The sequence below is a fragment of the Paenibacillus sp. Root52 genome (assembly GCF_001426865.1).
Classification (GTDB): Bacteria; Bacillota; Bacilli; order Paenibacillales; family Paenibacillaceae; genus Paenibacillus.
On sequence record NZ_LMFO01000033.1, the window covers coordinates 1 to 57,671 of the forward strand.

Here is a 57,671-nt window from a genome sequence, read left to right on the forward strand (position 1 = left end):
CGACCACAACGGAAACTAAAAAAACTGACGCCGGTAGAGTACCGACGCCAGTTTGCAGCCTAGGGTCTTTTTATAGTGTCTATTAAATGGGGTCTTGACCATCGCTGATCGGCTCTTTTTTTAACATTATAGGAGCTGTAAGTTACCGAGCCTTTGCAAAATATCGGAGTTAGCACTCATTAAAAGCCCTACTGTCTGGGGTTATTATAGGTTTAAACTGCGATTTAATCAGAACGTATAGACGAGCAGAAGAAGAAATCAGAATCAGATATCTCACAATGGATGAGTAGAACAAGTGACGATCAGAACTTATGAACTCTATACTGAAATGATGATGAGGTATCTAGTACTTAATGGTTATTGGATCACTGCTGGGTACCCAAAAGGACTGATTTTTGATTACATGGGCAAGATTTGTGCTACTAGATTTAGGGTTGTCACTGTTGTTTTTGCTGTCGAAATGGCTCAGTATACCGGGACAGAGGTTATTCTTTTGACAAATGATCGGACAGGATCAGAGCCTAAGACTCAGTTACATTAGACCTTTGCTATGATAAACTGTTGTCAATGTGTTCGTAATGCACGGGTGTGCAAGTAACAGGTCTTTGACGATCTGGATGTTCTAAAACATAGAAAAGGGGTTATTCAATCATGAAACGTACAATGAAAGGGATGCTAGGGGGAACGGCTCTACTCATGTCGCTGTCTCTCTTATCTGCATGCACTTCGAAGGAAGCTACAACAGGAGCCGTGGATACAAACGGGCTAGAGGATAAGATTGCGGGTCTAGAACAGCGGCTTGCGGAGCAAGTTCAGAAGAGCGGGGGACAGGATAATAAGATTGCGGAGCTGGAGAAAAAGCTGAATGAGCTTAATACGACTGTTATTGCGGTAAAGGATGCTGGAGGGTCGGCTACAGGCGCACCTACTAATAATGGATCGGCCGGAAAGGGCGATGGAGTGCTAATCACCTTTGCTCAGTACGAGAAGCTTGAGGTGGGCATGACGGTGGAGGAAGTGATCGCAATCCTCGGCGGCGAAGGCGAAGCATTGAGTGAAGCCGAAAATATGGTCGTCTACAACTATAAAGGTACCGGAGATACGGGAGCGAATGCGGTTATTGCTTTTCAAAGTGGCAAATTGCTGACAAAGGCTCAATCTGGGCTGCAATAAGACGGAGTGCATTGGGGCTTAGTACAACCCCCTGTCAAGCAGATCGGAGAGCTGTGGAATGAAACCAGAAGTGATTGCACTACGGTGCCCTAGCTGTAAGGATGTTTCTGAACCTCTGATTAGGGAGAATGCTCAGTTCAATATTGTAGGTTATGAGGATATCATGGAGTGGCTAGATGAAGATGGCGATGTCCCGGGACTGGATGAACAGATCTGGGCACGCTCAGATAGCATACCGGTAAAGGGTCAGATGAGAACAGTAAAGGTACATCATCCCTTCTACATGGTACTGGGTAAACCATTTTGGGTGTTGTATACGCCTGCGCTTTCTAGCCTGAACGGTTGGGATTCACATCCCGAAGAGATTGACCAGTCTGCATTTATCCAATGCTACATTGATCAGGTGTTGGTTGAGGGTGAGTCAGAGGCCTGGATACAAATTCATGTTCATGAAGTGTTATTGCTAACAGAACTGCAGGGTACATTTCCACCGCGTGAGGTAAAGGAAAGTTACTTGGAGTCTTTCGAAATGTTTAATGATCCGTACATTGTTCAATATCAGGATTGGACATGGATCAGTGCAGGCTCCCAGGGAAACATCGGTGTTTGGGCTCTCATCAAGAGATACCAGGAACAGTATCACATGCTGGTCTATGGCGATTGGGACATTCATTCGAACAACGCTTATGGCGGCAATGCTGTCGTTCCGGACGACCGAATTGAAGGATGGATTCAGCAGGCAATGAAAAATCAACGATATGAACATTCGCTGTAGAAGCTGTATATAGAAGTAATAATTATAGAGTAATGACTCCTAGAGCAACATCTATCCCTTCAGTTAAGGGGATGGGTGTTGTTTTTGTTTCTGGATGTGGTGGGAGAGCATTCACCTTAGCTTGGCTGGTTCATTTTGGCTATGTATTTTCAACCGATCTATGCGGGAATATTCTATAAGGGGTTTCTTTTACGTCCCAGGTGTGATAGAACAGAGAAGTGGCTATCCTATATGGATAAGCGGTTGTGAATCGGGAGCATAGCTGGTTACAGAAAGGATGCTTGAACGGATGTACGTTGTATGCAAAGAACACGTGGACATTGCGATCGACAAGTTTGTCGATGAGTATGAGGACGCTCCAGATATCGTGGATTTGAAGGAGACGGAATTTGCCGACTGGGATCCGCCTGCGAAGTGCGCTGAGTGCGAACAGCATGCGGAATTTCTTGTCGTTTAGCGTACTGTAGGAATTGAAGGCGGCAGAAGGCGTCACATAGGTGGCGCTTTATGCTGGAACTCACTTTCCATCCGGTATGAACATCACAGTAAGGAGCGAAGAGAGCGTGTTGAGCGCTCTTTTTGCTTTTTTGGTAGGAGAAGATGGGGCGTTGGAGTGATGGGGTGTAGATAAGGAAACCTGATTACACTAAATGCGTGTCCTGCCTGGCATGCGCCTTAACGAGTTAGTCGGTGGAAGGTGGCAAGCGCCTTGCGAATCAACAATGAGTTGAGGTAAGTAGTGGGGTGCTCAGCTGTGTAGTGGAAGCCTACTTGGGGTAGGAGTTGTGTCGGGTGAGTAATAGCTTTGTGTACTGTAGTATGGTGGTAACTTTGCATTAGTATTGTAGTAGCTGTGCAGTAGAGTAGCTGTGAAGCTCTAACGAACCTGATACCTCCTATATGATGCTATTGCTTCCTGGTTGAAATCTAACGAATCGTAGGCACACTATTTTACTGAAATGACTTTAGATGTGGTTGGAAACGCTTGTTTCTACTGCGATAGCGTGTGTGAGATTCGTTAGATTTTAAAAGAAGCTAAATTGGGCTGAATAAGGTGTGTGGGGTTCGTTAAATTATGCGGATGCGAAGATGTAGCGTGTAGCTGAAACCGTGGATTGAACGATGCGCTGATGCATCTTACTTATAGATTCTTTTGCAGCAAATTTAGGAGGAATGGATATTCATGTTGATTCAAATTATTGGCGTAGGCAAATTGAAGGAAAAATATTTAACGCTCGGCATTCAGGAATATGCCAAGCGGCTCGCCCCGTACATCAAGTTTCAGATGATCGAGGTCGCAGATGAGAAAGCGCCCGATACCCTAAGCGAAGCTGAGGTACGGGCGGTGAAGGAGCGCGAGGGTGAACGCATCCTCGCGAATGTGAAGAGCGAGGCGCACGTAGTCGCGCTCGCATTGGATGGCCAGCTCTGGAGTTCCGAGGAGCTGGCTATGGAGATCGACAAGCTCGGCACGTATGGGACGAGCCATGTCGTGTTTGTCATCGGAGGTAGCCATGGGCTCTCCGATGAGGTGTTGCGCCGCGCGAAGCAGCGCTTGAGCTTCGGGCGCATGACCCTGCCGCATCAGCTTATGCGGCTGGTGTTGGTGGAGCAGATTTATCGTGCAGTGAAGATAAATCGGAATGAACCGTACCATAAGTAGAGCCAAATAGTAAGGGTGTATTTCGCCCGGTTCGGGTTTGGGATCATTCTTAAGCATAGCGCTTCGCTCCACCCTATAGACCCACTACCGTATGAGGTGGTGGTTTTTTGCTGTTTATAACCATTTTGCTATTGTTAAAAGCTATGACCAGTCATGCATTTTTCATATAACTAGCATTCCATTTGATCATGCTATACTCATTAGACTAAAAAGTTAGTTAGAAGGAGATTTTTTTATGATACCATTTCGAAATGATCATGTAGGTAGCTTTCTACGTCCTGCAAATTTAAGTCAGGCACGTGAACAATATAAATCAGGCAATATCACATATGAAGAATTAAGAGCTGTGGAAGATAAAGAGATTATTCGAATTATTGAAAAGCAAAAGGAAAATGGTGTATTCGCAGTTACGGATGGTGAATTCCGCAGAAGCTGGTGGCACTTTGATTTTCTAGGTGGCTTGGATGGCGTAGAACTATATGAGGAGATTGATGGGCCTCAGTTCCATAACATGCAGACTCGCAAAGGCGGGATTCGTGTTATTGGTAAGGTCGATTTCTCAAGCCATCCCTTTGTTGAGGATTTTAAGTTTTTGAAAAAGCATGCAGGTGACGCAGTAGCAAAACAGACCATTCCAAGTCCTAACATGCTCCTATACCGATTGGAGAATGGCGCCAATATCTATACTGACCGAGAGCAATTCCTTCAGGATACGATTGCCGCGTATCAAAAAGCTATTCAAACCTTCTATGATGCGGGATGCCGATACCTGCAATTAGATGATACTGCTTGGGCAGATCTATTCTCAGAAGCTGGTCACGATAAGCTACGTGCTAAAGGCCTCGAACCGGCCGAAGAGTTGAAAACGATGCAGCGCATGATTAACGAAACGTTGGCTCATAAACCGGCAGATTTAGTGGTGACGATGCATATTTGTCGGGGTAACTATAAATCCAACTACTTCTCAACGGGTGGTTACGAGTACGCTTCTGAGGTTATCTTTGGCGGCTTAAACGTAGATGGATTATTTTTAGAATTTGATGATGAGCGTTCAGGTAGTTTCGAGCCATTAAAATATGTAAATCGTAAAGATTTGAAAATTGTGCTTGGTTTACTCACATCCAAGTCAGGTGAGCTAGAGGATAAAGAGCAAATTAAAGCTCGGATTGCAGAAGCAGCAACCTATGTCCCACTTGAGCAACTTTGTTTGAGCCCACAATGTGGTTTCTCATCTACAGAAGAAGGCAATATCCTAACGGAAGAACAACAATGGCGTAAACTTCGTTATGTCAAAGAGATTGCAGAAGAAGTTTGGAATTAATAGATATATATAAATTTAACTAAACATTTACACAAAACGGAGAGGGCAGAAAAAACCTGAAGAAGCGAAGCGCTCGCCTTTATACCCGGATTTTACCTTATAAAAAAGGAATTACAAAAATCTGGGGATAACAGCGATCGGAAGGTTATTCTGTCATTGGAGTGGCTAGTGTAAATATTTTTTCGTTCCATTTATATAACGGAGGGGATGTAAAATGACGATACAAGCAGACCAAGAGACAGTTATCGTTGAAGCGTTCATTAATGGTCAAAATGTAAAATCCCTTTCACAGTTAGCAAAAGAGAACCCGACGAACCCAACTGAGATCGTAGGTTATTTCCCTGTCACTACGAAAGAACAAGCGGTTGAAGCGATTGAAGCGGCAGCAGGAGCTTTTAAAACATGGAAGCAGACCTCTATTGATGAGCGCATTATCATGATGCGCAAGGCGATCGAGAAGATTAGAGTAGCTGAGAATGAAATTGTTCATTTGCTGTCTAGAGAGCATGGCAAGCCTCTGTATGATGCACACGGTGAAATTTATGTTGCATTAATGTGGATGGAGTTTGCTTGTAATGAAGCTAAATCGGCTCTACAAGAAGAGATTCAAGAGCATGACCAGGGTAAAACGATTCTTTCCTATGATCCAATGGGTGTGGTGGCAGCGATTAGTCCATGGAACTACCCTATTGCTCTATCTACGATTAAGATCGCTCCTGCCTTGCTTGCGGGCAACACGATTGTGCTCAAACCAAGTCCATTTGCACCACTGGCCGCAGCGAAGGTGGCAGAGATTATCGCGAGTGAGTTCCCGGCTGGTGTAATCAATGTCGTTTATGGGGATGCGGATGTGGGCGTTGAGATGACTAGTCATCCTCTTGTGTCTAAAATCACGTTTACAGGTGGAACCGCAACAGCGAAGCATATTATCAAAGCTGCTGCGGAAACGATCAAGGATATGACGCTGGAGCTTGGTGGTAATGATGCGGCTATCTTCTTGGAAAGCTTTGATGTTCATGATGAGAGAGCAATGCGCCGGATTGTTATATCAAATTTCTTGACAGCAGGCCAGATCTGTATGATCGCCAAACGTGTATATGTACACCGTTCTATCTATGATGAATTTGTGGAAAAATATATAGAGGCGGCAAATCGCTGGATTCGAATTGGCGATCCATTCGATTCTAATACGACGGTAGGGCCAGTTAATAACCTGAAGCAGAGAGATTATGTGCAAGGTTTGGTTGAAGATGCGCAAAAGCGAGGGGCTAAGGTCATCCCTCTCGGTCAAATTCTTGATCAGAAGCTGTTTGAACAAGGCTACTATCTGCAACCTACGCTTGTTTTAGATTGTGATGTTCATGATCCGATTGTCGTGGAGGAACAGTTTGGTCCTACGGTTCCGATTCTGCCATTTGACGATGAAGAGCAGGTTATTCATCTACACAATGAAAGCATATATGGATTGACGAGTTCTGTGTGGGGAAAAGAAGAAGATGCTGTCTCCGTTGCTCGTCAACTTGAAGCTGGGACAACAATGATCAATACAGCTGCTGTGCAGGGGCTCGATGTCCGGTTCCCTTTCGGCGGCTTCAAGCAATCCGGTATTGGCCGTGAATACGGCGTGGAAGGCATCCGCACGTATACAGAAAAGCATGTCATCAACGTTCCGAAGACACTGGATCTTCCTTATATACCTGAATAATAAAGAAGCCACTCCATTTTTTTGGAGTGGCTTTGTACTTAGCTATAGTACGATGAACGGTGGCTATTTTCGACCTAGTGTCTCCCAAATTCCATGGAGCCAAGAGTCGAACTCAGCATCTTTGTTGCCTTCGTAGGTATCATAGATATCCAGACGTGTCTTTTGCAGTTTTTCTTTAAATTGTTCAAATGTGTGACCTTCAGGAAGGCTTTTTTTAATCCGTAGCAAAATTTTGTTAAGACCTTTAAACAAATCGCCTTTGTTTTTGGTAGGCATTTGTACATCTTCATCCAACTGCTTAAGCTTGCGATATGCGGCTTCGCGCACTTGAAACACTTGATCATTTTTCAAAACATTTTGCAGCAATTTAATGGTAGGGTCTGTATCCCAGTTTCCCAATTCGTTCACTGCATTCAGTCTGTCTCTCCAACTTGAAGACCGATTAGCCGCTCGTTTGAGCTCTTCAAAGTTTTCCGGTAATTCGTTAACTGCTCCAATATCATGGTTATTCGTCAAAGTTCAATCTCCTTAATCATTGCCATCTCGGCAGAATGATGAATGTTAATCAGGCGAATCAATTTCATAATACCTATAGCTGCTTCAATCAAGGCTTGATATGGATCAAAACGATTCCATTTGTCTATATCTAGTTACAATAATTCATTTTAGTGAGTTATGAGATTGATTCAGGTGAACACCATTATAGCATGAACCTGGCTAAACTACTTCATTATAGCCGATTGGTTAGTCTAAAAATTGCGTTCGCTAATTTATGTTGTTGCAAGGGTAACAGGATGAAGGCCGTTTGTTTCTGTATGTAATCACTCATTACGATGTATCAACCTTATCTATTCTCCAGAACACTCCTCTTTTTCTTAATGAAGTCTACCATATACACCCATCCAATTAGCCCACATAAGACAAAACCAAACGCATGCAGAGATCCGTAAATGGGAATGAAATCGAGTATGGTTAAGGAATACATATTCTTAAGTAACGGATAGAACATGGAAATAACAGCAACCGTGTAAAAGGCTAGGCAGGAAAGGCCTAAAAAGAAGGTTGCCTTAGTATCCAAAGCGTTTTTCCTCAAGTAAGTAAGGAGATAAGCGGTGTAAACTACAATATTGCAGGCGAATAACGTGACACCGATGTATTCAATGGGCTTGGAAAAAATCATACCAATTGCAATCAGTATGGGTCCGATGATATCAATGGCAACGACCCAGGGATACCAGCTTTTTTTCGTCATGATCCGCCCCAGTGCACCAATAAAGATCGGAACGATCGCAGATGAAAAATGAAAGTGAACCGAGCTTAACGCATGCGTTGCAGGATTAGCTTGGAAGAGGTTCAATTGATATTGATATAAGGTAAACCAAATGCCCCCGATAAAAAAGTAAACGAGCCCCGCGCCAATTGCTATTTCTGCTGCTTTTCCTTTAGCAATCACAATGATGGTTAAGCCATAGATGCCAAGTAGTAGTGTGAACAGTAGCCACCCAAGGGAGAGAATCCCTGGTATTGCCGTGCTTTCTAATCCCCACATTTTACTGCTCATTACGGAAATTAGGGTGAGAAGTGCTGCGGGAAATTGAAGCCATTTAATAGCAGTATAAACCATTCGTTGCTGTTTATTCTTTTCGTCAACGTTCAAAAGCAATATTACAAGAGGTACAATGACAAAAGCAGCGAACAGTAGAAACTTCTCAACAAGTTCGAATTGGAAGTAATCCAAATAAAATATAAGAATAGTAATGATTCCACCAGGGATAACTGGTAATAATAATGACTTCTTCAGGGAACTATTCATGGCGATCCTTTCTCAATATGTGGCGTATAATCTGCCTACATCTGGTTGTGTAGCATTCTTTCGTATAGATAGGTACTTCTCGTTGTAGTTTAACACATTTATTTGCAGTATATTGCCTAGGTTGTTCGTTCAGGTATAGTTTTTATTAGACCGAGGTTCGTTAAACCTAGCCTAAAGAACTTTCCTTAAAATCAGCATAGTCGACTTACATATGTAAGGCGAAATGAATCACTTGGATATGTTACATTTGTAAGCAGTAAGACTTATAACGAATTTAAGTGATTGATATATCGCACCAAGGACATATTCTGAAAATATGCTCTAATAAAGGAGTTGTGGTGTCAAATGAGTGAGAATGAAGGTTCAGAAATGAAACGTTCTTCAAAAGCAGCAAACATCCTATTACAGATCAATAGCCAAACGAAGCTAGGTGACTTACGAAAAATTGCGAAGGACATTAAAAAGGATCACGAACTAGCTATGGAACTTTGGTCAACCGAAGAGTTTCAGCCTAGACTATTAGCAATCTTAATTATGGATAAAAAACTTCTTTCACAAGAAGTGCTAAATAAGCTTGATATGGATATGCAGACTCATACTTTTGATGAGCGAAATAACTTAATGGATTGGTTAATGGCTAATCAGCTCACCAAAGACAAGAAGACAATTACATTGATAGAGTCATGGGAGAGTAGCCTTTCTGCTCTTCAAAGGCGAACTTTCTGGTATTATCAAGCGAGATTGAGATGGACTGGACAAACACCACCTGATAACACCGAGGACTTACTAGCAGCAATTGAAGCTAATATTGAGCAGGAAGAACCGGAAGTTCAATGGGCTATGAATTTTATTGCAGGCTGGATAGGTATTTATGATGAAAGGTATCGTGCACGTTGTATTAAACTTGGTGAGAAAACGGGTCTTTATAAAGGCGAAATGGTATCAAAAGGCTGTACCCCTAATTATTTGCCAGAGTTCATTGCAATTGAAGTTAACAAGCGAAACAAGAATTAGTATCCCTTTTTGCTTGGAGGGCAATTTCAAAAGTTTTATCCTAAAAAAAGAACCTCACCCTGGTGAGGTTCTTGAACATTATAACGATGTTACTCCTCACTATAATTTGTCGTAAACCAGTCTTGTAATTCCTCACTCATGATCTCATACTGCGTCTGAGCAGCATCTGGATGCAGTTCAATCCCCCCAGAGGAGCCCCAAATCACGAGTTCTACGTTAGTTCCGTCTATAAATGTAATCTCCCCGGTATTGTTAGCTCCAAAGGCATTGCCGGACTCAAAAGGTCTAAGTTCTGCACTTTGTATCATTTGCACAACGGTATTTGTTTCTTCCTCGCTTAATGTTGTGGGATTAAATAGACCGATCCTGATTTCTTTCACTTGCCCTGCATCAAGTTTGTCTTTAAACTGTTCCGTCCACGTATGATTTGATTGGCTGCCTGTGGAGCAACTGGAGACGATCAGTACAAGTCCGAAGATTACCAAGACAACGCCTAAAATCCGGTCAACACTTAAGGACAAATCACTAGGCTCCGCATCTTTAAGTCTCCATCCCAATCTTAGATACCATCCGAAGTAAGGCCAGATCGCGAATAATACTCCTAATATTAAGGCCAAAACACCGATAAACACTGACATACAATCACACCCTCATATATAGTTCTATAAAAATAGCGAGAACCCCACTCTACATGTTTGTTCCCATCACAGATTCAATGATACCGTACCTTCACTTACCCTGAAAGCCACTTCAGAAACGATAATGTGAATCTATATCATTTTGTTCAGTATTTGTTCAGAGCGAATGAGTATACTAAATTTCGCAATTCACTTTTGAGATAGGAAGAAGGTCATAAGAGCTGCGAGAGTTATTTGATGAAATACGCAGATGGCAGACAAAGAAAACAGGTGCTTACGCTAGTTGAATTTTGGGAACACGAAACTATACTCCTAAAGTCATCTGCTTTGCTAGAAACGTACATGCATGGATCTAACCTGGATTACGGCATTCATAATTAGATATCTAGCTTACATGAACTGGAAGCGGATTCAGGATAATCTACCAATGGAAGTTGTACGTTTCAATTCAATACTAATTTATACGGAGGCATGAAGTATGAATAAAAGTTTCACCAAATTGATTTCAATTGTGCTTACGGCGTGTCTACTACTGGGGATTAGCGGTTTATCTCCTTTGGTTGGCTCAGTAGCCCATGCGGCTAATACTCCGACGATGGCGGAGACGAACTATGGCCCGTACCAGGTTAAGTTAACTGCTGACCCAGTTACAGATACAGCACCTAGCGGTTTTGGTACAGCCGATTCGGACGGACGAATCTGGACTGACAAGAGCGTTACGGCAGAGAGTGACGGCAGCTTCAATGTGAAGCTATCTGCATTGGCACAAGAATATAAGACGATAAATACGACCAATCCAGGTGTCGGTGGAACCACTACTGCTGATGGTCCCGCGGCAGATGTAACTTTCGTTTTGGATATGAGTACATCCATGGGTGGTAATACCAGAGAAATAGCGGAAACAGACGGTGGAGCTGGTGCTTACTTTCGAGTTGAGGCTATGACTAAGGCTGCAAATAATGCAATCCGCACAGTAATGGATGCGAATCCTAATAACAGGGTTGCGGTGTATTGGTTTGGAGGATCTGCTTCGAATAATCATCTCGGGACATTTATGGAACTAGGACATTACAAATTAAGTTCAGGTCATGGAACGGAGGATTATTTAGAATATAGATATGCATCATCGAACCACAGTATCAAATTGAACAGTAACTTAACTAAGGATGGCAGCACCGTTGTATCGCAATCAGCGGTTTCACTGGGGGCAGGAACACCAACGCAGGATGGTATTATGTATGGCGTTTCCAAGACAGTGAGCAATGTAGGAACCAAGGGCACAGGCTCTAAGCGTAAGCCTTATTTATTCCTTCTATCCGACGGGGCAGCGATTCATGCGAAGAAGGCGTGGTATAGTTCGCCCAAAGACGGATCGTTTGAGACGGATTTTAACAATGCGTTAACCGAAGCTACCACAATTGCAAACTATAATCAGAGTGGATCGAATGCAATAAAATACGTACCAGCTACTGCTGGTTTCGGTCTAGCAAATACAGGAGATCCAGAGATTGCTGCACTGACCATACTCACTGGCGCATATATGAAAAATCTTTTGGACAAGACGTACACAGCATACAATGAGGGAGAATCTACCCAAGCTAAAGTTTATACGGTGGGATTGGGTCCTACAACGGCGATAAATGGACCGTATAATGGTAATCAGCCAGTTTACGCATGGGCAGGTCTTGACCCAAAAAGTGTAAATGATAATAAAGATAATAATTTTAGAAACGGCTCAGCAAAGAATACCTATAACAGCTTGCAGACCTATGCAGCTCAGGGGCCAAACGGTTTTAACTATGCAGATGCATTTGTCTACAGCAATTATTATACATTTGCTCCGACGTATGACCTCGTCAGTTCAGCCTTCGCTGGATTGGCGAACGATGTAGAAGCTACTACAACGATACTTCCGCTTCTCAACATACCGGAGACTACCGATCTTGGCTCTGAAACCGCGGATATAGCGAGTGCCATCGTCGTTTCAGATGAAATCAGCAATGATTTTACTGTCGATCTGTCCACGTTGAAAATTGGGGATGCCGTTGCAACGGTGGACACAAGTACGGCGATCTCCGGCGGTACAGCATATAAGTTTGCTGGATACGGGAGTCGAGCCGTGATCAAGACGGTGTCAGGCGTTAGCAGCTTAACTTGGTATATTGATGCAAGCGATATGCAGCCACATATTTACCGCTTTAAGAACCGGACGAATCCACAGTCGGGGGAGTACAGTCCTCCAGCAGAAGGTACTTTTAAGCTAAGCTATAACGTGAAACCGACATTTCAGGTACCACCGAATAACGTAGGAGAGATAACCCGCTACCTTAATTCGGGCAACGATACCGATGGGGCCAAAACAGCAGCATATTTCTTCCCACCGACCGACAGTCCGTATTACGATGCCTTAAAGAGTAAGCAGACGGTATCCAAAACGAACGGAATCGGTGCAAGCTATGTTAGTGAGGAGTGGCTGAGCGATACAAAAGCCACGATGAAACTTGGGAACAACGGCAAGCTTGATTTGTTAATGGGAATTGACAAGTCAGGCCCAGCAACGGTTCAAACTAACGGATCTATTGACTATAAGGTTACAATTTATAACTACACAGATACAGCGAAGACAGGTCTTAGCGTAACAAGTGACGGTCAGACGCAAACGGGAATCGATGTTCCCGCGAATGACAGCAAAGAGCTGACATTCACGATAACCGCACCAGGCACGCCACAGACGGTAACTAGTGGTACGGCTATAGTGTCTGGTATTGGACTTGTATCTAATACAGTTACTACCGATGTAACAAATGTGACAACAGCGGTAATCAACACACATGTCATCGGAGGTAATGGTGGTACAACTACAGGAGATAACACGTATAACATTGGTGATATAGCTACTATTACAGCACTACCAATGCTAGGTTACGCATTCACAGGATGGTATGACAACCCAGCAGGGTCAGGTAATCCTGTAAGTACGAATGCAGAATATGATGTAACTGTTCAGACAGATGAAGACTATTATGCAAAATTTGTGATGATGCCATTTGCCGAAAATGACAGCTATAGTGTCGTAAGAGGAGAAACGCTCACAGTTCCGGCGAGCGAAGGCATCTTGGTGAACGATTCGGATGGCGAGGGACGTCCGCTCACAGCGGCAAATGTCAGCACTCTGAGCGATCCAAGCAAGGGTACGCTGACTACGAACCAAGATGGATCATTCACATTCGTGGCCGATGATGAAGCATCCGGTACGGTGACGTTTACGTACCAAGCCGATAACGGCATTGCCAAATCAGACGTAGCCACAGTAACGATCACGATTACTCTGCCCGTGGCTACGCATGAGCCTATCGCAGAGAATGACAACTATCGGGTGAAAAGAGGAGAAACGCTCACAGTTCCAATTGAGACAGGTATACTCTCAAACGATAGTGATGATGAGAATCATCCCCTTACAGTGGAAAGAATCAGCACCTTGAGTGATCCAAGCAAGGGCACGCTGACTACTGTAGACCCTGACGGCTCGTTCACATTCGTAGCCGATGGTGAGGCGTCCGGTACGGTGACATTTACGTACCAAGCCTTTGATGGAACTGCCTATTCAAGCGTAGCGACGGTAACAATCACGATTACCGTACCCGTTGCTACCCATGTCATTGGAAATGTTGGTGGTACGACTGCCGGAGATGGTGACTATGCACTTGACGAAGTAGCAACACTTACGGCTAGTTCATACGACGGATACACATTTGTGGGATGGTATGACAACGAAGCAGGTACAGGCACTCCCATTAGCACGAACACGACATATACGTTGACGGTTACATCAGCCGGAGAGTATTACGCTAAATTCAGAGTATTACCTTTCGCTCAGAATGACAGCTATCGAGTTGTGAGAGGGGAGACCTTAGATGTTCCAGCCGAAACGGGCATTCTAGCGAATGATACGGCCCCAGGAAACGGTACACTCACAGCCGTGAGCATCAGTTCACTCAGTGATTCAAGCAAGGGTACCCTGACGGTCAACAACGATGGATCTTTTTCATTCGTTGCAGATGATGGAGCATCGGGTAGTGTGACATTCACGTATCGAGCCTCTGACGAAACAGGTCAATCGAACTTGGCTACAGTGACCATTACAATTACCATGCCAATCAGCACACATGTCTTAGGCAATGTTGGTGGCACGACTGCGGGTGACAATACCTATGCATTCGGCGAATCAGCGACACTTACGGCTACTCCAGCTACAGGTTATGCATTCGTAGGATGGTATGATAACGAAGAGGGCACAGGTACTCCTGTAAGCACGAATGCCATATATACGTTTAACGTTACATCAGCCGGAGACTATTATGCTAAATTCAGTTCTTTACCTGTCGCCGAGAATGACAGCTACCAGGTTGTTAGGGGAGGTAAACTGACTGTTCCAGTGGCAAATGGCATTTTAGCCAATGATACGGTTGTAGGCAATAATACACTCACAGCCGTGAGTATCAGTACAATTAGCGATCCAAGTAAAGGTACGCTGACTGTAAATACCGATGGTTCATTTACGTTTGAGGCGAATGAAAATGCGTCAGGCAGTGTGACGTTCACGTATCAAGCCTCGGATGGAGCAGGGCAGTCAAACGTAGCCACGGTGACGATCTCGTTTACCAATCCGAGCATTAACGGAACGGTGACGGATAAGAAAACGGGAGATCCGATATCCGGTGCAACAGTAATTTTGCGTGATCTTGCAGGGAAAGAGAAGGGACGGGTCACAACAGGTTCAGATGGTAAGTACAACTTCGATAATGTTGTGATCAATAAATATATTTTAGAGGTCATTCGTAATGAGTATAGCCCCTCTCACAGAGAGGTTTCAGTATCTACAGTCAACGGCAATGCGAACGGTGTTGTTACCGAGGACTTTGAGCTCGTCGAGTACAAAATTGCGCTGACAGCTAATCCATCTTCCATACTCGGGAATGGTACAGCCACATCGGTCTTCAAGGCGGTAGTGACTGATACCGAGGGTCATCCTCAGCCAGGAGTTCAAGTCGTATTTGATGTGCCAGATACGATGTACGGTCATTTTGCTGGTAACTCGAATACGGTGAGCGTCTCAACGGATGCACAAGGGAGCGCAACCACAACCTTCACCGCAGGAACCCTTGGAGGTACAGATCCAATATCTATACCGTTGACAGCAACGGTTGACGACAGTCAAAGAGGTCTCTATGTGAGTGATACCATCTATATTACGTTCACTCCAGGCGTTATTACAGGTGTGGTTACAGACTCACTGGGCCACCCTATAGCAGGTGCAAGTATTACAGTAAGTAAAGATTTTGACGGTGACGGTATTGTTGATTTTCATGCTGTTGCAGTTACGGAGGCAGATGGAGCTTACACCATAGCTATACCGAAGGGCAGCGAGACATATGATGTCTCCATTACCAAGCCCATTGAGATTGGTGGTAAGAAAACATCCGTTACGTTTCATCAGAGCGTTCCGGTGAATGCCAATATTGATGGACAATCCTATAAGGCGAACAAAACGGTCTCGGGTGTTGTTTTGATTGGATCATCGCAGAATGGTACCTCGGCACTCAACGGAACGGTAGGCGGAGGTTATACCATATCGCTAACCGATGGCAATGGAGCCCATACAGGCTCAATCGACCCGAATGGCGTATTCAATATCGACAGCGTGCTAGATGGTAGCTATACTGCCGATGTGATCTATAACATTCCGCTGCCAGAAGGCGGAACCAAGCCTGTTGTTATTGGTCATACGAAGGTGGAAATCAGTTCAAATGGTCAGATCAGCATCAGTGAGGTGCTTATTGACCCATACGGCACAATTACGGATTCCGTTACGGGTAATCCAATACCAGGTGCAGTCGTTAAGCTTCATTATAGCAACGGAACAGAAGTCATCTTGCCGCCTGTGAACGGCTTCCCGCCAGCGGATAATGCCAACCCACAGACGAGTGATGCAACAGGACAGTATGCATACATGGTATTTCCGCATACGGATTATTATTTAACGGCAACCAAGGCAGGATATAAGGATTTTGACAGTAGACTTGTTGACCCGAGTCAGCCACTGATTCATGTGGGTACGGAGATTGTGCTGTACGACTTTAGCATGACGCCGCTGTCTTCATCCAGTGGAGGAGGTTCTTCAATCGGAACACCTGCTACTCCACCAGTGGTGACCAATCCTGTTACACCGCCAATGGGCACGACACAGCCTGCTGAACCGGCAACAGGAACGGCAGATTCGATTGATCTTGCTACAGCTATTCTTGTCGATAAAATGAAAGTCAGAGAAGGCGATACGGTGACCTTCACCGTTATTTATGCCAACAAAAATTTGACTGAGGCAGACACCGTATACGTTAAAGCGAATATCCCAGCAGGACTGAGCTTAGTTGACGCAAACGGCGGTGTGGTAACTGGTCAAGAACTGAAGTGGACGCTAGGTAAGCTGGCAGGAGGATCGCAGGGCAAACTGACGTTCAAGCTCAAGGTCAATGAAATGAACGAAGGCGAGAACTATGCTGCCGTAACGGCTTCCATTGGTACAGATGATAAGCGTACGCTGGCCAATATTCAGGATGACACATCTTTGATTAAAGTGATGATGTATTCTAACCGTTACGAGCATCAGCATGATCGATACATTATGGGTTACCCTGATGGCAATGTGAAGCCTGAGAAGCTCATAACTCGTGCAGAGATTGCTGCTATTTTTGCCCGTACACTGAAACTTCAAGATGAGGTTCGACATGTGAAGCTGTTCGATGACGTTGCTACAGATTACTGGGGCGCTGAATATATTGAAGCAGTGACAAATAAAGAAATATTTAGAGGTTATGCCGATAATACATTCAAACCGGATCAGCCTATTACAAGAGCAGAGCTCGCAACAGCTATCGCCCGCTATCTTGGCGTTGCGAAAGAGCTGCGGATCGATCCTGTTTTGAGAATAAGCTCGTTTACGGATATTGAGAAGAACTGGGCGGAGCAGTCGATTGAGGAAGTGTTCCGTTTCGGTATCGTATCGGGTTATAAGGATGGTTCCTTCCAGCCTGGAGGTCAACTTACTCGTGAGGAAGCCGTTAAGATGATTAACGGTATGCTGTACAGAGGTCCTCTAACTGGAGTTGAACCTTCGTATCCGGATAACCGTCAAGACAAATGGTCATTCGGACAGGTAGAGGAAGCAACAAGAACGCATACGTACCAAATCAATGAAGATGGTTCTGAAACGATGATCAAGTATATCCCAGAAGATCTGTGGTAATCTTGCTTTATCCATAAGAAGAGGCAATCCCTTTGTGATACAGAGGGGTTGCCTTTTTGTTGAGGTTTTGTATAGGTCTCTACATTAAAATGGTCGAATATGCCATTAAATTGGCTCACTTTGTCACTTTCGTGAGTGTAAGAGATCAGGAGAGAACGTACATAAGTGGCAGACAGCAACTAAAATTTTCAGAAGTGGAGGAGATTTCGATATTGAAACACAAACGCAGTATAGGTAAAACAATGCTATCCATCTGCTTGGCAATCATGCTTGTCTTGCAGACAGTAGCATTCCCTGCTGCTGCATTGGCGAATGACGATTCCGGCTCAATGAACGTAGTCGAATCGCAATCGACATCAGAGGTCGTGGACGACGCAACAGGCGGGCTTCCATCAGACAATTCTTCCTCGGAAGCGGAGGAAGTGAGTGATCCGTCAGATGAAACGTCGGAGAACAATCTGCCGCCAGCATCAGATGAAGAGGAAGCAAACGATGTAACAGAAGAACCTTCTTCAGACAGTCCAACGTTGGCACCTGAGGCAGAGTCCAAGCCGCAAGCTAATAGCATGGTGGGACTAATGGCCGTCGATCCATCGGACAAAACAGCAGTATTCATGGATGCGAATGCAACCTTTCCACTGAAAGTAACGCAAGGAACTGAAGTTGCTCCAGGCGGTACCATTCAGGGGAGACAGGCATTTACCCTTACATCAGAGGGGCTCAAAGTGCCGGTAATGGGTGATTATGTTGGTACACAGGATCAGAACGATACGTCAAAGTACATGCAGAAGGGTGACTTCATTGAGCTAAAAAGAGACACCTACTTCAAGGAAGTCGTTCTGCCAACCGCGACTAGAACCTTGAATGCCACGACTGATTCTGGAGTGAAACAGCTTGGTACCGTTTATTTCACACCGAATAGCATCCGAATTGTATTTAATGGGGACGATCAGTTTTTCGATGGTAGAGGTAGAGCGGTCACATTCAGCTTTGATACCACTGCTAATTCGGATGTAACAGGTATGAATTACGGTGAAAGCAAACCGATTTCGATTTTTGGCGGAGCATATCAACTAAAGAATCCGGATGTTACCCCGGCTTATAGCATCAACTTGGCAGGGGATAACTGGCCTAAGAACGCAAGTTGGACTTGGTGGTATATAACCGTGCCAGCCTATCAGAATGGTTATCTGACCATCCAGTCTACTCCGTCTGCGTTTGATGTGCTTGATGCAACTTACAAGCTACCGCTAGATGGAATGACGTTCTATTCCAAACCTTCTGATTACCGTACGGTCTATGTACCTGGATCTTTCAAGGTAAACGGTAATGCGGTACAGCCAACAATTGATGGAGATGGCGGGCTGAGCTATATCTTCCCGGCGGAGACTGGAATAGATCCAAAAGTTGAGTATCAAGTGTGGTTTAATAAAGATTTATTTTATAAAGAGTATCGTGACGTGGGCATGGATCCTGGTCGCTCTGGGGGACAACGCTTTGATCCGAAAGTTGAACTGAGGGATGCGAATGCCAGTGTAAAAGCTAGCGCAGTACGGGAAACGTGGATAGCACCCGACTGGATTCAAGCATCTGCTTCATATGACCACTCCAGTGAAACAATCACATGGAAAGTTGTAGTTAACCAGTATAACAAAAAAGGGTTAGAGGACTTTACGATAACCAATGTACTACCTCAAGGGCTAGAGTTTGAATCAGCTACGTGGCAGACTTGGGTAGATGGCGTTGGATCTGAAGAAGCAGGAATTACACCAGATCCGAACGGAGTTTATTCCTTTGACACGATTAACGGTAAGGTTGAATTGTTGATTAAGAGCAAGGTTATTAGCGGTTCGAATTTCGAAATTAAACCTCGTGCCAACTGGAACTTGGCTACACCAGACGGCATACAGAACAACGATGTAACTGTGGGTACAAGACCTAGTGCGGTTACCGATGAGGCCACCGTCACTGTCGGCGCTCATACGTTTACCAAAGCAGGCGCTGTATCGACAGAAGATTTTAACCTGGGTGGCATTACGTGGACTGTCAATCTAGCGCCACAGTATGCTTTGCCCAATGCTGCCGTATACGATGTGTTGGTTCATGGCGGGAATCTGAACGTCTTGGACAATGCTGTGGATGATACTGGTGAGGTCAGTGCAGACACAATTGCCAAAATCAAAGCTAATGTAACTAACGCGCAGTTGTGGAAGCAGTACCACAAAGATTCCATCAAGGGCACAAACGGCTTAAACTTGAAGGTCATCCCTTTGAAAGTGAACGATGAAGTCGTGGCAGATCTGGTCAAAGTGACTGGATATACAGACCAAGCCTCGTCATTTAGTTTCCGCTCACTTGAGACTAATCCTGACATTCTGTTCAGACAGGAGATTAATGCAGGGAAAACCATTTCAAATCGGGCTTTACTGATTGATGGTGAAACTGTAAAGCAAGCGCAAAACAGCGCCAACCTGCACCTACGTATGCTGAACAAGGATATGCTTGCGGCTTCGTATCCTGTTAAGGTAGACGGTACTACTGACACATGGTATACCCCGAACAATGTTCAACGTTATATCGGCTATGACGGCTCATCAAGTGGGGACGAATATACCATAGCTGGTTACGACCGGATAACAAAAACGGTTACTTTCCGTTTAGGTGTCAATATGCCAGGTTATAACACTGATGAAATGGCGAAAGACGGTGGGAATCGGGTTATCACCAATGTGAAACTGGTGGATACATTACCAGATGGTTGGGAGTTTGTACCTTTCGAGAATGGAAAAGATTACGAGCTGTATAAGGGCTACTCTAACAATGATGGTGGCACTAACTATGGAGCCCGTAACAACGCTGTATCCATTATCGAGCCAAACGATCCTGCGCATGTGGTGAATTTTGACCATAGCGGAAACGAAGGTGTTTTCACATTTTCCAAACTGCAAAGTCCTTATGTCATTTTGGTAAAGGCCAGACCTTCCAATGAAGCTCTGGCGCAATATATAGAGGATTACACCACAAATGGTACAGACAAACAAGTGATGTACAACAAAGCCGACCTGCATATGACCTGGGGCGGAGAAGAGAAAGTTGTTACGGAACAACGTAAGATTATCGTACCTATTCAGACTTTAAACAAGTCAGTAACCAAGCCTGTTCCAGGCGTGCTGGAGTGGACGGTAAATTATACCCCACCATTCAACATGCAGCAGGGTGCGTATTTACAGGATACGTTAGGTGCCGGTATGAATCTGCGTTATGAGGTAGATGGAAAGCTAGTGCTGTCAGCGCCAAGTATGGCAGTCTATCCGGCTACACTGACTGCTAGCGGTACTCTTGAGCGAACTGGCGCTGCACTCGATCTTAGCGATCCGAATGCTGAAGTCCAGGTAGAAGCTGCGCCGGGCGTGGGTGGCACTACTGTTTTATTATTCAAAATGGACGACCCTAACAAGTTCTATCAGTTTGTCTATCAAACCGAGGTTGACCCAAATACAGCCAAAGCTGGAGATAAAATGGGCAATGAGGTTAAGCTCATGGGCGATGATAAACTGAAATCGGTTAGTGCTAGAAGTGAAAGCACGCTGGACAGTTCAGACGTAGCCGGCACTTCAACGTCCAATGCATTGTTGCCTTTGAGAAAGGTAGATCCGGATAACAATCCGTTAAAAGATGTGGAATTCACGCTCTATAAGAAAAGTAACGGGGAAGAAGTCACTCAAGGGATAACTGATCGTGATGGGAAACTGAATCTATTCATCAAAGATCCCGGATATTATGAGCTGAAGGAAACGTATATCGATACAACAACATGGTTGCCTATGACCAAAATTTATCAAGTGTATATTGGTAATACACCTGGTAAACCAATCTGGGTAGATGGCATAAAAGTGAACTCTGAACTTCCACTGATCGTGCCTACGCCAGCACAAGGTAAGTTAACGATCAGCAATACAGTGCAAGGAAATGGAAGTGATCCTTCCAAGGACTTCGAATACACTGTGAATTTCGATGGTGAAGGCAAGGACAAGGAATATGCCTACACGAAGTCAGATGGTACCTCTGGCAAGATCAAGAGCGGAGATAAAATTACGCTTAAGCATGGGGAATCTGTGACACTCGCAGCATTGCCTGCGGATCTAATGTATACCGTGACAGAGGCCGATTATACGACTATTGATGGCTATACCACTACACCAGAGACGAGAGAGTATTCTGGCACAATCGTGAACAAAGGTGATCATAAGGCAGATTTCATCAATGAACGCACCGTTATCAGTCTGCTCATCATAAATACTGTTAAAGGTAAAGCCGATGACAAACAGAAACCGTTCACGTACACCATCACCTTCACAGGTGAAGGGGCGGACGAATCCTATGTTTATGTGAAGTCAGACGGTAGCACAGGTGTTGTCCGTAACGGAGATACCTTTGAGCTTACCGATGGACAGACGCTCGGTGTACAGGATCTCCCGACCAATCTGGCATATACGGTAACCCAAGAGGATTATACGAGAGATGGTTATGTGACAGATCCCGAAGATTTTGTCCACACAGGCACGATTCTTGAGAAACAAGTGTCGAGGGCAGAGTTTGTAAATACTCGTCCGTATCTGGAAGGCGTCCTGCGTAATAATAATACAGGGGAAGTCATTCCTAATGCGCCAATTACGGTAACTGATCTGAAGACAGGTGAGAAAATTCAGACAGTGACAAATGAGAATGGTGAGTATGCAGTTCCAGCTGTGGCAGATACGGACTATACCATCACTTATACGAAGATGTATCGCGTAGGTGGTAAGGATGTACCTGTCGAGTTTACGCAAAAAGCAAATGTAGATGGCAGCGTGACGGAAGAGACTGTTCCAGCCGACATTACGGCAGTAGGAATTGTAATGTTCAAGCAGTTGAATGGAACAACAGAACTGTTCAACGATGAGTTTATCAGCCATATGCATATCTATTTGAAGGATAGTGCCGGCAATTATATTGAAGAAAATGGCCGTCCTAAAGCATTCCCGATGGCTTCAAATGGAACGTTCTCCGTAGAAGGGCTAAGCGAGCAGAAGTACATCATGGAAGTTCGTTATGAGACGGAGACAGGCGAAGAATTACTCCTCAAAGTCGCACAACTGGATGTAAAGGCGAACGGAGAGCTTAATATTTCCGAGGAGTTAGTTGACCCGTACGGTACGGTTTATGATGAAACGACAGGAGATGCCAGCACTGGCAAGAAGATTGAAGGAGCTGTCGTTACACTGTATTATGCGGATACGCAGCGGAATAGAGATAAAGGTCGCATTCCGGGTACAAAAGTAACCCTTCCTGCGGTTCCTAATTTCCCGCCGCACGATAATAAGAGTCCAGAGCAGGATAGCGATGCAAATGGCTTTTATGCGTACATGGTATTCCCTGAAGCAGATTACTATCTGATCGTAACGAAGGATGGATACGAGACACATCGAAGTGATACGATCTCTGTCGATTTCGACATTGTCAGATATGATGTGCCTATGAGACCTATTCGTTCTAGCGGCGGTAACGGTGGCGGTGGAACGACTAATCCAGGCAACGGAACAAGCGATCCGGGTAATGGAACGACAGATCCGGGCAACGGAACAACTGACCCGGGTAATGGAACGACCGATCCAGTTAACGGAACGACCGATCCGGTCAATGGAACGACCGAACCAGTTAACGGAACGACAGATCCGGTCAATGGAACCACCGAACCGGTTAACGGAACGACCGATCCAGTTAATGATACCACCGAGCCAGATCACGGTGCTACCGATCCGGATATCGGCACGATCGATCCGATTGATGGAACGACCGAACCAGGTAACGGAGTAACTAATCCGGTGAGCGATAATACCGAGCCGGATGCAGATACGACAGAGCCGGGCAAGGTTAATAACGACACCGACAATGGTAACAGTGAAGTCAACAACGTCAGTAATGAGCTGGACGATGCTCCGAAAACGGGTGACAACAGCGTAACGCCAATGATTTATATGGCTCTAGCTCTGATGTCCTTGATGACAATTGTGCTCTGCCTGTTCGGTAACAAGAATAAGAAGCACATTCAATGATTGGAGAGGCGGTAAGAACATGAGTAAAACCAAAAAAATTCTTATCGCCGTTTCCCTCCTTGTGTTGGTCTTTTCTCTCGTCAATATGACGAAAACATATCTGAGAGATTATGCTGAGCAGCAGAAAATCGCAGAGTTGACCCAGGTTTGGAAGGATAGTTCGGGCTATGGAGGAGGGGATCATATCCCCTCCCTTTTGTCTAGTAAGACGGCTGAACCGGTTATGCTTCCCGAATTCCGAGAGTTGTACGAGAGAAATTCGGACATTACTGGCTGGCTGAACATTGCTGGTACTCGCATTGAGTACCCCGTGATGCAGAATCCGCAGGATGCAGAGTACTATCTCGATCATGATTTTGATAAAAAAGAAAATCATGGTGGCCTCCCTTTTTTGGATAAGCATAGTCAGATTAACGGTTCAGACATTCTACTCATTCATGGTCACCATATGAAAAGTGGCTGGATGTTTAAAGACTTAATGAAATACAAGAGTGAAAGCTTCTATAAAGAGCATGCTACCTTCCAGTTCAGCACGCTTTACGAGAAGGAAGAGTATGAGATTGTAGCCGTTATTGTGTCGGAAATTTACCGCAAATCGGATGACGTTTTTAAATACTATCAGATTGAACATGTAAGCACGCCAGCCGAGTTTGATTCCTATGTCCAGAACATCCAACAACTCGCTCTATATGATACGGGGGTAACAGCACAGTATGGCGACAAACTTATTGTACTGTCCACGTGCGAGTACTCGACTGAGAACGGACGCTTAGCGGTGGTTGCCCGCAAGATTTCATGACGATGCTGAAACGCCAAAAGAATTGACCTCATATGTGATATCCCCTTTGGGAGATCATCCATGATCCATGAACTGCCTTTGTATATACAAGGGTGGTTCTTTTTTTAAATGAATTCAGTTTTCTATCAATCTCGCAAAAATTTTACATTAATTTAATATATTTTGTACTTATAATGAATTGAACTATGGTAAAATATCTCAGGATCAGAAATTGGAGAGGGGTTTTGTTAATTCATGTCTTGGAAAAAATACGTGGCTAAAAGCACCATTCGTGTAGCTGCTACTGCACTATTGCTCGGCCAACTATTCGGTGCGGTTGGTGTCTCTGCTGCAGACGCAGATGTAGAAGTACACTTGATTGGAATCAATGACTTCCACGGTCAGCTAGATACGACCTCTATCGTTAGTGATAAAAAGGCAGGAAGCGCTCCAATTCTAGCAACTTATCTGAAAGAAGCTCAAGCAAAATATGAGCACTCCCTACTCTTCCATAATGGAGACTCGGTCGGTGCATCTGCTCCAGTTTCATCTCTAGATCGGGATGAGCCTACTATGGAATGGATGAACATGATGGGCTTTGATGTAGGATCTCTAGGTAACCATGAATTCGACCATGGGATCGCTGCTCTGAAAGCACAAATCTTTGGTGGTCTTGATCCCAAAGAAGGCAAAGTAACGCATGCTGGTGCAAAATTTGATTATGTTAACGCAAACGTGATTGAAACGGCTACAGGCAAACCATTGATCAAGCCTTATGTTATTAAAGAAGTGGGCGGCGTCAAAATTGGATTTATCGGATTGGTGACGAAATCTACACCTGCCAAAGTATCCCCATCCGGTACAGCAGGCGTAACTTTCCTAAGCGCTGAAGAAGAAGTTGAAGCCGTTAATAAATATGCAAAAGAACTGCAAGACCAAGGTGTAGAAACGATCATCGTACTCGCGCATGATCCAGCAACCACCAAGGAAGGCGTAACAACTGGAGAAGCAGCTGATTTGGCTAAAGCTCTGCCAACAGATACACCTGTTGACGTTATCGTTGCAGGCGACAATCATGCACTGGCTAACGGTGAAGTAAATGGCATTTTGATTGTTCAAGCGTATTCATATGGTACGGCATTTGAAGATATTAAGCTGATGATTGACCCTAAGACTGGGGATGTAACGGAGAAATCAGCTACAGTTACAACGACTTTCCAAGAGGGTGTGAAAGAAGACCCTGAGACTTTGGCGATCATTAAAAAGTCTTTGGACAAGCATCCTGAGTTGACTAAGCCAGTAGGTACAACAGATGGTTCTGTTACACGTACGGATGCTTATAATAATGAAGCTCCTCTAGGTAACTTGATTGCAGATGCAATGCGTGAAGCAGATTTCGGCGATGATGCAGACGCTGCTGACTTTGCATTTATGAATCCAGGTGGTATTCGTGCAGATCTACCACAAGGTGATGTGACTTTTGCTGATCTTGCGAAAATCCAACCTTTTGGTAATACGCTCGTGAAACTGGAGTTGACTGGTGCACAGGTCAAAACATTGCTAGAGCAACAATGGGGTACGAATGCAGACGGTACACCAAATACGAAAACTCTTCAAATCGCTGGTTTGAAGTATACTGCAGATTTCAATAAACCAGTTGCAGAACGTGTTACAGGTCTGAGTCTGGAAGATGGTACACCAATTGATCCTGCAAAAACATATACGGCTGTAGTGAATAACTTCATGGCTGCAGGTGGAGACAACTATAAAGTGCTGTTGGATGCTAAATCATCCTTAGCAGGCCCTATCGATCTGGATGTATTCTACCAATACATCGTAGATACGTTTAAAGGCGATAGCATTGTTGCTAAAAATGAAGGTCGTATCACGAACCTGGTAGCTGCAGAGCAACCAGAAGCACCGGTATCCAATGAATCTATTACGCGTGCTGAATTTGTAACTGCGCTAGTAGAGATGCTGAAGCTGAACGAAGCTACTACAGCGCCAACATTCAAGGATGTTGCTGCTAATGCTGTCTATGCTGATGCAATTGCTGAAGCTACACATGCTGGTTTCATTCAAGGCTACGGTGGTAACTTCAACCCGGATCGCGATATTACCCGTGAAGAAGCTGCTACAATTCTCGCTAAATTGTTGAAGGATCAAGCTACAGATACAAATGCGGCTACGATCATCGCAGGTTTCGAAGATGGTTCAACGGTTTCTAAATATGCTGTTGATTCTATGGCAAAACTGATCGACAAAGGTATTTTTGGTGCAGATAGCAAGCAGCTTCAACCGAAACAAGGTCTTACTACCAATGATGCGAAGGCTCTAATTGAAAAAGCAGTTGCAGCCAAAGCTTCATAATTAGAACTCATTCTTATCTTTTTGTAAGATAGCAAAACACATCCGTATGGGTATATGGCTACTCTCCTATGCATAAACCTCAATTCTTATTAATTAAGAAATGGTTTATGCAGGAGCATACTATATCCCAATGTGGATGTGTTTTTTGTTGTTTACTTACATGATTATAACTAGTTCTTTGCTAGTGCCGCCTCTATTTTATGCCGAAAATGACGTGTTAATATTCCCCTTTATTCACAAAGAATGAGGACTCTAAACCAGTCGTGGATACTTGTTTAAAATCTACCGTATCTGACATGAGCACGCCTCCAATTTCCCAATTATTTCTTAACGACGGGAATCCACATTTCGCCGTAAACGGAGCCATTGCGCGTGCCCATCTCAACCGTTGCATTCGGCCCGCCAACATAAGCAAAGTCTTTAGCTTCCGGCAGGATTTGACCAAAAGCGATACCCGTAAGCGTATTACTCAGAGCATCTGCTGTCTCCGCTTCTCCTTGGATAACTAGGTAATCTCCCTTAGGGAACTGAATGACACGGGTAGCATCAGGTAGAGTTTCATCCGTTAGCACACCAGCATAATGCATCATTTTGTGGTTTACAGCTTCGTTCACAGCAAAAATGTAATCATTCTTGGCTACCGCTTTGAGCGCATCCAGCCTTCCATCTTCTTGAACCGCATGCCAGAAGTCCAGTTTTTCCTTGTTAATCCCAGCATAATCGGTATAGTGGCTTTTCAGATCCGTTCCCATGCCTAATACGGTAAAGCTTTCTTTTTGCTCAAGAGTGTAATTTCCCATTTTTTCAACCGTCCTTTTTTTAGAGGTATTTTCTAAATAGTGTTTCTTTCGCTTGATGAGTTTATAATAACTTTTAATCATGTCAAAAAGTGAAACTGTTTAGGAGGCTGTCGTGAAAAAAGTTGAACGGATTAACCTCATTATGCGGTACATCAATAATCGAGCCTCCTTCACCATTTCCGAAATTATGCGGGAATTCGGTATTTCCCGTTCAACAGCTATTCGGGATATCAGAGAGATCGAAGCTATGGGGATGCCGCTCATCGCTGAAGTGGGTAGAGATGGTGGCTATTTCGTCATGAGTAATTCTGTCTTGCCACCGGTTCGTTTTACGGACACAGAGATTAAGGCTCTTTTTATTGCCTTCATGGCAACACGTAACCAGCAGCTTCCTTACCTGAAGAGTCGACAGTCTCTGGCTGAGAAATTGTTAGGGCTTATCTCGCAAAGCCATCAGGATGATCTTATTCTCCTTAATCGAATCTTACTGTTCGAAGGAACCAACCCCAATAATCCGGATCTACTGGAGTTATCAGACCTTCCTCACCCTATATTGGAGAAACTGATTCAGATTCTTCTGTTGGAAAGTTACTTATGGATCACGATTAGAGAAGGGGATGTCATCAAGTCTTATCCAATCTATCTCTTGCATCTCTATCGCGAGAAGAGCATTTGGTTAATTGAAGGCTTTGATTTAAGAGAAGAGAAACGACGCCTTTTCCCCGTCGATTACCTTACCGATGTAGAACCGTACTCCGTGAATAAGAGGTTGAGTCGTAAGAAGATCCAAGAGAAGCTGCGGAAGGAAGAAGAAGCATTTAACATTGTCCTTGAGCTTGGATCTAAGGCAATAGAACAGTTTAAAAAATATCATCCTCTACAAGTCTCTATTTCCTATATTGACCCTTTTCAATCAAGAGCGATTGTAAAAACACACGTCAATGGTGACCATGCAGAAGATCTTGTCGAAATGCTCAATTGGCTGTTGTTCTTGGGTGAAGATATCAAGTTCAGAACGTTGCCAGAAGGTTTGGCAGATGCTTTGCATATAAGACTGACCCGCTGGAGCAATTGATCAATGTCTTTCATGTGAACGGTACTATTCTCATTTTGAATGCGATAGTCGTTAGAACGGTTCCGCTGAATAAACACAATATCTATTCCATAGCTTCCATTGCGTGGCTTCAGCACAACGCTTGGATATTGCAGAAGCATGTTCTTTAACGAATTCTGCGTAAGCAATTGTGTTGCTGGCATAAGTGAACATTCGTCTAGATTTGAGGAGTTGGATTAATGAATGCATGAGAAGGATGAGCCAAAAACTATTAACTCTTATATAATGAGATAACGTCTATACATGAAGGGACTGAACTATGCGCAGATATCAATATTTTAAACCTAACTATTAAATATAATGGAGGTAAAAGTATTGATTACAGAGCTAAACACAGAACGTTTGCATTTAAGAAAGATGAAGGAGTCGGATTCACCCAGCTTGTTCAACATTTGGTCTGACCCAGTTGTCACGAAGTTTATGAATATTAGTCCGTTTACGGACGAGGCACAAGCAGTCGCCATGATTCATCTACTAGATGATCTATCCAGAGACAAGAAAGCCATCCGTTTTTCTATTATCGAAAAGAATTCAAATCAAATCATAGGTTCCTGCGGTTTTAACTCCTTGGATTATGATCATTATAGAGCAGAGATTGGTTATGACCTCGCTCAATCACACTGGGGAAGAGGATTCGCCTCCGAATCAATCCGTGCCATGTTAGAGCATGGGTACTCTATCTTGAAGATGAATCGCATCGAAGCTAAGGTAGATCCGGATAATGTGAATTCAATCAAGCTTCTAGAGAAGCTGGGCTTCACCTGTGAAGGAACACTTCGGCAGTATGAGAGAGTAGAAGGTACGTTTAAGGATATTCATATGTACTCCAAACTAAGTTCAGATTGAATCTAGTAAGAAAGCCCCTCTGTAATTCGGAGGGGCTTTTGCCGATGAATAGAATAGAAGGAATTTACCCCAATAATAGTTAAGATGATGGGCAGTTTACGCTCTTCTAACAGTCTTAAAAATGAGTCATATTTATATGTAATTTCAGCCAAAATTTTTACCAAAAAGGTTACGGTTTATTCGTTTACTGCCAACCTTTTCGGTGTTATACTCTCAATATTCCAAGAAAGAATTTTGTGAAAATTTGTCGAATTGGAGCTTATGTAGGATGATGAAAGGTGCACAACATGGCGAAACGATCATCCTTATTCCATCGCTTGAGCCAGATGAGAGACTTCCGCTCTATGTGAAGCAATTGCGAGAATATGGCTTGACTCATATTGTTATTGTGGATGATGGATCTGGTGAAGCATACCAGCCAATCTTCGAGGAACTGCATGATAACGGTTGTGTCCTACTTCGCCATTCGAAGAATCAAGGTAAAGGTGATGCACTGAAGACTGGTTTTCAATACATTAGCCAAAACTGTGATCCCTCTGCCTTTGTAGTCACGGCTGATTCGGATGGACAGCATGCTGCAGAGGATGTATACCGTCTTGCTGTGGAGGCTAGGCGCCATCCTGATGCGCTAGTTCTTGGCGTAAGGAACTTCAGCGAGGGAGGAATCCCACCGAAGTCGTTGCTGGGCAACCGGATGACCTCGTTCATTTTTGCAATGTTATATGGTAAGAAGCTGTCAGATACCCAGACCGGGCTCCGCGCCTTCGGCCCAGGGTTACTTGCATTTATGCAGGAGGTTCGTGGCTCTCGCTTCGAATATGAGCTGCAGATGCTCATTTCCTGCATTCAGTCTGGTATACCCATTCATACGATGCCGATCCAGGTCATCTACGAGAATGGTAATGCAGGTACACATTTCAAAGCTGTTCAGGATAGCGCTCGGGTGATGGGCGTGTTATTCTCTAACTTTTTCCGCTTTATTTCATCGTCAGTAGCCAGTTCCGTCGTGGATTTGGGTATTGCTTGGTTTTTGATTGATTTCTTAAGACCTATATTAGGAGAGCAACACTATTTAAGAATTCTACTAGCTACAGTCATTGCGAGAGTTATTTCGATTGCGGTTAATTATGTATTGAATAGACATTTTGTATTTCGCAAAGAGGACAGCCAAGGCAGTCTATGGCGGTATTTATCGCTGTGCGGCTTAGTAATTTTGCTTTCTAGTACAGGTGTATATGTATTCCATACTATTTTCTACATAGATGAGAAGATAGCGAAATTCGTCTGTGATGCCTTGTTGTTCCTGCTTAGCTTTCAGTTGCAGCGTAGATGGGTATTTGCAGCAAGGAGGAAGCAGTTGTAGTGCAAAACGAGAAACGGCAAAACATCTTTTTTGTCATCACCATGATCTTAATGACGATCTACTTACTATGGCGTATGTTCTTTACACTGCCGTGGGGCGAGGGCGTGCTAAATGTCATTTTCGGCATGCTGCTCATTGTAGCGGAAACAGTAACTGTACTTACAACCTTTGAATTGTTCTTTCAAAAAATGCAAAAGAAGCGTACACAGCTTGATTTTCCCATTGTACCGCCAGAGTACTATCCACATGTGGACGTATTTATTGCGACCCATAATGAGCCGGTCGATCTGTTGTATAAGACGGTGAATGCCTGTACATTCATGGATTATCCGGATAAGCAGAAGGTTCATATCTATTTATGTGATGATGGGGCAAGGCCTGAGGTGGAGGAGCTTGCCAATCAATTTGGTGTCGGATATTTAGGCTTTCCTGGCAATAAGGACGCCAAGTCCGGTAACTTGAATAATGCACTAAGCAAAACGACATCTCCGCTCATTGCTACCTTTGATGCGGATATGATTCCACAACATACTTTTCTAATGAAAACCGTCCCCTACTTCCTACTCTCTACATTCATCAAAGAGGGGGAGGAGTGGCGTCTTCGCCGAGAGGATGAAATGGATGAGAAGTTCAAGCTTGGACTGGTGCAGACACCACAGAGCTTCTATAATCCAGATCTATTCCAATTCAATCTGTACGCGGAGCAAGGGATTCCGAATGAACAGGATTTCTTCTCACGAGAGGTCAACATTCTGCGTAATGCTTCCAATGCAGTAGCGTATACCGGAAGTAACACGATTATTTCTAGACAAGGCATGGTAGACATCGGTGGTTTCCCACTGAATACGATCACGGAGGACTTCGAGACAAGCATTCGCTTGCAGCAAGAAGGGTATATCACCTATGCGACGCAAGAGGTTCAGGCTGCGGGGCAGACAACAACCACGGTTCCGAGCATGATAAAGCAGCGAATCCGTTGGGCGAGGGGCATTATTCAGAGCTTGCAGAATACCCGTGCTCCCTTTTCCGAGAAGCTTCCATTCTGGACGAGAGTGACCTATGTGAGCAGTTTCTTATACTGGTGGTCGTTCTTTAACCGATTAATTTTCATTTTGTCACCGATTTTGTTTGCGTTATTCGATTTCCAGATCGTCAATACAACCTTCTGGCAGATTTTAATATTCTGGCTCCCGTCGTATTTCTTCTATAGTCTGTCCATGCGTTACTTGTCTAGTAACATACGGAATCAACGCTGGAGTCAGGTTATTGATACGATATTTATGCCCTATCTCATATGGCCGGTAATCCTTGAAACGTTAGGGATTCGGGAGAAGAAGTTCAAGGTTACGAACAAAAGCAGGTCTAACGGTCGAAAGTGGATGTCTACGCTGTTATATGCGCTTCCGCATATTTTCCTACTCCTGTTATCCATTGCCGCCATCATCCGGTATGCAAGCGGAAAGTATGGTATTGCCCTATTTTTCAGTAGCATCATTATCTTCTGGTTAGTTCATAACATGATTGCGCTATGCTATGCCTTATTCTTCATGATTGGCCGACGTGCGTATCGGGAGACAGAACGTATTCGGGCACAGGAGGATGTAACCATCCGTTACAAAGCAAGAAATTTGCAGTACGAGGCCAAGACCGTCGATGTATCCGAGCAAGGCATTGCCTTCTATGTTCCCTATCCGATCTATTTGCCCGAAAAAGAGACCATCTCTCTCGTTGTAAAAAGCGAACGGTATGAGGCGAATCTAGATGCGGTCATCGTATATGTGAAACAGGATGGAGCGGGCTGGCGCTATTCAGCAACGGTACAACCGATTAACGAGACAGACAACCGCCAGTACATGCAGATTATTTATGATCGTAAGCACTCGCTGCCTGAACAGATGAACCTCTGGGATACGGCGTATGACGATATGCTACGTAATGTGAAAAAGCGGGTTGTTCAGCAGCGTTCGGATCAGCGGAAAATGCCGCGTCTTTCGATGGAGCTTCCGGTCACGTTTACGAATCATTCAGGCTGTATTCTGCGCAGCTTCAACTATCGTTTCTTCTCGGCGACGGGTCTACATGACAATATTTCCGCTGGATCCATCGTTACGTTTATGACCAAAAGCAATATTGAAGTGATTCTGAAACATACCGGCAATACAACTGCCAATCATCGTGAAGTGCTTCTCTCCGTTGAGAATATCGATGATATCGTGGAGCGCGGCCTTATTAATCAATTGTTGAATGATTTGACTCCCCCACAATCCGAGAGTTTCATCCGAGAGGGTTAGGAGAGATAGAGATGCTCAGTTTGCTTCAATTTGTGATGGGAGTTTTGTTGATAATCTCCTTTGTTGGTTATATGCAGTTTGTTCGGAAGGTACTTTTACTGCGCTGGGAGTTCATCCCGATTTTTGTTTTCTCCGCCATAGCTTGCATTGTATTTTTGATTGGCTTGGTAGGTCAGCTGTTTATAGGTAGCATCGTGGTGCTGATTATCGGTCTGTTGCTGTTTCGAGATACAGTGGCGCAAGCTGTACGAATCGGGGCAAAGCCGCAATTCATGTTCTCGCTATTCCAGCTTAGCTTTCTAGGCGGAACGTTTATCTTTTTGCTGATTCTGTTCCAAAATGAATTAACACACTACGATAACTTTTCGCACTGGGCGATTGTGTTGAAGCAGATGCTCAGTACCAATGCGTTTCCGACGCCGGATTCCGACCTGATCGATTTCAAAAACTATCCGCTCGGGACATCGTCGTTTATCTATTACGTCTGCCGGTTCATGGGACATACCCAGTCCACGATGTTGCTGGCACAGGCGCTGCTGATCTTTTCCTGTTTCTATGCGATGTTTGGTGTGGTGTCAGAGAAGAAAAGATTCCTGCTGTATGCCTTTCTGGGGTTCGGTTTATCGACACTGTCCTTCTTCAACCTGACGATTCGTATCACCAACCTGCTGGTGGATTTCTTGCTTCCGATCTATGCACTTGCCATTCTGGCAGCGATCTATCAGTATCGTCATGACCTCAAGCGGGCGTGCATCATTGTTCTTCCGCTGGCGGGTGTGCTGACGGTGATCAAGAGTACGGGGATTATCTTTGCAGCAATTGGTCTAATCTTTCTGGTATACACCTGGCTTAGAAATAAGCAACGCTCGAACTGGAAAATCGGTCTGGGTGTGATTGGTACAATTGTTGGGGCATTGTTGCCGTATTTCGGCTGGAGCTGGCGTATGTCTACGGTGTTTCAAGGAATAGACAACAAGTTCGAGGGCGCAGGTTCGGCGCTCAAAGCTGGCAAAACGGCAGAGCAGAAGTGGGAGATTCTGACGCTCTTCTTGAAATCAAGTATAGATATTACGACAAGACCCGTGATCGGTATCGTGCTCTTTCAGCTTGTGGCGATTGCAGCTTCCATTGTGGCTTACACGGTTCTCAAAAAGAAGTGGAACCTGTGGAAAGTGCTGATTGCCCTGAATGTTGTGTTGCTACTGTATTATGCAGGGATACTGGCGCTCTATCTCTTCTCCATGCCGGTGGATGAAGCGGTGAGATTGGCTGGATTTGAACGTTATGCTTCCAGTATTGTCGTTCTCTTTGCGGGCGGATTAGTGCTCTGTGCTGCCGTTGACATTGAGCGTTCGTTTCACTATCGGATCGGTGAAGTACCAGACTTCAAGGCGTTCAGATCGGTTCAGTCGAAGGGACATTATCAAAAAGGAATCATCGCATGTATGGCACTTGCAGGCACTATTTTATTGTCGGAATACAATGGTATGGCCTCCATTGCGAATAGCTATGATACGACACTTCCCTATAAAATTCATGCGGTGACGGGTGATCGGTGGTACGCAGGCGGTCAAGAAGATACACAGCGGTATCTCTTCTACGGCTCCGACCGTGACCAACAGGTTACGAATTATTACATGCAGTATGTCGGCAAATACTTCTTGTATGCACCGCATGTGGACGGCATCGTGTTGTTCTATGAGGATAACATGGACAACCTGCTGAGCAACTATGATTATCTGGTAGTCGTCGAGACTGATCTCAATGCCAAGTACCTGCTGAAGAAGCATTACGGAATCGACATGCAGGAGGGTATCTATAAAATTACCCGTTCTGGAGAACAGATTGTTCTTACGTTAACGTAGATCATGTTCTAATATAAGACCGGGTTACCATTTCTGGTTAAATAGTGTAAAATGGATAGAGAAGAGGATATACGGCGTTAAGCTTGTATAGCCTCTTTTTTGCATAGGAGTAAGTAATCTACTGATCATTGGAAGAGTATAGCCGAGTCGTATAGGTGAACATGACGTAACTTAAAGGAATGGGAGGATATGGGCAATGAAACCTTTTAAACTGCTTCTAGTCATCATGTATATCCTAACAAGTGTGACTATAATATGGTTTACAAGTATTGAAGGATCGGCAAAATATATGGCGGTATTAATCCCAATATTTCTGTATGCATCAGTTATGAAGATCTATCAGCATAAGCAACAAAGTGAATAAACGAGATTGAGCTAGATTATTTCTATATATCAAAAAGAGAATAAACCCCTGTCTATGAAGACAGGGGTTTATTCCACGAAAATTCATAGCCTCATTTTCGGAACCATTTCAGCTATTCGATCTCATATGTATAAAGCAACCAGCCTAATGAGCACCATGAACGTGATATCGGCCCTTCGGTACAACGAGAGGAGATCCTGAGATTGGGTCTTCAATAACCGTGCAATCTAGTCCAAAAATATCTTTGACCTGCTCGCTTGTAACAACCTCTGTAGGCGTGCCTTCAGCGACAAGCTTTCCAGTGTGGAGTGCAAAGATATAGTCTGCATAACGTGCAGATAAGTTGATGTCATGAAGCACCATAACAATCGTTGTTCCGTGTGTGCGATTTAGTTCAGTAAGCAGGTCAAGAATCTCCACTTGATAGGTAATGTCCAAGAACGTCGTCGGTTCATCCAGAAACAGAATGTCGGTCTGCTGCGCTAATGCCATGGCGATCCAGACACGCTGACGTTGACCGCCGGAGAGCTCGTCGATGTTATGATTGGCGAACTCGGTAATATTCATAAGGGTCATTGCTTCGGCAACCGCCTCGTAATCCTTCTTCGACCAACCACTAAACAAGGATTGGTGTGGAAATCTACCTCGACCGACGAGGTCGGCAACGGAAATACCTTCTGGAACAATGGGAGACTGCGGGAGAAGACCGATTACACGAGCCAATTGCTTGGGCGGAATCTTACCGATGGCTTTGCCATCCAGCGTAATACTGCCAGATGTCGGCTTAATGAGCCTAGCCATCGTTTTCAGGAGCGTGGATTTACCACAACCATTAGAACCGATAATCACGCTTATTTTATTGCTGGGAATAACCAGATCGACGCCATGAATGATCGTTTTGTTGTCATATCCAGCAACAAGTTGTTTGGCTTCGAACACATGTGTTGGTTTCATTATAATTCCCCCTTTCGATTCATTCGCATTAACAGGAAGATCAGATACGGTGCTCCGACTAGTCCAGTAATGACACCTACGGGGAATCTGTACTCAAAAGCAAACTGCCCGATCAGATCTGCGCCTAGAACGAGATTAATGCCAACCAGACCTGCGGGAATGCTGTTTAACGCACCCGCACCAACGAGCCTCTTCGCGATTGGTCCGGCAAGGAAGGAGACAAAGGCAATCGGGCCTGTAGTTGCTGTAGCAATAGCAACCATGCAAACAGAACTCACGATCAGAGCAATTCTAGTTCTGTCCGTGTCCACGCCGAGCGAGAATGCCGACTGTTCACCAAGCTCCAGGATGCTTAAATGTTTACCTAACAGAATGATAATCGGTGAGCAGATGAATACCGTAATCACCAGAGGCGGCAGTGCACTCATCTGAGAACCGTTGAGGCTGCCTGTAAGCCAGCGAATCGCAGCCGGAATATCTTTTTCGGAGCTAACTAGTAATAGATAGGATATGACCGCATCAAGCATCGCCTGGATTCCAATTCCGATTAGAATTAACCGTCCAATGGAGAACACTTTTCCTCTAGAGAGTACATAAATGAATAGCACGGTAGCCAGACCTGCAATTACTGAGGCTAAGGAAACGACTGCCCCACTCGCTTGAAGCACAACAATGCAAAAAACTGCTGCCGCACTGGAACCAGACGTTATACCGATCACATTAGGGTTCGCTAGCGGATTGCGTAACATGGTCTGAAAGGTATGCCCTGCAATACCGAATGCAAATCCGGCAAAGAGACCTGTTAACATCCGTGGTAAACGGATCGTATTTACGGCAAATGTAACACCCTTGATTTTCTCCCCCGAGAGGGAGGCGATAACATCTTTTACCGGATAAATGGTATTCCCAAGTAAAAGCATAGCGCAACATAACGCACAGGCTAGTGCAGCAAGAAGACTAGTGACGAGTATCCAGCGGCGACGTCTGTGACGTCTGCCCGCCATAATAAATTCAATGGATTGATCTCTCATAAGGATCGCACTTTCGATCGCATCGCTAGGATGATTAGTATTGGAGCGCCAATAAACGCTGTAACGACACCCACCTCAAGCTCCCCAGGGTTGCTGATGAGCCTGCCGCCAACGTCGGATATCGTCAAAATAATGGCTCCGGCAACGGCCGACATCGGTATGACAAATCGTAAGTCAGGCCCCAGAATCAGGCGAATGACATGTGTAGATAACAAGCCGATGAAGCCAATCGGTCCCGCAAGAGCTGTCGCTGCTCCGCACAATAGAACCCCTGCAAGTGCGGCAATGAAGCGCAGCGTTCCGGTTCGAACGCCGAGTCCTGTTGCAACATCGTCGCCTAGCGCCAGTGCATTGAGTGCGGGAGCCGTAAGCAATGCAATGATCACACCTACAATAAGGAACGGAATGAATGTACTGATTCCACTCCAAGTAGCGGAACCCACGCTTGCAACTTGCCAGAATCTAAATTGATCCATGACATAGGATCGTGGAATCATAATGGCAGTGACGAGGGAAGAAAGTGCGGCACTGATAGCCGCTCCGGCCAAAACAAGCTTAATGGGCGTGGCTCCGCCACGTCCCATGGAGCCAATACCGAATACGAACACAGCCGTAATTGCAGCCCCGGCGAGCGCTAGCCAGATATACTGATTAGCACTGCTGATGTTCAGGAACGCGATACCAAAAACCACAAACAAGGAAGCCCCTGTATTGACGCCTAATATGCTCGGGTCAGCAAGGGGGTTCCGAGTTACGGATTGCATCAGTGCTCCTGAAATGCCAAGAGCGGCTCCGCATAACAAACTGAAGACTGTTCGCGAAATCCGCTTGCGCACAATATTTGCTCCATAGGAGTCTACTTCCGGGTGAAATAATCCGTCGATTAACTCATGAAACCTCACTGGTCGAGAGCCGAAGACCAGTGAGGCAATTAGAGTTGCACCGAGCAGAATCACGCAAATGCTCAACACCAGAATGAAGTTCCTGGGCATATGTGCTCGTATGTGGTTATCATTCGAAACGGATGTATTATTCATTGACCTTGTCGATCGCTGCGCCAATGAGTTTCAGGTAATCATCAATGGTATAGGAAATGGACAGTGGGTTTGGTGTACCTGCAGCAACCAGAGGTGTATCTGCTTCAATAAATGCAACAGAGCCTCTTTGAACCGCAGGGATTTTGCCTAGAAGTGGATCAGCTTGAATAGCTTTCAACAACTCAGCATTTCCGTAACCAACGAGGATATCCGCATCGTTCAGAGCTTCTGCATTCTCTGCACTTAGGCTCAGAGAGTAGCTGTTAGGATCGGTAATGTGGCTAGTGATGCTATCTGGAATAACCAGTCCCAGCTCCTTCAAGAAAGCAACACGGGAATCTACAGGTGTATAGATGTGTAGTTTGGACATGTCTTCAGCGGAGAAGTTAACCCATACCACTTTTTTGTCTTTGATCTGTGGGTATGCACTGAGCTTCTCATTAATCATGTCTTCTGTATCTTTAATCAGTTGTTCGCCTTCTGCTTTCATACCCATACCTTCAGCGTTCAGGCTAACCTGTTCACGCCATGTTGTTGCCCATGGAGCTGTCGGATAAGCGACTACCGGAGCGATTTCACTTAGGAGATCATAGTCTTCTTGTGTAATGCCGGAATATGCAGCAAGGATCACGTCAGGGTTAGAGTCAGAAATAGCTTCAAAGTCCAGGCCGTCTGTATCCATGAATACGTTTGGATCAGTTACGCCAAGCTCTTCGAGCTTCTTAGCCGTCCAAGGCAGAAGTCCGCTGTCATCTTGTACACCGAAGTTTGCGGCAGAGAAGCCCACAGGAACTTGTCCAAGTGCAAGAACAACGTCATGGTTCGCCCATTGTACAGTAGCTACACGCTCAGGCTTTTCTTCAATAACGGTTTCGCCCAATGCATGTTTGATCGTAATTGGATAGCCTGCATTGTCATCTTCAGCGGCAGGTGTCGCTGTCTCTGTTTCAGTTGCTGTGGTGTCACTTACAGCAGGCGTAGCTGCAGGTTCTTCTGGCTTATTCCCGCACGCGGCTAATACCATAATCAGCATAAGTGAGATAAGGAGTGTTCCGATCGATAGCTTTTTCTTCGTGTTCATGTGTTTCCCCTTCCTGAACCCTTGAATGTATTGGATGGTGCTGAATCTCCGGCGTATGTAGCTAAACATGGAAGATTAAAGAGTGGAAATTCGAATAAGAACATAATAAAACGTTTTCTAACTATGATAATGATTATCAACGTCAATAAATATATCGCTTTTCTGGAGAGGGTGTCAATGAAAAATATGGATGTTAATCAATTCCATAACCTAGCCTGTGGGAAATAAAAAAACCGCAGGGCAAGTAGGATATACCTGCCGAGCGGTTTCGGTTCTACATTATTCTACCTCGATCTCCCTCACCGTTTCACCTTCTACCAATATGGGCTGATAGTAGGTATTTGTTGGCAGATCCTTTTTGCCTTGCAGCTTTTTAATCACCCAATCGGCAGCATCACGTCCCATTTGCTCTTGGGGATGGGTTAGCGTGGTGAGCCGGATATTAGCGTTCTTAGCAATGTACGAATTATCCTGACCGATGATGGACAACTCATGCGGAATGGAGATGTCCAGTTGCCGACAGGCGTTCACCACTTCAAGTCCCACTTCGTCGTTGTAGCAGACAATTGCGGTGAGTGAATCCCTATTTTCGTTCAGATACGCAGTCACATTGGAGGACAACTCAGGTTTGGATGCTGTATCAAACGAAAGCACCTGCTCGGGATGGAAACGTAATTTTGCTTCACCCAGCGCTTTGATGTATCCCTTCATCCGGTATTTGCCCTGTAAATCATCCATCTTCGCAATAATGCCAATCTGGGTATGACCTTTCGCGATCATCTCCCGGGTAGCGAGATAGCTAGACTGCACATCATCCAGACAGAAGAAAGGCACCTCCAGTTCTTCATAGAACGCATTAATCATCGTAAAGGGCACATCCTGCTCTTTGAATGACAGGTAATACGCGATGTTCGGGTTGTATAGATTGCTCTTGGTTGGTTCGACGATCAGACCATCGACGCCGTAGGAGAGCATCATTTCAAGTGCTTTTTTCTCCTGAGCGACATCATTGTTGGTGCTGGCGAGCAACAACGAGTAGTTATCCTCATTCAGACGACTCTCTATGCCACGGATAATGGATGGAAAGATATAGTCTGAGATATACGTCGTAATGACACCAATCGTTTTCTTCGACGTGTTGCCACCTGAGCGAGAGCGATACTGATTGCTTACATAGGTTCCTGAACCTTTTTCACTTCGCAAAAATCCCTCGTTAGACAATTCAAGAATGGCCTTCCGCACCGTCTGGCGACTTACATTATAGCTGTCTTGCAGAGCTGATTCTGTAGGAATCTGTTCGCCTATGCTATACGTTCCCGAGAGGATATGGCTCTTTATATCATCAATAATGACTTGGTATTTAGGCTTCACATATTCCACTTCTTTCATCATGACTTATCTATATTAACGTCTAGAGTTCAAATAGTTGTACGTACATATTCTAGCATGATTTGATTTAGATGAGAATGAAGCTGTACATTTTTCGCAATGTTGCGTACATTTCAGGCTAGATACAGTTGATGTGTACCTTACAGCATAACCCGTTTATCTGTCTACAAGACGCTATAATAGCAGGATACAGATCAATATGTGGTCTTTGTAAGTATAACTATAATATATAATTGACAAATGTACGTACAAAAAATATACTAAGGCTGTCAGATTAGGAAAGCGCATTCTTAGCAAAAGAGAGCATGACACTACTCCCTGATGGGGAGGAATCGTGTAAATAGGGATGCTTGGAACTGAATCATAGTGTGGATTACAGCCATTAACGTAAGTGAAGCAGCATTTTTCTAAGATGCTTCTTAATAGTGTGTTTTCAACAACATCTAATAGATATTATCCTTCGCACGTGAATGGCGACCAGAGAGGGGATACGCGGAATTATGAGTCATCTGGATATTAAAGAAGCCATTGCCAAGGGAGCTACCTCACTTGGGATTGAACTTGGATCAACGCGGATTAAAGCGGTGCTGATCGATGAGCGTTTTGAGACGATTGCGTCGGGCAGTTATGAGTGGGAGAACCTGCTGAAAGATGGATATTGGACGTACAACCAAGAGGACATTATCACAGGTCTACAGACGGCGTATCGCGAGATGAAAGAGGATGTGCAGCAGAAGTACGGCATTACGCTGACAACGATTGGATCGATCGGGTTCTCAGCGATGATGCATGGATACATTGCGCTAGATAAAGCAGGAGAATTGCTGGTGCCGTTCCGGACGTGGCGTAACTCGACTACTGGAGCAGCAGCGCGGGAATTAACCAACTTGTTGCAGTTCAATATTCCAGAACGCTGGAGTATTGCCCACCTGTACCAGGCCATTTTGAATCAAGAAGAGCATGTGCCTCAGATTGATTATATGACTACGCTGGCAGGTTACATCCACTGGTTACTGACAGGCAATAAAGCGATTGGAATCGGTGATGCATCCGGGATGTTCCCAATTGACGAAGCTACGCATAGCTATCATCCATCCATGGTAAACCAGTTCAACGAACATATCGCTGGCAAAGGGTATCCGTGGAAAGTAGAGGACTTGCTGCCTAAGGTATACCTCGCAGGTGAACATGCAGGTGAATTGAATGAAGCAGGAGCCAAGCTGCTTGATCCTTCAGGGGACTTGGTTACCGGTATTCCGCTCTGCGCGCCAGAGGGTGATGCAGGTACGGGTATGGTGGCGACGAACAGTGTGCGGAAACGTACAGGGAACATCTCCGTCGGCACATCCGTATTTGCGATGATCGTACTTGAGAAGGAATTGTCCAGTGTGTATCCCGAGATTGATATGGTAACTACCCCAGATGGTAGCCCGGTCGGCATGGTGCATGCCAACAACTGTTCCAGTGACATTAATGCGTGGATCGGACTGTTCCGTGAATTCGCTGAGGCAATGGGTATCGAGGTGGATTCCGGCAAACTGTTCAGCGTGTTGTTCAACAAGGCGTTAGAGGCTGATCCAGATGGCGGCGGATTGCTCAGCTACGGTTACTACTCGGGTGAAAATATTACAGGTCTGGAGCATGGTCGCCCATTGTTTGTCCGTTCTCCAGAGAGCAAGTTCAACCTGGCGAACTTTATGCGTACGCATCTGTTCAGTGCCTTTGGCGCACTCAAGATCGGTATGGATATTCTTACCGAGAAGGAGCAAGTGGCTATTGATAGCATTTTGGCACATGGCGGTCTGTTCAAAACGCCTGTGGTGGGGCAGCGAATTGTAGCGGCAGCGATGAACGTTCCGGTATCTGTCATGTCCACAGCTGGCGAAGGCGGCGCATGGGGTATGGCATTGCTCGCTTCGTATCTGATCAACCAAGGTGAGCAGGAGACATTGGATATTTTCCTAGAGCAGAAGGTATTCAAGGATGTGGAAGGTGTCGAAGTGGCACCGGAGGCAGCCGATGTGAAGGGATTCGAAGCATTTATCGAACGCTACCGGAGTGGACTCGCGATTGAGCACGCAGCTGTTGAGCATCTGGTAGAGAACGGGAGGGAATAACATGCTAGAGCAACTGAAGGAAGAGGTATTCCAGGCCAATCTGGAACTGCCGAAGCACGGGTTGGTGAAATTCACTTGGGGTAACGTCAGCGCAGTTGATCGTGAAAGCGGTCTGTTCGTTATTAAACCAAGCGGAGTCGACTATGACAAAATGAAAGCTAGCGACATGGTTGTCGTCGATCTCGACGGTAACGTGGTTGAAGGGGAGATGAGACCTTCCTCGGATACCGCAACCCATGCCGTTCTATATAAGCATTACAAGGAAATTGGCGGTATCGTACACACGCACTCTACATGGGCAACCATCTGGGCGCAGGCAGGTCTGGACGTACCCGTCATGGGAACAACGCACGCCGATACGTTCTACGGAGCTGTACCATGTGCACGTTTCCTGAATCAGGATGAGGTTGACCGTGGATACGAAGCGGAGACAGGACGCGTCATTATTGAGACATTTGAACAGCGCGGACTGGATGTTATGGCGATTCCAGCTGTCCTGCTGCATGGTCATGCACCGTTCACATGGGGCAAAGACGCTAAATCGGCTGTCGTGAACAGCGTCGTACTAGAGGAAGTGTGCAAAATGAACCTGTACGCGCGCCAGTTGAATAGCTTTGCAAAGGAATTGCCACAGGGCATTCTGGATAAACACTATCTGCGGAAGCACGGCAAGGATGCGTACTACGGTCAGAAGTAAGCCTATTAAGAGGTCACAAGCTCATAGATTTAAATGCATTTTTACGAGAATGTAGTCGACAAAGGGAGATCTGAAGAAGCGAAGCTAATGCTTTCTGTAAGAAAGCTATTTCGGAAGGAACTGGGCTGGGATTGTTCTGGTTTATACAACCTGCACGACCCAAAGTTGCATAACTTTTTTACACCAATAACGAAGAGTGCAGAACCAATCTGTAGAAGCGGAGCGTTCGCCTTTATCCCCGGATTTTCCCCTTTGGAGAAGGGAATCAGAAAAATCTGGGGGTAACAGCGATCGAAAGATGGTACTGCAATCGGAGTGGCTAGGTGTAAACCCATTTAATCAACTATAAAAACAAAGAAAAGAGGATGATTACATGTCAGCAACAGTAGCGAAAGAATTCTGGTTTGTCGTAGGTTCACAGCACCTGTACGGAGAAGAAGCACTGGGTGAAGTTAAAGCGAATGCACAGAAGATTACGGATTCCCTTAACGCAAGCGGCGTGCTCCCATACCCACTCGTGTTGCAGGATCTGGCCGTAAGCGCAGATAAAATCACGAGCATTATGAAAGAAGTGAACTACCGTGACGAAGTAGCGGGTGTGATCACATGGATGCATACCTTCTCTCCAGCCAAAATGTGGATTCGTGGTACGAAATTGCTGCAAAAGCCGCTGCTTCACTTGGCTACCCAGTTCAATGAGAGCATTCCATGGGCTACCATCGATATGGACTTCATGAACTTGAACCAAGCGGCACACGGTGACCGGGAATATGGCTTCATCAATGCGCGTCTGAGAAAACAAAATAAAATCGTCGTTGGCTACTGGGAGCGCCCAGAAGTACAGCAACAAGTTGCCGATTGGATGGACGTAGCGGTAGCGTATAACGAAGGGTATAACCTCAAAGTTGCTCGTTTCGGTGACAACATGCGCAACGTAGGTGTAACGGAAGGCGATAAAGTAGAGGCGCAGATCCAGTTCGGATGGACAGTGGACTACTTCGGTATCGGTGATCTCGTTCAGTATGTGAATGCTGTAACTGAGCAAGAAATCGATGATCTTATTGCTCAATATGCAGAGTTGTATGAATTCGACTATGGTACGAACAGCAAGGAAGCATGGGAAGCAAGTGTGCGTGTGCAAGCAAGCTATGAAATTGCGATCAAACGTTTCTTGGACGAAGGTGGATATAGTGCCTTCACAACCAACTTCGAAGATCTGCATGGCATGAAGCAGCTTCCAGGTCTGGCAGTACAACGCCTGATGGCTCAAGGTTATGGATTCGCTGGTGAGGGTGACTGGAAAACAGCAGCACTCGACCGTTTGCTGAAAATCATGGCTCACAATGAAAACACAGGCTTCATGGAGGATTACACGTACGAGATGGCAGCTGGTCAAGAAGCAATCCTGCAATCTCACATGCTTGAAGTTGATCCAACACTCGCTAGCACTAAACCGAGAATTATCGTGTCACCACTGGGAATTGGCGATCGTGAAGATCCAGCACGTCTTGTATTCGACGGTAAAGCAGGCGAAGGCGTAGTTGTATCGATGGCTGACTTCGGTACCCACTACAAATTGCTGATCAATGAAGTGTCTGCATTCGAGCCGACAGTTCCAGCACCTAATCTGCCAGTAGCACGTGTGCTTTGGAGCGTTAAGCCAAACTTCCAAGACGGAGTGAAGGCATGGATCGAAAATGGTGGCGGTCACCATACGGTTGTATCCTTGAACCTGACAACAGACCAGATCATCACGTACGCGAAGCTCGTGAACCTGGATTACGTTGTTATTAAATAATGTGGTATTTATAAAATTATGAATTCATAATCGATCAACTATATTGGAGCCGGGGGTTAGCCTCGGCTCTTTATCATGCTATGACTTCGTTTAGTAGGTGGCTTAGGAGTGGTTTAGTGTTATGTTGAGAAATCTAGTTAATTTTTATTCCTCTACGGCTAAGAGCACTAGGATGAGTTTGCTATAATAGTTCCTAGAAGGTAGTTTACTTGGAATGATTCGTGAGAAAGGCACAATACAATCGGAACGGAGAGTTATTTTCGATGGAGGATATACAGGAGTTAGTCAATGCGATAGTTAATGACCCAATATTAAGTGAGAAAACATATACATATTTAATTTTAGGTACTCAAAATGCATTTACGAGTGGGTACTATCGCATGATAGAAGATCAGTATTTCTCGTATGACGGAGATATGACGATCCATTTATTTGATAAGTACATCAACAAGAATACGGACATTATGCAAGGAAAGGGTGTTCTCTGTATTAAGGTGAGCAAGGGCATCTTGATGGAGTATGGATTAGTAAATGACATGAATCCTGAAATTTATGACATGGATGCTTTGGAGTTAACTATGTATCAGAGATATGGTTTGAAACCTGTAGAAGAAGAGCGAAAGGAAGTTCTGCAACAATCGTTAAAGGCGGAGAAAGTGAAAGACACGTTAGTATTCGCATGTTACATGAATGACATGGAAAGAATCAGAACCTTAGCAGCTAATGCCAAGAAGTCCCATCTAGATAAAGTGCTTAAGAATCGTGGTACTTCATTGCAGTTTTGTAGTAGGCACAATAGTATAGAGGCGTTTCGGCTGTTAGCTGAGCAAGGGGCGACTGTAGGTAAACGTGCACTTACGCGGACACCTCTTGAAATTGCTTTTCAACATTCACAAGATATTGTGAATTATATTCAGTCTGATTTTCCAGAAGTTTATCAAAAAGAGGTGGGTAAAAAGGGATTCACTATTGCACGCCATTGTACTGATGAATATCTGTTAGAAGGCATTTTAAGGTCAGGCGGTGATGTGAATCAAGAGGGAAAGCCATTTCCGCCGCTCCATAATTTTGCTGATTATAATAATGTGGTCGCGATGCGATTTCTTTTAAATAACGGTGCTGATCAAGAAAGTAGAAACGATTGTAAGCAAACGGCGTTACATAGAGCTGTAAGTGCAGAAAATGCCGATGCTATCAAAGTGTTATTAGAATATGGTGTGGATCTATATGCTAAGGATCGAGATGGAATAACGCCTATAGATCTGGCTCAAGTATGTGTAGACCAAACAATCTTCAAAATGATGAGAGGTGCGCAACAAGCATAATTAGTTGGGTAACCATGAGAGTTATACCTTAATGAAGGAGGAAGGATATGCACACGAAAGAAAGTTTGTTGAAACAGCTGGAGCAACTCGGTATTGATAAACAGGGAACACTGCTTGTTCACTCTTCCATGAAAAGTATGGGAGAGGTGGAAGGTGGCGCTGATACTGTGTTGGATGCGCTGAGTGAATATATGAAGGATGGATTGCTCGTTTTGCCTACGCATACATGGTCTACCATTAACAAAAGTAATCCATTGTTCCACGTGGAAAATTATCCCTGTTGTGTAGGGATTCTACCAGAGCTGTTCCGCAAGCGTACTGACGTTGTACGATCCTGGCATCCTACACACTCTGTAGCTGCTTTAGGTAAGGACGCACGGGCGTTCACACAGGACGATCATCTCTACGATACGCCATGTGCGCGGGGCTCGGCATGGGGAAAATTGCTTGATCGCAAGGCAACAATATTGCTCGTGGGCGTGGATTTGAAACGAAATACGTTTATCCATGGTATTGAGGAGTGGGTCGACATTCCAGGCAGAATGACTGATGAACACGAGATGTTGTACACCGTTTTGCCAGATGGAACTAAAATCCCGGTGCCTTCCCGCAGACATTGCGGTTTATCTTGGTCAGAGCATTTCTGGAAAGTCGATGAGGTGCTTGTTCAAGAAGGTGCGATGCACAAAGGAGGCTTTGGCGATGCGGTCGCCAGCGTGTGTGATGCTGCCAGAACAACCGAGGTGCTGACGGAGATGTTGAGAGATAACCCGGATCTATTCTCGGACAATGAGCCTTTGTCACAAGGATAAATCCTTAATGAGGGAGGCTGACCACCGGATTTTGCGTGGGTAGTGGAAGTGCTTTGGTGAGCAGTGTTCAGATCTTTCCGAATTTCGAATCTTCGAGGATAAAGCAATGTAAGGGTGGCCGCTCTGCTGAACTGGGGCGGTTTTTCCGTGGAGCAGTCAGATTCATTCACAAAAGTGCAAAATAGATCAGCATTTCAATCAGAGGTTGGTCATACTTCCAACGAATGGGCTACTCACCCTATCTGTGGTGTGATAATATGTGGTTAATTTAACCAGAACGTAAATAGAATTATTTTAGAAGTATCCAATATAGATGTTAGCGAAGTCGTGAAGTTTGGCAACGTATGAGATGTAATTGAGGTGTATTTTAGATCTATTTGCTGAGTAACTGTGTAGTCATTGTCGCATCCAAGAAGGAGAAGGTTCGTGAACCCACTAGTATGGTATGATCTCTTGTTATTTGTCCTATTGTTTGGTGTAGGTGTGTATGTATTTGTTACCGCTAGAATTACGAACTTACATAAGGTGTATTTTCTGTTTCACGGGTTGATGATATTGTGGCCATTCTGTCAGTTTGCGATTACGTTAACGGATGATCCCGGCTTGCAATTGTTCTACGTTACGTTGTCTTTTGTCGCTGTCTCTCTATTAGGGAGTGGCTGGCTATTGTTGACGATTTTCATTACTGGCTACGCAGAGCGATTGAGTACCAAAGGGGCGTATCTGCTTTTTGTCCCAGCTTTAATTGGAGCAGTAGGTGTGGTTGCCAATCCATGGCATGAGTTTGTTATTCCACTAGAGGGCGGTTATATTGAGCGGGCATACGGGCCTTGGTTTTGGGTAGTGATGGCTATTCTGGTGAGCTATTTCTTAGCCTCCCTCGTCATTTTATTCCGCGCGCTATCTTCAGCTAAGACACCTACTATGATCAAAAATCAGGTAAGAATCACCCTCAGGGGTATTCTGGTGTTAGCTGTTTTTGCAACTATTGATGCTATTCTGAATGTGATCTTGAGTCCGTGGTTGCCGATCATTCCCGGAATGACCTCCCTCGGCATTTTCCTATCCGATCTGTTCTTCGTCTATGTTATCAAAAGGTATAACGTGTTCGATCTGGTCTCCATTGCCCATGAGGATGTGATTAACACGATTCCTTATGGCATCCTCGTTCTGGATGAGAATGAGATTATTGTTGAAGCGAACAAAGCTTCCAGGTCCTTTATGGATATGCATGTAGGGGATTCATTTGATATGGAGGCATTTCTATGTGGTGTTCGTGTAGAAGGCAATCACCAGAAGTTTCTGTATGAATATAGGGCGAAGAAAATCGTTCTATCGCAGCTAGAGGTGATTGTAGAGGGGAATAACCAGGCAAACCATTTTATTATGCAATCGTCCCCAATTGTTGATTCGATGCTTGTGCCCATCGGTCATATTTTAACTTTTCAGGATGTCTCGCAGGAGCGCTATTATGTGAAAGAGTTGAATTGGCAGTATGAGACACTTCGGGAGCGTAATCATTCGCTGGATCTGATCCGTCAGGAGTTGTCCGAGGCCAATCGTAAGCTGGAAGAACTGGTGCTGACCGACAGCCTGACGCAGTGCTACAACCGTCGATACCTGACCCAGCATCTGAATCATGAGGTTATTACTAACATTCAGTACCGGACGCCATTCTCTCTACTACTGCTCGACATCGATCATTTTAAGGCGATTAACGATCACTATGGGCATGTGATTGGGGATGAAGTGCTCGTGCGCACGGCAGAGGCCGTTAGACAATCGATTCGGAGTACGGATATCCTAACCCGCTATGGTGGAGAGGAATTCATGATCTATCTTCCGCACACCGAACATGACTTAGCGAATGTTATTGCTGAACGCGTAAGACTCGCGGTGGAGTCCAATCTAGTCATGGTGGATCATGGGACTGAACAGGTGTCTACAACGATTAGTATCGGTATTCTGTCGATTGAGGATTTTGCCTATGCGCATGTACCAGAGAATGCAGAGGGGTATCTGACGCAGCTCTTTGCTGCGGTAGATAAGGCGTTGTATCAGGCGAAACAGAATGGGCGGAACCGGGTGGAGTTTGGGGTGTTAGAGCGGGGAGTGGTATAGGAAAGAAGATATGTAAAAGACAAATGACAGAAGGCATTGTTAATACTTTGCCGATGTTTCAAAACTATAGGCTATTTTTGAGGCTGCCTATGATGATATTAGATCGTAGACAGCCTTTTGTTTTTCTCATGTACTAAATAGGTAATCTTGTCCTTCCCTATGACGGATTTAAAACAAGAGCCATACGTGTTACTAAAAAGCTTGATTATTTAATTAAATTGTTGGATAAACTCAGTAAAATTATTTGCCACATTATATACCGAAGGTTCTGAAGAAGATATCGTTTCTACATACACAATAGACGGTTGCCTAGTGTCATTGAAGTTGAAACAAAATAAGTTACTCTCTTTATCCATAGCAAAAGGAAAATGTTTAGGGGGAAGATTACCCTTTTGCTCATTATATACATCCAAAATATCAAGTTCATCAAATGCGATAAAGGTTAAAAAGTAAGAAAGCACCACTTCTTTTTCACTAATATTTAGCGTCGGCTCGGTAGGCTCTCGACCGTGGTAATCTTGTATAAAACTGATATATTCCGAAGGGAATCGAATCCCCCACTTCCTCTCAACGATCCTTACTGTATTAATATTAACGGGAGGATAATCTGTACTCCAATTATTATTATCTGACAATTGTTTCACTCCTTTTAAATAGATAACGATAACTTTGATTCTATTTATTCCAGTTTATATCATCATCTGACCAGTATGCGCTCCAAATGGGGTCGTCTACCTGACTTATCTGGATAATTTCCCCGCTATCGTTTCTTCTGACAACGTAATCCCCATCTTGATGATAAAATACAGTAACAGGTGCATTATTTTGTCCTTTTCTCTGGTCAATCCCTCTTTTAATTGAAAAGGGTGGAGCTATTAGAAGGCAACATGGCGAAATTATCACAGGAGGGTATGCATTTCCTTTGGCAACTGCTGAATATATGTCCGAACAGGAACCAATCGATATAAGTGATGCAGGTTTAAGAGCTTGGGCTAATCAGTAAAGAAGAGGGGGGTATCCATGGGCAGAGCATCTAAGGTTTTGTTGATCTTTATTTTCTTGTTGTTCTCGAGTGCGTGCGGTATTCCAAGTTCAGAGGATCAGTCTGTTCAGGGAACGGTAAAAGATATTGACCAAGTAAACAATAGAATTCTTGTCATTAGTGATCTAGCAACAGACGATCTTGAGGAAGATACTATTTAATTAATACAATCCAACAAATATAGCGAAGGATATTGGGTTAGTGGTGTTAATCTGTCTGAATTTAATGTCGGTGATGAGATAGACATAGCCTATGAAACTCTAGAGACATCGTATCCAGGGATCCTCACTGCTAAGAAGTATACTAAGTTGTAGATGAGTGAAACCAAGGATTGTATAAATGTATTCATGCATAAGAAGAGTGCTGTCTAGACTGAATTAGTACCCACTCTTCTTTCTTTTTGGCCAAGAAACCTAAATGTAGTTTCACAGAATCTTAAAAGTTCAATACTTCAAACTTCCCCTTTTGAACCTTTGTAGAGAAAGGCGGCTATGGAGCAGATTCTAGGTATCGTGTGAGGAGCGGGCAAGTAAAAGAGATGTCTACTGAAATGTTAGAGGTTGCCTAGAAGTAGTTATATGCATATAGAACCATAGCACTGATGAGGATCAGAGTTTATATTACTACCTTGGTAAAATCGGGATTTTAGCTGGATGTTCTACATACTCTGCTTCTGATAACATAGGATAATCCTACTTTATATGGGCGGAGAAGCGTATGAATACAATCAAAGTTACCCCTGAGCAACTACATTACGTATCCAATCAGGTGGATCAAGCCAGACAACAACTGGAAAGTATACGAGGTGAACTGACACGACAGATCATGTTCATTCGTATGATGTGGACGGGCGCGACACAGGAGCAGTTTTACTATGAGTTTGAACGATCAAGCTCTACACTGGACAGAGCCCTAGACAGAATGGTTCAGACCTCCAAGGAATTAAAGGATATTGCAACGCGTTTTGAGGATGCAGATGCTCAGAATGTGAGTCTAGGTGGTACAGCCGGAGTTTTAGGTGCGGCAGCTATGATGAGCAATTCAAGTGGTACTGGTTCAGATGATAAGGGCTACCGGATGGCACAGGTTAATATGTATGGGAAGTTGATGTGGTTGCCTGTCAATGAGAACGGTGTTGCAGATCAGGCTTCTCTTCAGGCGTATCAGAAGGATCAGGGGCACTTGGATTTTAATCAAATGCAAGCTGTTCATGTTGAACCACCTGGGGAAGATATTTATGCACTTCAAATTGAGGCCTTTGAACTGGGGATTAATCCATTTTCGGGTGAGCCTGTTTCAGAGAATTATGCACAGCTTATGGTTGCTTCTCTGAAAGTAAGTCAGATATTCATGGGAATTCAAATGGTTCGTGGAAGTATCCCTGGTGGCAAAGGAAAGTATCGATTGCCTTCAAATAGTAAAGTTGTAATGGATATGAAGAAGAATATAGAGGCTGCCAAGGCGAAGAGAGAAAACCGTTTAAAGAAGCCCTCAGCTGGTGTAACTGATGAAGCCGAAGGTACTCGTTTAGGCAAGTATATAACTGACCCAGTTAAAATGAGACAATATATAATACCTCCAGAAGATGAATTTCAAGCTTTTATTGAGAGAAAATACATTGATATAAGGAAGATAGGCCTAGATGATGTAGAAACAGTATCCAAAAACACAGGACTGACACAAACGGAAGTTTCAGCAATGAAAAAACACTTGTTTTTGACTGTTCACGATTTATCTGTAGAGGGTAAGCCTTATAAAAAGTTATACATGCAGGGAGATCAAGATATCGCTTTCGGTTGGCAGCAGGCACAGGTAAGAGAACTGACTAAAGCAGAAAAGGACTGGTTTAGGCAAACTGCGAATCATGAATTAAAAGAAAGCGATATAATGGAATTCGGTGTTAGGAACAGTAAGGGAGAAATTATTTCTGATCCTTTGCCTTTAAGAGATAAATCTACGTGGGACTCTGACAATAAGACATTTAAAGTTGTACCCTCAAAGAATGCACATGATAAGGCCGATGAAACTGACCCGAATCCTCAACCATTTCCAGAATATGATCCTGGAAATGATGTCAGAAAGCATCTTTTTGATGATCCAGATAAATATTGAACTTGAGGTGGACTATAATGAACTTACAAAAAGCAATAGAAAGAATTAATAATATAAACTGGGGGCGGGTAGGGAGCAACTCTTCAGAAGTAGTGGCTGATCTAGCACGCGAATATTTAAGAAGATTAGCTCTTTTTTACAAGGGAAACTCCACTACACCGGTACCTCCTTTTATAGCTAACATTGCCACTGTTTTGGGAGACGCGGAAGAAGTGAAAATTTCCGATTATTGCAACGTAGAAGCAATGGGGGCGCATGGCACTAATATTTACGTCTATAAAGTATTTGAACACTATGTACAATTAGCTAAGCTTGCTGATAAGAATCAAGCATATACACAATATCTAAGTGTATATGAACCATTCATACAAATTTTTGAAAAAGAGGGATTGGTCATACTTAAACCAAGAGAACTGAATGTAGTAGGGAGCGCTCATATTCCGTTAAATAGTTGGTATGATAAATTCCTTGAGATGAAACCGCTAGATTTAGAAGGGTTGAACACTTAGGAAATATTGTGGAGGTAATCCATGAATACTTTTTCCAAAGGTATAGCAAGAATTAATAACACAAACTAGAGCAAGTGTTAGTAGAGGAGTGACAAAAGAAGCGTAACATTGCCAGCTCCTCCGGAGGGAATAGTATCGACTTATCATTATACCTATTTTATAAAAATGACACTGAACAAGTAGCAGAATTACTGTTGAGTTCTCTGAAAGAATTCTCTCAGGAGACTCATATGAAATACAAAGAGGCTTATTACTCAATTACGAACCCTAATTTCTCGGCAAATGTACAAGACGATGATGAATTAGTAAGTTTTACGAGAGAAGAGCTTAATTTAAATATTAACTACTGTATCACTATTTCTGTTTTTTCACGTTCACCTGAAGAGGGGTTACAAGTCCTATTTCAAGCGATCAATACTCTAAAAGAAAGTTTAGATGAGGATATGGCACTGACTTATAGTGAATCTGGCGTAATCTTTCTCCGAGCTAACGGTCAACTTATCATTAATTCGCATTGCAGGGAGAACCCGGATATCTATGATTGGCCTTATGAATTACTAGATGGAGATTTTATTGAGAAGGATATGGCAGGGTTGATTTGAGAATTTACAAAAGGTTCTGCCCGATACCTTCATTACTGAAGACACGGTACTTCATATATTCTAAATCTGAATCTAGTTTTGGCTGAGCGTTAATAGGCTCCTTTTAACTACCCCTCAACCCCTCTATATGTAACAAAAAACATGAAGAATCCGCTCTCATTAGAGAGACGGATTTTTTGGCATTTCGTCACCAAACTATCGCTTGTCAAAACGTAATCATTACGATATGATAATACTCATTGTTTACAAATCATAATGATTACGATTAAGAGAGAGGGGCATTACCTTGAATATAAAGTCACCCTTGCTGGTGCTAGTCTCCCTGGCCTTGGGCGCTGGATTGTTGAGCGCTTGTGGATCATCTGAGTCCAGTCCTGCTGCACAGTCATCATCCACCGACAAAAACGTACACTTCCTATATAACTTCTCTACCCGTTCACTGGATCCTCATGTGGACTCAAGCTATGTACCGCTTCGCGCGGGTATTACGGAGACGCTGGTGCGTCTGGATGAAGAGAATCTGACAGTTGCACCATGGCTCGCGGAGAGCTGGGAGAGTGAAGATGGTCAGCACTGGACGATTGACCTGCGAGATGATGTGACGTTCCAGAATGGTAAGCCAATGACGGGGGAAGCAGTGAAAGCCTCGCTCGAACGCGCGTTAGAAGAAAATGTAGCCATTCAGAATGCGCTCAAGATCGACACGATTGAAGCTGAAGGCGACAAACTGGAGATCACGACAACACAGCCATTTCCGGAGTTTGCTTCCGAGCTAGTGAATCCAAACACGGCCATTATTGATGTAAGTGAGCCGGACATTGTGAACAAGCCGATGGGTACAGGCCCATTTAAACTCACTTCCTTTACGCCAGGCAGTAAGCTGGAGCTGGATCGTTACGATGCGTATTGGGACGGAGCTTCACCGCTCGACTCCGTGACATTCTCATTTAATGAAGATGCGAATGCCCGCTCTCTTGCACTGAAGTCTGGACAGGTTGATATCGTATATCGCCCAGAGGTGGAGAGTCTTGATTCACTGCAAACGTTAGACGGTATGAAGGTTGAATCCACCTCGACGTTCCGTGTGCATCAGATGACGATGAACATGCAGCGGGAGAGCATCAAGGATCTGAATGTACGCCGTGCGCTAGATGCACTTATTGACCGTCAGGGTATCGTGGACACGATCCTGTTAGGTTACGGTGAACCTGCGGTTGGCCCATTCTTACCATCACTGCCGTTCGCACCAACCTACACGGACGCAACAACAGAGTCTGGAGCGGATGTTGCTGTTAAATATCTGGGCGAAGCGGGCTACACGCTGCAGAATGGCGTGATGAGCAAAGACGGCAAACCGTTGCAACTTACGCTATTAACGTACTCTGCTCGTGCAGATCTACCATTGATTGCTCAAGTGTTCCAATCCGATGCGAAGAAGATTGGCATTGACGTTCAGATTCGCCAGATCGATACACCTGAGGATTATATGGCGTCCAACCGTGATTGGGATATCGCTACGTATAGTAATTTAACCGCTCCGCGTGGAGATGCCGGTTACTACCTGAATGCTACATACCATCCGAAGGGTGCGCTTAACTTTAGTGGATCGGAAGAGCCGGAACTGACGAAGATCATCGATGAGCTAAATCTCACAGTTGCACCGGAGAAGCGCGCCGAGCTTGCCGAGCAAGCGGCAAATTATGTGCATGATAATGTGCTGAACTCATTTGTACTGCATCCAGCAACGATTGTGGCATATAACGGCAAGAAGATTAAGAACTGGGTCACAACACGCAGTGAGTATTACATGATTACCAATAAGCTGGATGTGATGTAATGTTTCGCATTGTCCTGCGAAAGTTTCTAGAGGTATTCATCTTCCTACTGTTCATCATGTTTGTGAGTTTTCTCTTCATCCGCCTTGCACCCGGTGACCCGGTACTGACGATCCTGAATGTGGATGAACTATCCGTCAGTCAGGAGCAGGTCGAAGCGATGCGAGAGGAAATGGGCTTCAATGACTCCCTTCCCGTGCAGTTTGGTAACTGGCTGCTTGATTTCGTTAGGCTCGACTTCGGTGTATCCTACTCCACAGGTCAACCGGTGATGCAGACGTTAATGCGTGCACTCCCGGCTACAGCGGAGCTGACCATTGGTGCGTTGCTGGTGATGCTGCTGATCGCCATTCCGCTTGGCTCTCTGTCAGCACTGCATCGGGGTCGCTGGATTGATCAGCTCAGCCGTATGCTGTCCATCGTTGGCGCAGCGGTACCTAGCTTCTGGCTGGGCTTGATCCTGATTGACATGTTCGGCGTACGCTTTGGCAGTCTGCCAACGATGGGTCGAGATGGATTCACCTCTCTGATTCTACCTTCTCTGACGCTGGGACTTGCAATCTCCAGCGTCTATGTGCGTCTTTTGCGCTCCAGTTTGCTGGACTCGCTTAGCCAAGAATTTGTGCGTTCTGCTCGGGCAAGAGGGTTATCCGAAGCCCGGATTTTCCTGCTTCATGCGTTCCGGCACAGCTTGCCGCCGGTCATTACCGTGTTTGGCGTCAGCCTAGGCAGCTTGATTGGCGGGGTTGTGGTTATTGAAGTGTTGTTCGCTTATCCAGGCATCGGTAAGCTGGTGGTGGATGCGATTCGTCAGCGGGACTATCCGCTGATTCAAGGTTATATTTTGATCATGGCGATCGTGGTATTCGTTGTGAATACATTCGTTGACTTATCTTACCGTTATTTGAATCCTGAAATGAAACTCAAGGAAAAGGAGGCCCTTCGATGAAAACGATATCCCTACGTAATTCAGTCACTAAATCCAAAAAGCACAGCTGGCAGGCGATTATCGGCCTATTATTTGTGTTGCTGGTCATCGCGGCCTCCTTGTATGCCTTTTTAGTTCTTAAACATGATCATACCCTCACCGATTTACGAGGACGATTGCAAGGTGCTAGCACGCTCCATCCGCTCGGTACAGATCACCTTGGGCGCGATGTGTTGACCCGCCTGCTGCTTGGTGGCAGCCAGACACTTGGGTATAGCCTGCTTGCTCTTGGTGCAGCGTTGCTAATTGGTATTCCCTTTGGTCTAATCGCTGGCTACAAACGCGGCTGGATTGATAAGCTGTTCATGCGAATTGCGGATGCTTTCCTCGCCTTTCCGGACACGATCGTTGCGATTGTATTGAGCGGACTGCTGGGTGCGGGCATCGGCAATCTGGTACTGGCCATTGTTATCGTAAAATGGGTTAGCTACGCACGCCTTGTTCGGAGTACCGTTCTATCAGAATCGCAGAAGGATTATATCCGTGTAGCAAAAACCAATGGTCTATCGGATGGACGCATCATGAGGAGGCATCTGCTTCCGCATATCGCAGGTCATGTCCTTGTACTGGCTAGTCTGGATCTGGGCAAAATCATCCTGCTTATCTCTTCCTTGTCCTATATCGGACTTGGTGCACAGCCGCCAACACCTGAATGGGGTGCAATGCTGAACGACTCACGTCCTTACTTCCAATCCCGACCTGAGTTGATGGTTTATCCGGGACTTGCGATCGTATCGATTGTATTGCTCGCGAACATGCTGGGCGACTATCTAAGAGATCGGTTCGATGTGAAAAAGGAGGTGCAGTCATGATTCTCTCCATTGAGGATTTAAGCATCTCCAGTCGAGATCGTACCATCGTGAACAACGTCTCCCTTGCTGTTCGCGAAGGGGAATTCATGGCTCTGGTTGGACAGAGCGGTAGTGGCAA

The 57,671-nt window shown here is 44.7% G+C and carries 41 protein-coding genes and 1 pseudogene (1 of these 42 running past the window's edge); 30 read left to right on the forward strand and 12 right to left on the reverse strand.

The window, feature by feature from the left end; all coding sequences use genetic code 11:
- The first annotated feature begins 651 nt into the window (after nt 1-651).
- From ASD24_RS27500 to ASD24_RS27520, 6 genes are all read left to right on the forward strand, one after another.
- Nucleotides 652-1,173, forward strand: a complete 522-nt coding sequence (locus tag ASD24_RS27500; protein WP_056702923.1) for a hypothetical protein — start codon at nt 652-654, stop codon at nt 1,171-1,173.
- A 58-nt stretch (nt 1,174-1,231) separates the two neighbouring features.
- A complete protein-coding gene (locus ASD24_RS27505; protein WP_056702924.1) occupies nt 1,232-1,948 on the forward strand; it encodes a hypothetical protein in 717 nt (238 codons plus the stop codon).
- 289 nt (nt 1,949-2,237) lie between these two features.
- Nucleotides 2,238-2,405 carry a CxxH/CxxC protein gene (locus ASD24_RS30090; RefSeq protein WP_082560598.1) on the forward strand — a complete coding sequence of 56 codons (168 nt, stop codon included), beginning with the start codon at nt 2,238-2,240 and terminating at the stop codon, nt 2,403-2,405.
- Between the two features lie 726 nt (nt 2,406-3,131).
- Nucleotides 3,132-3,611 (forward strand): 23S rRNA (pseudouridine(1915)-N(3))-methyltransferase RlmH, encoded by a 480-nt coding sequence (gene rlmH, locus ASD24_RS27510; protein ID WP_056702930.1) that lies wholly within the window; start codon nt 3,132-3,134, stop codon nt 3,609-3,611.
- Nucleotides 3,612-3,846: 235 nt separating this feature from the next.
- Entirely contained in the window at nt 3,847-4,932 is a 1,086-nt protein-coding gene (locus ASD24_RS27515; RefSeq protein ID WP_056702933.1) for a 5-methyltetrahydropteroyltriglutamate--homocysteine S-methyltransferase, read from the forward strand.
- A gap of 214 nt (nt 4,933-5,146) precedes the next feature.
- A complete protein-coding gene (locus ASD24_RS27520; protein WP_056702936.1) occupies nt 5,147-6,637 on the forward strand; it encodes an aldehyde dehydrogenase family protein in 1,491 nt (496 codons plus the stop codon).
- Between the two features lie 63 nt (nt 6,638-6,700).
- On the opposite strand, the gene ASD24_RS27525 is transcribed toward ASD24_RS27520, so the two are convergent.
- Together ASD24_RS27525 and ASD24_RS27530 are read right to left on the reverse strand one after the other, a co-directional pair.
- Nucleotides 6,701-7,153: a HEAT repeat domain-containing protein gene (locus ASD24_RS27525; protein WP_056702940.1), complete on the reverse strand. Its 453-nt coding sequence runs from the start codon at nt 7,151-7,153 to the stop codon at nt 6,701-6,703.
- A 328-nt stretch (nt 7,154-7,481) separates the two neighbouring features.
- Complete coding sequence (locus tag ASD24_RS27530) at nt 7,482-8,450, reverse strand: YndJ family transporter (RefSeq protein ID WP_056702943.1); 969 nt, start codon at nt 8,448-8,450, stop codon at nt 7,482-7,484.
- 345 nt (nt 8,451-8,795) lie between these two features.
- On the opposite strand from ASD24_RS27530, the gene ASD24_RS27535 reads away from it, so the two are divergent.
- Nucleotides 8,796-9,464, forward strand: coding sequence for a DNA alkylation repair protein (locus ASD24_RS27535; RefSeq protein ID WP_056702947.1), 669 nt, complete (start codon nt 8,796-8,798; stop codon nt 9,462-9,464).
- 89 nt (nt 9,465-9,553) lie between these two features.
- Here the strand turns inward: ASD24_RS27535 and ASD24_RS27540 are convergent, their stop codons facing one another.
- Nucleotides 9,554-10,102 carry a DUF6199 family natural product biosynthesis protein gene (locus tag ASD24_RS27540; RefSeq protein WP_056702948.1) on the reverse strand — a complete coding sequence of 183 codons (549 nt, stop codon included), beginning with the start codon at nt 10,100-10,102 and terminating at the stop codon, nt 9,554-9,556.
- Between the two features lie 478 nt (nt 10,103-10,580).
- Between ASD24_RS27540 and ASD24_RS27545 the strand changes: the two genes are divergently transcribed.
- The 4 genes from ASD24_RS27545 (at nt 10,581) to ASD24_RS27560 (ending at nt 26,648) form a co-directional block, all read left to right on the forward strand.
- On the forward strand, nt 10,581-17,405 hold the full coding sequence (locus ASD24_RS27545) for an Ig-like domain-containing protein (protein ID WP_056702951.1): 6,825 nt from the start codon (nt 10,581-10,583) through the stop codon (nt 17,403-17,405).
- 212 nt (nt 17,406-17,617) lie between these two features.
- Complete coding sequence (locus ASD24_RS27550; RefSeq protein ID WP_056702954.1) at nt 17,618-23,500, forward strand: DUF7601 domain-containing protein; 5,883 nt, start codon at nt 17,618-17,620, stop codon at nt 23,498-23,500.
- Nucleotides 23,501-23,519: 19 nt separating this feature from the next.
- Nucleotides 23,520-24,299, forward strand: a complete 780-nt coding sequence (gene srtB / locus ASD24_RS27555) for a class B sortase (RefSeq protein WP_056702957.1) — start codon at nt 23,520-23,522, stop codon at nt 24,297-24,299.
- 252 nt (nt 24,300-24,551) lie between these two features.
- Nucleotides 24,552-26,648 (forward strand): 5'-nucleotidase C-terminal domain-containing protein, encoded by a 2,097-nt coding sequence (locus ASD24_RS27560; RefSeq protein WP_235540929.1) that lies wholly within the window; start codon nt 24,552-24,554, stop codon nt 26,646-26,648.
- A gap of 320 nt (nt 26,649-26,968) precedes the next feature.
- Here the strand turns inward: ASD24_RS27560 and ASD24_RS27565 are convergent, their stop codons facing one another.
- A complete protein-coding gene (locus ASD24_RS27565) occupies nt 26,969-27,448 on the reverse strand; it encodes a GyrI-like domain-containing protein (protein WP_056702962.1) in 480 nt (159 codons plus the stop codon).
- A 112-nt stretch (nt 27,449-27,560) separates the two neighbouring features.
- On the opposite strand from ASD24_RS27565, the gene ASD24_RS27570 reads away from it, so the two are divergent.
- On the forward strand, nt 27,561-28,523 hold the full coding sequence (locus ASD24_RS27570) for a helix-turn-helix transcriptional regulator (RefSeq protein WP_056702965.1): 963 nt from the start codon (nt 27,561-27,563) through the stop codon (nt 28,521-28,523).
- Nucleotides 28,524-28,561: 38 nt separating this feature from the next.
- Here ASD24_RS27570 and ASD24_RS31555 read toward each other — a convergent pair.
- Nucleotides 28,562-28,705: pseudogene (locus tag ASD24_RS31555) on the reverse strand (YheC/YheD family protein); the annotation flags it as partial.
- Nucleotides 28,706-28,877: 172 nt separating this feature from the next.
- Here ASD24_RS31555 and ASD24_RS27575 point away from each other — a divergent pair.
- The 4 genes from ASD24_RS27575 (at nt 28,878) to ASD24_RS27590 (ending at nt 34,927) form a co-directional block, all read left to right on the forward strand.
- Nucleotides 28,878-29,408, forward strand: a complete 531-nt coding sequence (locus tag ASD24_RS27575; RefSeq protein WP_056702968.1) for a GNAT family N-acetyltransferase — start codon at nt 28,878-28,880, stop codon at nt 29,406-29,408.
- A 268-nt stretch (nt 29,409-29,676) separates the two neighbouring features.
- Nucleotides 29,677-30,771 (forward strand): bifunctional glycosyltransferase family 2/GtrA family protein, encoded by a 1,095-nt coding sequence (locus ASD24_RS27580; protein ID WP_056702971.1) that lies wholly within the window; start codon nt 29,677-29,679, stop codon nt 30,769-30,771.
- Complete coding sequence (locus ASD24_RS27585; RefSeq protein WP_056702974.1) at nt 30,771-33,062, forward strand: glycosyltransferase family 2 protein; 2,292 nt, start codon at nt 30,771-30,773, stop codon at nt 33,060-33,062. Before ASD24_RS27580 ends, ASD24_RS27585 begins: the two co-directional genes overlap by 1 nt.
- A gap of 11 nt (nt 33,063-33,073) precedes the next feature.
- Nucleotides 33,074-34,927, forward strand: coding sequence for a hypothetical protein (locus ASD24_RS27590; RefSeq protein WP_056702977.1), 1,854 nt, complete (start codon nt 33,074-33,076; stop codon nt 34,925-34,927).
- 508 nt (nt 34,928-35,435) lie between these two features.
- Here the strand turns inward: ASD24_RS27590 and ASD24_RS27595 are convergent.
- The 5 genes from ASD24_RS27595 to ASD24_RS27620 all read right to left on the reverse strand — a co-directional run bounded on the left by ASD24_RS27595 (nt 35,436) and on the right by ASD24_RS27620 (nt 40,765).
- Entirely contained in the window at nt 35,436-36,245 is an 810-nt protein-coding gene (locus ASD24_RS27595; RefSeq protein ID WP_056702980.1) for an ABC transporter ATP-binding protein, read from the reverse strand.
- On the reverse strand, nt 36,245-37,276 hold the full coding sequence (locus tag ASD24_RS27600) for a FecCD family ABC transporter permease (protein ID WP_056702982.1): 1,032 nt from the start codon (nt 37,274-37,276) through the stop codon (nt 36,245-36,247). Before ASD24_RS27600 ends, ASD24_RS27595 begins: the two co-directional genes overlap by 1 nt.
- Nucleotides 37,273-38,313 carry a FecCD family ABC transporter permease gene (locus ASD24_RS27605; RefSeq protein WP_056702985.1) on the reverse strand — a complete coding sequence of 347 codons (1,041 nt, stop codon included), beginning with the start codon at nt 38,311-38,313 and terminating at the stop codon, nt 37,273-37,275. The genes ASD24_RS27600 and ASD24_RS27605 overlap by 4 nt, the downstream gene beginning before the upstream one ends.
- A complete protein-coding gene (locus ASD24_RS27610; RefSeq protein ID WP_056702989.1) occupies nt 38,306-39,394 on the reverse strand; it encodes an iron-siderophore ABC transporter substrate-binding protein in 1,089 nt (362 codons plus the stop codon). The genes ASD24_RS27605 and ASD24_RS27610 overlap by 8 nt, the downstream gene beginning before the upstream one ends.
- Nucleotides 39,395-39,673: 279 nt before the next feature.
- Nucleotides 39,674-40,765 carry a GntR family transcriptional regulator gene (locus tag ASD24_RS27620; RefSeq protein WP_056703539.1) on the reverse strand — a complete coding sequence of 364 codons (1,092 nt, stop codon included), beginning with the start codon at nt 40,763-40,765 and terminating at the stop codon, nt 39,674-39,676.
- 518 nt (nt 40,766-41,283) lie between these two features.
- Here ASD24_RS27620 and ASD24_RS27625 point away from each other — a divergent pair.
- From ASD24_RS27625 to ASD24_RS27655, 6 genes are all read left to right on the forward strand, one after another.
- A complete protein-coding gene (locus tag ASD24_RS27625; protein WP_056702994.1) occupies nt 41,284-42,900 on the forward strand; it encodes a xylulokinase in 1,617 nt (538 codons plus the stop codon).
- Nucleotide 42,901: 1 nt separating this feature from the next.
- The gene (locus ASD24_RS27630; protein WP_056702997.1) at nt 42,902-43,597 is read left to right on the forward strand and encodes an L-ribulose-5-phosphate 4-epimerase; all 696 of its coding nucleotides are present in this window, start codon (nt 42,902-42,904) and stop codon (nt 43,595-43,597) included.
- A 373-nt stretch (nt 43,598-43,970) separates the two neighbouring features.
- The gene (gene araA / locus ASD24_RS27640) at nt 43,971-45,395 is read left to right on the forward strand and encodes an L-arabinose isomerase (RefSeq protein WP_056703002.1); all 1,425 of its coding nucleotides are present in this window, start codon (nt 43,971-43,973) and stop codon (nt 45,393-45,395) included.
- Between the two features lie 263 nt (nt 45,396-45,658).
- Nucleotides 45,659-46,720, forward strand: coding sequence for an ankyrin repeat domain-containing protein (locus ASD24_RS27645; protein ID WP_056703005.1), 1,062 nt, complete (start codon nt 45,659-45,661; stop codon nt 46,718-46,720).
- 47 nt (nt 46,721-46,767) lie between these two features.
- Complete coding sequence (locus ASD24_RS27650; RefSeq protein WP_056703009.1) at nt 46,768-47,532, forward strand: AAC(3) family N-acetyltransferase; 765 nt, start codon at nt 46,768-46,770, stop codon at nt 47,530-47,532.
- Between the two features lie 426 nt (nt 47,533-47,958).
- Nucleotides 47,959-49,653, forward strand: coding sequence for a histidine kinase N-terminal 7TM domain-containing diguanylate cyclase (locus ASD24_RS27655; RefSeq protein WP_056703012.1), 1,695 nt, complete (start codon nt 47,959-47,961; stop codon nt 49,651-49,653).
- Nucleotides 49,654-49,862: 209 nt separating this feature from the next.
- Here ASD24_RS27655 and ASD24_RS27660 read toward each other — a convergent pair whose 3' ends face one another.
- Together ASD24_RS27660 and ASD24_RS31560 are read right to left on the reverse strand one after the other, a co-directional pair.
- Nucleotides 49,863-50,288, reverse strand: coding sequence for an SMI1/KNR4 family protein (locus ASD24_RS27660; RefSeq protein ID WP_056703015.1), 426 nt, complete (start codon nt 50,286-50,288; stop codon nt 49,863-49,865).
- A 40-nt stretch (nt 50,289-50,328) separates the two neighbouring features.
- Nucleotides 50,329-50,556 carry a colicin E5-related ribonuclease gene (locus tag ASD24_RS31560; RefSeq protein ID WP_162248980.1) on the reverse strand — a complete coding sequence of 76 codons (228 nt, stop codon included), beginning with the start codon at nt 50,554-50,556 and terminating at the stop codon, nt 50,329-50,331.
- A gap of 117 nt (nt 50,557-50,673) precedes the next feature.
- On the opposite strand from ASD24_RS31560, the gene ASD24_RS27665 reads away from it, so the two are divergent.
- The 8 genes from ASD24_RS27665 to ASD24_RS27700 all read left to right on the forward strand — a co-directional run.
- On the forward strand, nt 50,674-50,856 hold the full coding sequence (locus ASD24_RS27665; RefSeq protein ID WP_056703017.1) for a hypothetical protein: 183 nt from the start codon (nt 50,674-50,676) through the stop codon (nt 50,854-50,856).
- Nucleotides 50,857-51,412: 556 nt separating this feature from the next.
- Nucleotides 51,413-52,807, forward strand: a complete 1,395-nt coding sequence (locus ASD24_RS27670; protein ID WP_056703020.1) for a WXG100 family type VII secretion target — start codon at nt 51,413-51,415, stop codon at nt 52,805-52,807.
- A 17-nt stretch (nt 52,808-52,824) separates the two neighbouring features.
- A complete protein-coding gene (locus tag ASD24_RS27675; RefSeq protein ID WP_056703024.1) occupies nt 52,825-53,316 on the forward strand; it encodes a hypothetical protein in 492 nt (163 codons plus the stop codon).
- Between the two features lie 230 nt (nt 53,317-53,546).
- Complete coding sequence (locus tag ASD24_RS27680) at nt 53,547-53,918, forward strand: hypothetical protein (RefSeq protein WP_056703028.1); 372 nt, start codon at nt 53,547-53,549, stop codon at nt 53,916-53,918.
- 286 nt (nt 53,919-54,204) lie between these two features.
- Nucleotides 54,205-55,755, forward strand: coding sequence for a nickel ABC transporter substrate-binding protein (nikA, locus tag ASD24_RS27685; protein ID WP_056703030.1), 1,551 nt, complete (start codon nt 54,205-54,207; stop codon nt 55,753-55,755).
- Nucleotides 55,755-56,702, forward strand: coding sequence for a nickel ABC transporter permease (nikB, locus tag ASD24_RS27690; RefSeq protein WP_056703033.1), 948 nt, complete (start codon nt 55,755-55,757; stop codon nt 56,700-56,702). The genes nikA and nikB overlap by 1 nt, the downstream gene beginning before the upstream one ends.
- Nucleotides 56,699-57,553: a nickel transporter permease gene (nikC, locus tag ASD24_RS27695; RefSeq protein ID WP_056703035.1), complete on the forward strand. Its 855-nt coding sequence runs from the start codon at nt 56,699-56,701 to the stop codon at nt 57,551-57,553. The genes nikB and nikC overlap by 4 nt, the downstream gene beginning before the upstream one ends.
- Nucleotides 57,550-57,671 carry the 5' end (the start) of an ABC transporter ATP-binding protein gene (locus tag ASD24_RS27700; RefSeq protein WP_056703038.1) on the forward strand. 679 nt of this gene lie beyond the right edge of the window, so the window shows 122 of its 801 coding nt (coding positions 1-122); it begins with the start codon at nt 57,550-57,552; its stop codon lies off the right edge, out of view. Before nikC ends, ASD24_RS27700 begins: the two co-directional genes overlap by 4 nt.

What these genes read in the sequence shown, in the direction of transcription:
- ASD24_RS27610 (WP_056702989.1), bottom strand. Translation starts at nt 39,394, where the DNA reads ATGAACACGAAGAAAAAGCTATCGATCGGAACACTCCTTATCTCACTT.
- ASD24_RS27600 (WP_056702982.1), bottom strand. Translation starts at nt 37,276, where the DNA reads ATGAGAGATCAATCCATTGAATTTATTATGGCGGGCAGACGTCACAGA.
- ASD24_RS27670 (WP_056703020.1), top strand. Translation starts at nt 51,413, where the DNA reads ATGAATACAATCAAAGTTACCCCTGAGCAACTACATTACGTATCCAAT.
- ASD24_RS27540 (WP_056702948.1), bottom strand. Translation starts at nt 10,102, where the DNA reads ATGTCAGTGTTTATCGGTGTTTTGGCCTTAATATTAGGAGTATTATTC.
- ASD24_RS27630 (WP_056702997.1), top strand. Translation starts at nt 42,902, where the DNA reads ATGCTAGAGCAACTGAAGGAAGAGGTATTCCAGGCCAATCTGGAACTG.
- ASD24_RS27595 (WP_056702980.1), bottom strand. Translation starts at nt 36,245, where the DNA reads ATGAAACCAACACATGTGTTCGAAGCCAAACAACTTGTTGCTGGATAT.
- srtB (WP_056702957.1), top strand. Translation starts at nt 23,520, where the DNA reads ATGAGTAAAACCAAAAAAATTCTTATCGCCGTTTCCCTCCTTGTGTTG.
- ASD24_RS27515 (WP_056702933.1), top strand. Translation starts at nt 3,847, where the DNA reads ATGATACCATTTCGAAATGATCATGTAGGTAGCTTTCTACGTCCTGCA.
- rlmH (WP_056702930.1), top strand. Translation starts at nt 3,132, where the DNA reads ATGTTGATTCAAATTATTGGCGTAGGCAAATTGAAGGAAAAATATTTA.
- ASD24_RS27590 (WP_056702977.1), top strand. Translation starts at nt 33,074, where the DNA reads ATGCTCAGTTTGCTTCAATTTGTGATGGGAGTTTTGTTGATAATCTCC.
- nikC (WP_056703035.1), top strand. Translation starts at nt 56,699, where the DNA reads ATGAAAACGATATCCCTACGTAATTCAGTCACTAAATCCAAAAAGCAC.
- ASD24_RS27530 (WP_056702943.1), bottom strand. Translation starts at nt 8,450, where the DNA reads ATGAATAGTTCCCTGAAGAAGTCATTATTATTACCAGTTATCCCTGGT.
- ASD24_RS27500 (WP_056702923.1), top strand. Translation starts at nt 652, where the DNA reads ATGAAACGTACAATGAAAGGGATGCTAGGGGGAACGGCTCTACTCATG.
- araA (WP_056703002.1), top strand. Translation starts at nt 43,971, where the DNA reads ATGTCAGCAACAGTAGCGAAAGAATTCTGGTTTGTCGTAGGTTCACAG.
- ASD24_RS27625 (WP_056702994.1), top strand. Translation starts at nt 41,284, where the DNA reads ATGAGTCATCTGGATATTAAAGAAGCCATTGCCAAGGGAGCTACCTCA.
- ASD24_RS27565 (WP_056702962.1), bottom strand. Translation starts at nt 27,448, where the DNA reads ATGGGAAATTACACTCTTGAGCAAAAAGAAAGCTTTACCGTATTAGGC.
- ASD24_RS27665 (WP_056703017.1), top strand. Translation starts at nt 50,674, where the DNA reads ATGGGCAGAGCATCTAAGGTTTTGTTGATCTTTATTTTCTTGTTGTTC.
- ASD24_RS27505 (WP_056702924.1), top strand. Translation starts at nt 1,232, where the DNA reads ATGAAACCAGAAGTGATTGCACTACGGTGCCCTAGCTGTAAGGATGTT.
- ASD24_RS27605 (WP_056702985.1), bottom strand. Translation starts at nt 38,313, where the DNA reads ATGAATAATACATCCGTTTCGAATGATAACCACATACGAGCACATATG.
- ASD24_RS27580 (WP_056702971.1), top strand. Translation starts at nt 29,677, where the DNA reads ATGATGAAAGGTGCACAACATGGCGAAACGATCATCCTTATTCCATCG.
- ASD24_RS27535 (WP_056702947.1), top strand. Translation starts at nt 8,796, where the DNA reads ATGAGTGAGAATGAAGGTTCAGAAATGAAACGTTCTTCAAAAGCAGCA.
- ASD24_RS27650 (WP_056703009.1), top strand. Translation starts at nt 46,768, where the DNA reads ATGCACACGAAAGAAAGTTTGTTGAAACAGCTGGAGCAACTCGGTATT.
- nikB (WP_056703033.1), top strand. Translation starts at nt 55,755, where the DNA reads ATGTTTCGCATTGTCCTGCGAAAGTTTCTAGAGGTATTCATCTTCCTA.
- ASD24_RS27680 (WP_056703028.1), top strand. Translation starts at nt 53,547, where the DNA reads ATGAAATACAAAGAGGCTTATTACTCAATTACGAACCCTAATTTCTCG.
- ASD24_RS30090 (WP_082560598.1), top strand. Translation starts at nt 2,238, where the DNA reads ATGTACGTTGTATGCAAAGAACACGTGGACATTGCGATCGACAAGTTT.
- ASD24_RS27545 (WP_056702951.1), top strand. Translation starts at nt 10,581, where the DNA reads ATGAATAAAAGTTTCACCAAATTGATTTCAATTGTGCTTACGGCGTGT.
- ASD24_RS27520 (WP_056702936.1), top strand. Translation starts at nt 5,147, where the DNA reads ATGACGATACAAGCAGACCAAGAGACAGTTATCGTTGAAGCGTTCATT.
- ASD24_RS27675 (WP_056703024.1), top strand. Translation starts at nt 52,825, where the DNA reads ATGAACTTACAAAAAGCAATAGAAAGAATTAATAATATAAACTGGGGG.
- ASD24_RS27645 (WP_056703005.1), top strand. Translation starts at nt 45,659, where the DNA reads ATGGAGGATATACAGGAGTTAGTCAATGCGATAGTTAATGACCCAATA.